General features: G+C 70.8%; 64 protein-coding genes (2 of these 64 only partly in view). 54 read left to right on the forward strand and 10 right to left on the reverse strand.

All coding sequences use genetic code 11. The features are described 5' to 3' along the window. The 22 genes from rplD to map form a co-directional block, all read left to right on the forward strand. Positions 1 to 508: the 3' portion of a 50S ribosomal protein L4, sunset domain variant gene (gene rplD / locus AB3M81_RS02155; RefSeq protein ID WP_412902262.1), read on the forward strand. The gene continues 401 nt to the left of window position 1, outside the view; 508 of the gene's 909 nt are visible here — the last part of the coding sequence; its start codon lies off the left edge, out of view; its stop codon occupies positions 506 to 508. Beyond that, on the forward strand, positions 508 to 810 hold the full coding sequence (rplW, locus tag AB3M81_RS02160) for a 50S ribosomal protein L23 (protein WP_412902263.1): 303 nt from the start codon (positions 508 to 510) through the stop codon (positions 808 to 810). Before rplD ends, rplW begins: the two co-directional genes overlap by 1 nt. Before the next feature lie 15 nt (positions 811 to 825). After that, the gene (gene rplB / locus AB3M81_RS02165) at positions 826 to 1,653 is read left to right on the forward strand and encodes a 50S ribosomal protein L2 (protein WP_412902264.1); all 828 of its coding nucleotides are present in this window, start codon (positions 826 to 828) and stop codon (positions 1,651 to 1,653) included. A 20-nt stretch (positions 1,654 to 1,673) separates the two neighbouring features. After that, positions 1,674 to 1,955, forward strand: a complete 282-nt coding sequence (rpsS, locus tag AB3M81_RS02170; protein ID WP_412902265.1) for a 30S ribosomal protein S19 — start codon at positions 1,674 to 1,676, stop codon at positions 1,953 to 1,955. Next, positions 1,952 to 2,365 carry a 50S ribosomal protein L22 gene (gene rplV, locus AB3M81_RS02175; RefSeq protein WP_412902266.1) on the forward strand — a complete coding sequence of 138 codons (414 nt, stop codon included), beginning with the start codon at positions 1,952 to 1,954 and terminating at the stop codon, positions 2,363 to 2,365. Before rpsS ends, rplV begins: the two co-directional genes overlap by 4 nt. A 1-nt stretch (position 2,366) precedes the next feature. Continuing rightward, positions 2,367 to 3,164 (forward strand): 30S ribosomal protein S3, encoded by a 798-nt coding sequence (gene rpsC, locus AB3M81_RS02180; RefSeq protein WP_412902267.1) that lies wholly within the window; start codon positions 2,367 to 2,369, stop codon positions 3,162 to 3,164. Continuing rightward, positions 3,164 to 3,583 carry a 50S ribosomal protein L16 gene (gene rplP / locus AB3M81_RS02185; protein WP_412902268.1) on the forward strand — a complete coding sequence of 140 codons (420 nt, stop codon included), beginning with the start codon at positions 3,164 to 3,166 and terminating at the stop codon, positions 3,581 to 3,583. Before rpsC ends, rplP begins: the two co-directional genes overlap by 1 nt. Next, complete coding sequence (gene rpmC, locus AB3M81_RS02190; protein WP_412902269.1) at positions 3,583 to 3,801, forward strand: 50S ribosomal protein L29; 219 nt, start codon at positions 3,583 to 3,585, stop codon at positions 3,799 to 3,801. Before rplP ends, rpmC begins: the two co-directional genes overlap by 1 nt. After that, positions 3,798 to 4,079, forward strand: a complete 282-nt coding sequence (gene rpsQ, locus AB3M81_RS02195; RefSeq protein ID WP_412902270.1) for a 30S ribosomal protein S17 — start codon at positions 3,798 to 3,800, stop codon at positions 4,077 to 4,079. Before rpmC ends, rpsQ begins: the two co-directional genes overlap by 4 nt. A gap of 7 nt (positions 4,080 to 4,086) precedes the next feature. Continuing rightward, positions 4,087 to 4,455: a 50S ribosomal protein L14 gene (gene rplN, locus AB3M81_RS02200; protein ID WP_179422745.1), complete on the forward strand. Its 369-nt coding sequence runs from the start codon at positions 4,087 to 4,089 to the stop codon at positions 4,453 to 4,455. Between the two features lies 1 nt (position 4,456). Beyond that, complete coding sequence (gene rplX, locus AB3M81_RS02205; RefSeq protein WP_412902271.1) at positions 4,457 to 4,768, forward strand: 50S ribosomal protein L24; 312 nt, start codon at positions 4,457 to 4,459, stop codon at positions 4,766 to 4,768. Positions 4,769 to 4,770: 2 nt separating this feature from the next. Beyond that, the gene (gene rplE, locus AB3M81_RS02210; RefSeq protein ID WP_412902272.1) at positions 4,771 to 5,331 is read left to right on the forward strand and encodes a 50S ribosomal protein L5; all 561 of its coding nucleotides are present in this window, start codon (positions 4,771 to 4,773) and stop codon (positions 5,329 to 5,331) included. A gap of 1 nt (position 5,332) precedes the next feature. Next, complete coding sequence (locus AB3M81_RS02215) at positions 5,333 to 5,518, forward strand: type Z 30S ribosomal protein S14 (protein WP_313405580.1); 186 nt, start codon at positions 5,333 to 5,335, stop codon at positions 5,516 to 5,518. A gap of 96 nt (positions 5,519 to 5,614) precedes the next feature. After that, positions 5,615 to 6,022 carry a 30S ribosomal protein S8 gene (gene rpsH / locus AB3M81_RS02220; RefSeq protein ID WP_412902273.1) on the forward strand — a complete coding sequence of 136 codons (408 nt, stop codon included), beginning with the start codon at positions 5,615 to 5,617 and terminating at the stop codon, positions 6,020 to 6,022. 16 nt (positions 6,023 to 6,038) lie between these two features. Next, positions 6,039 to 6,581, forward strand: coding sequence for a 50S ribosomal protein L6 (rplF, locus tag AB3M81_RS02225; RefSeq protein ID WP_412902274.1), 543 nt, complete (start codon positions 6,039 to 6,041; stop codon positions 6,579 to 6,581). Positions 6,582 to 6,584: 3 nt separating this feature from the next. After that, positions 6,585 to 6,968: a 50S ribosomal protein L18 gene (rplR, locus tag AB3M81_RS02230; RefSeq protein WP_179422755.1), complete on the forward strand. Its 384-nt coding sequence runs from the start codon at positions 6,585 to 6,587 to the stop codon at positions 6,966 to 6,968. Positions 6,969 to 6,999: 31 nt separating this feature from the next. Further along, positions 7,000 to 7,596 (forward strand): 30S ribosomal protein S5, encoded by a 597-nt coding sequence (gene rpsE / locus AB3M81_RS02235; RefSeq protein ID WP_412902275.1) that lies wholly within the window; start codon positions 7,000 to 7,002, stop codon positions 7,594 to 7,596. Further along, entirely contained in the window at positions 7,596 to 7,778 is a 183-nt protein-coding gene (rpmD, locus tag AB3M81_RS02240; RefSeq protein ID WP_412902276.1) for a 50S ribosomal protein L30, read from the forward strand. Before rpsE ends, rpmD begins: the two co-directional genes overlap by 1 nt. Positions 7,779 to 7,780: 2 nt before the next feature. Then, positions 7,781 to 8,221 (forward strand): 50S ribosomal protein L15, encoded by a 441-nt coding sequence (gene rplO / locus AB3M81_RS02245; protein WP_412902277.1) that lies wholly within the window; start codon positions 7,781 to 7,783, stop codon positions 8,219 to 8,221. 122 nt (positions 8,222 to 8,343) lie between these two features. Beyond that, on the forward strand, positions 8,344 to 9,648 hold the full coding sequence (gene secY / locus AB3M81_RS02250; protein ID WP_412902278.1) for a preprotein translocase subunit SecY: 1,305 nt from the start codon (positions 8,344 to 8,346) through the stop codon (positions 9,646 to 9,648). After that, positions 9,645 to 10,211, forward strand: a complete 567-nt coding sequence (locus AB3M81_RS02255; RefSeq protein ID WP_412902279.1) for an adenylate kinase — start codon at positions 9,645 to 9,647, stop codon at positions 10,209 to 10,211. The genes secY and AB3M81_RS02255 overlap by 4 nt, the downstream gene beginning before the upstream one ends. A gap of 3 nt (positions 10,212 to 10,214) precedes the next feature. Next, complete coding sequence (gene map / locus AB3M81_RS02260) at positions 10,215 to 11,030, forward strand: type I methionyl aminopeptidase (protein WP_412902280.1); 816 nt, start codon at positions 10,215 to 10,217, stop codon at positions 11,028 to 11,030. Between the two features lie 4 nt (positions 11,031 to 11,034). Here map and AB3M81_RS02265 read toward each other — a convergent pair whose 3' ends face one another. Continuing rightward, positions 11,035 to 11,847 (reverse strand): helix-turn-helix domain-containing protein, encoded by an 813-nt coding sequence (locus AB3M81_RS02265; RefSeq protein WP_412902281.1) that lies wholly within the window; start codon positions 11,845 to 11,847, stop codon positions 11,035 to 11,037. A gap of 50 nt (positions 11,848 to 11,897) precedes the next feature. Between AB3M81_RS02265 and AB3M81_RS02270 the strand changes: the two genes are divergently transcribed. Next, entirely contained in the window at positions 11,898 to 12,431 is a 534-nt protein-coding gene (locus AB3M81_RS02270) for a TIGR03086 family metal-binding protein (RefSeq protein ID WP_412902282.1), read from the forward strand. Positions 12,432 to 12,433: 2 nt separating this feature from the next. Here the strand turns inward: AB3M81_RS02270 and ddaH are convergent, their stop codons facing one another. Next, the gene (gene ddaH / locus AB3M81_RS02275) at positions 12,434 to 13,291 is read right to left on the reverse strand and encodes a dimethylargininase (protein WP_412902283.1); all 858 of its coding nucleotides are present in this window, start codon (positions 13,289 to 13,291) and stop codon (positions 12,434 to 12,436) included. Between the two features lie 125 nt (positions 13,292 to 13,416). On the opposite strand from ddaH, the gene AB3M81_RS02280 reads away from it, so the two are divergent. From AB3M81_RS02280 to AB3M81_RS02340, 13 genes are all read left to right on the forward strand, one after another. Continuing rightward, complete coding sequence (locus AB3M81_RS02280; RefSeq protein ID WP_412902284.1) at positions 13,417 to 13,875, forward strand: Lrp/AsnC family transcriptional regulator; 459 nt, start codon at positions 13,417 to 13,419, stop codon at positions 13,873 to 13,875. A gap of 122 nt (positions 13,876 to 13,997) precedes the next feature. Continuing rightward, positions 13,998 to 15,434: an MFS transporter gene (locus tag AB3M81_RS02285; protein WP_412902285.1), complete on the forward strand. Its 1,437-nt coding sequence runs from the start codon at positions 13,998 to 14,000 to the stop codon at positions 15,432 to 15,434. Further along, the gene (locus AB3M81_RS02290) at positions 15,431 to 16,738 is read left to right on the forward strand and encodes a M20/M25/M40 family metallo-hydrolase (RefSeq protein WP_412902286.1); all 1,308 of its coding nucleotides are present in this window, start codon (positions 15,431 to 15,433) and stop codon (positions 16,736 to 16,738) included. The genes AB3M81_RS02285 and AB3M81_RS02290 overlap by 4 nt, the downstream gene beginning before the upstream one ends. 20 nt (positions 16,739 to 16,758) lie before the next feature. Beyond that, positions 16,759 to 17,127 carry a DUF1330 domain-containing protein gene (locus AB3M81_RS02295; protein ID WP_412902287.1) on the forward strand — a complete coding sequence of 123 codons (369 nt, stop codon included), beginning with the start codon at positions 16,759 to 16,761 and terminating at the stop codon, positions 17,125 to 17,127. Between the two features lie 146 nt (positions 17,128 to 17,273). Beyond that, a complete protein-coding gene (infA, locus tag AB3M81_RS02300; protein ID WP_007078610.1) occupies positions 17,274 to 17,495 on the forward strand; it encodes a translation initiation factor IF-1 in 222 nt (73 codons plus the stop codon). Between the two features lie 52 nt (positions 17,496 to 17,547). Next, positions 17,548 to 17,661, forward strand: a complete 114-nt coding sequence (rpmJ, locus tag AB3M81_RS02305; RefSeq protein ID WP_008361054.1) for a 50S ribosomal protein L36 — start codon at positions 17,548 to 17,550, stop codon at positions 17,659 to 17,661. A gap of 167 nt (positions 17,662 to 17,828) precedes the next feature. Continuing rightward, positions 17,829 to 18,197, forward strand: a complete 369-nt coding sequence (gene rpsM / locus AB3M81_RS02310) for a 30S ribosomal protein S13 (protein ID WP_179422782.1) — start codon at positions 17,829 to 17,831, stop codon at positions 18,195 to 18,197. An 8-nt stretch (positions 18,198 to 18,205) separates the two neighbouring features. Next, complete coding sequence (rpsK, locus tag AB3M81_RS02315; RefSeq protein WP_078699099.1) at positions 18,206 to 18,604, forward strand: 30S ribosomal protein S11; 399 nt, start codon at positions 18,206 to 18,208, stop codon at positions 18,602 to 18,604. Positions 18,605 to 18,635: 31 nt separating this feature from the next. Next, the gene (rpsD, locus tag AB3M81_RS02320; protein ID WP_412902288.1) at positions 18,636 to 19,244 is read left to right on the forward strand and encodes a 30S ribosomal protein S4; all 609 of its coding nucleotides are present in this window, start codon (positions 18,636 to 18,638) and stop codon (positions 19,242 to 19,244) included. Between the two features lie 64 nt (positions 19,245 to 19,308). After that, the gene (locus tag AB3M81_RS02325; protein WP_412902289.1) at positions 19,309 to 20,319 is read left to right on the forward strand and encodes a DNA-directed RNA polymerase subunit alpha; all 1,011 of its coding nucleotides are present in this window, start codon (positions 19,309 to 19,311) and stop codon (positions 20,317 to 20,319) included. A gap of 34 nt (positions 20,320 to 20,353) precedes the next feature. Then, positions 20,354 to 20,908, forward strand: a complete 555-nt coding sequence (gene rplQ, locus AB3M81_RS02330) for a 50S ribosomal protein L17 (RefSeq protein ID WP_412902290.1) — start codon at positions 20,354 to 20,356, stop codon at positions 20,906 to 20,908. Positions 20,909 to 21,035: 127 nt separating this feature from the next. After that, entirely contained in the window at positions 21,036 to 23,054 is a 2,019-nt protein-coding gene (locus AB3M81_RS02335; RefSeq protein WP_412902291.1) for a S8 family serine peptidase, read from the forward strand. A 74-nt stretch (positions 23,055 to 23,128) separates the two neighbouring features. Next, positions 23,129 to 25,291 (forward strand): S8 family serine peptidase, encoded by a 2,163-nt coding sequence (locus tag AB3M81_RS02340; RefSeq protein WP_412902292.1) that lies wholly within the window; start codon positions 23,129 to 23,131, stop codon positions 25,289 to 25,291. A 1-nt stretch (position 25,292) separates the two neighbouring features. Here AB3M81_RS02340 and AB3M81_RS02345 read toward each other — a convergent pair whose 3' ends face one another. Beyond that, a complete protein-coding gene (locus tag AB3M81_RS02345) occupies positions 25,293 to 25,787 on the reverse strand; it encodes a DUF3253 domain-containing protein (RefSeq protein WP_412902293.1) in 495 nt (164 codons plus the stop codon). 56 nt (positions 25,788 to 25,843) lie between these two features. Further along, positions 25,844 to 26,344, reverse strand: a complete 501-nt coding sequence (locus AB3M81_RS02350; protein WP_412902294.1) for a thioesterase family protein — start codon at positions 26,342 to 26,344, stop codon at positions 25,844 to 25,846. Between the two features lie 145 nt (positions 26,345 to 26,489). On the opposite strand from AB3M81_RS02350, the gene AB3M81_RS02355 reads away from it, so the two are divergent. The 3 genes from AB3M81_RS02355 to AB3M81_RS02365 all read left to right on the forward strand — a co-directional run bounded on the left by AB3M81_RS02355 (position 26,490) and on the right by AB3M81_RS02365 (position 29,263). Continuing rightward, positions 26,490 to 27,725 carry an acyl-CoA dehydrogenase family protein gene (locus AB3M81_RS02355; protein ID WP_412902295.1) on the forward strand — a complete coding sequence of 412 codons (1,236 nt, stop codon included), beginning with the start codon at positions 26,490 to 26,492 and terminating at the stop codon, positions 27,723 to 27,725. A gap of 28 nt (positions 27,726 to 27,753) precedes the next feature. Next, positions 27,754 to 28,524 carry a crotonase/enoyl-CoA hydratase family protein gene (locus AB3M81_RS02360; protein ID WP_412902296.1) on the forward strand — a complete coding sequence of 257 codons (771 nt, stop codon included), beginning with the start codon at positions 27,754 to 27,756 and terminating at the stop codon, positions 28,522 to 28,524. Positions 28,525 to 28,585: 61 nt separating this feature from the next. Next, entirely contained in the window at positions 28,586 to 29,263 is a 678-nt protein-coding gene (locus AB3M81_RS02365; RefSeq protein WP_412902297.1) for a TetR/AcrR family transcriptional regulator, read from the forward strand. On the opposite strand, the gene AB3M81_RS02370 is transcribed toward AB3M81_RS02365, so the two are convergent. After that, complete coding sequence (locus tag AB3M81_RS02370) at positions 29,238 to 30,677, reverse strand: MFS transporter (protein WP_412902298.1); 1,440 nt, start codon at positions 30,675 to 30,677, stop codon at positions 29,238 to 29,240. The two genes, AB3M81_RS02365 and AB3M81_RS02370, sit on opposite strands and share 26 nt — an antisense overlap. Before the next feature lie 144 nt (positions 30,678 to 30,821). On the opposite strand from AB3M81_RS02370, the gene AB3M81_RS02375 reads away from it, so the two are divergent. The 7 genes from AB3M81_RS02375 to AB3M81_RS02405 all read left to right on the forward strand — a co-directional run bounded on the left by AB3M81_RS02375 (position 30,822) and on the right by AB3M81_RS02405 (position 37,531). After that, a complete protein-coding gene (locus AB3M81_RS02375) occupies positions 30,822 to 32,021 on the forward strand; it encodes an acetyl-CoA C-acyltransferase (protein WP_412902299.1) in 1,200 nt (399 codons plus the stop codon). An 8-nt stretch (positions 32,022 to 32,029) separates the two neighbouring features. Continuing rightward, positions 32,030 to 32,884, forward strand: a complete 855-nt coding sequence (locus AB3M81_RS02380) for an enoyl-CoA hydratase-related protein (protein ID WP_412902300.1) — start codon at positions 32,030 to 32,032, stop codon at positions 32,882 to 32,884. Further along, positions 32,881 to 33,180, forward strand: a complete 300-nt coding sequence (locus AB3M81_RS02385; RefSeq protein WP_412902301.1) for a putative quinol monooxygenase — start codon at positions 32,881 to 32,883, stop codon at positions 33,178 to 33,180. Before AB3M81_RS02380 ends, AB3M81_RS02385 begins: the two co-directional genes overlap by 4 nt. Before the next feature lie 39 nt (positions 33,181 to 33,219). Then, positions 33,220 to 34,437 (forward strand): acyl-CoA dehydrogenase family protein, encoded by a 1,218-nt coding sequence (locus tag AB3M81_RS02390; RefSeq protein WP_412902302.1) that lies wholly within the window; start codon positions 33,220 to 33,222, stop codon positions 34,435 to 34,437. Then, entirely contained in the window at positions 34,430 to 35,599 is a 1,170-nt protein-coding gene (locus tag AB3M81_RS02395; protein ID WP_412902303.1) for an acyl-CoA dehydrogenase family protein, read from the forward strand. Before AB3M81_RS02390 ends, AB3M81_RS02395 begins: the two co-directional genes overlap by 8 nt. Before the next feature lie 79 nt (positions 35,600 to 35,678). Beyond that, positions 35,679 to 36,737 carry an acyl-CoA dehydrogenase family protein gene (locus tag AB3M81_RS02400; protein ID WP_412902304.1) on the forward strand — a complete coding sequence of 353 codons (1,059 nt, stop codon included), beginning with the start codon at positions 35,679 to 35,681 and terminating at the stop codon, positions 36,735 to 36,737. Positions 36,738 to 36,760: 23 nt separating this feature from the next. After that, positions 36,761 to 37,531 carry an SDR family oxidoreductase gene (locus AB3M81_RS02405; protein WP_412902305.1) on the forward strand — a complete coding sequence of 257 codons (771 nt, stop codon included), beginning with the start codon at positions 36,761 to 36,763 and terminating at the stop codon, positions 37,529 to 37,531. Between the two features lie 78 nt (positions 37,532 to 37,609). On the opposite strand, the gene AB3M81_RS02410 is transcribed toward AB3M81_RS02405, so the two are convergent. Next, the gene (locus tag AB3M81_RS02410) at positions 37,610 to 39,127 is read right to left on the reverse strand and encodes an ATP-dependent DNA ligase (protein WP_412902306.1); all 1,518 of its coding nucleotides are present in this window, start codon (positions 39,125 to 39,127) and stop codon (positions 37,610 to 37,612) included. 59 nt (positions 39,128 to 39,186) lie between these two features. Here AB3M81_RS02410 and AB3M81_RS02415 point away from each other — a divergent pair, with 59 nt between their 5' ends. After that, positions 39,187 to 39,813: a hypothetical protein gene (locus AB3M81_RS02415; protein ID WP_412902307.1), complete on the forward strand. Its 627-nt coding sequence runs from the start codon at positions 39,187 to 39,189 to the stop codon at positions 39,811 to 39,813. A 203-nt stretch (positions 39,814 to 40,016) separates the two neighbouring features. Here AB3M81_RS02415 and AB3M81_RS02420 read toward each other — a convergent pair whose 3' ends face one another. Next, entirely contained in the window at positions 40,017 to 43,208 is a 3,192-nt protein-coding gene (locus tag AB3M81_RS02420) for an acetyl-CoA carboxylase family protein (RefSeq protein WP_412902308.1), read from the reverse strand. Positions 43,209 to 43,294: 86 nt separating this feature from the next. Here AB3M81_RS02420 and AB3M81_RS02425 point away from each other — a divergent pair, with 86 nt between their 5' ends. Then, entirely contained in the window at positions 43,295 to 43,900 is a 606-nt protein-coding gene (locus tag AB3M81_RS02425; protein ID WP_412902309.1) for a TetR/AcrR family transcriptional regulator, read from the forward strand. Positions 43,901 to 43,907: 7 nt separating this feature from the next. On the opposite strand, the gene AB3M81_RS02430 is transcribed toward AB3M81_RS02425, so the two are convergent. The 3 genes from AB3M81_RS02430 to AB3M81_RS02440 all read right to left on the reverse strand — a co-directional run bounded on the left by AB3M81_RS02430 (position 43,908) and on the right by AB3M81_RS02440 (position 46,851). After that, positions 43,908 to 44,408 carry a thioesterase family protein gene (locus AB3M81_RS02430; protein WP_412902310.1) on the reverse strand — a complete coding sequence of 167 codons (501 nt, stop codon included), beginning with the start codon at positions 44,406 to 44,408 and terminating at the stop codon, positions 43,908 to 43,910. Continuing rightward, on the reverse strand, positions 44,405 to 46,063 hold the full coding sequence (locus AB3M81_RS02435; protein ID WP_412902311.1) for an AMP-binding protein: 1,659 nt from the start codon (positions 46,061 to 46,063) through the stop codon (positions 44,405 to 44,407). Before AB3M81_RS02435 ends, AB3M81_RS02430 begins: the two co-directional genes overlap by 4 nt. 128 nt (positions 46,064 to 46,191) lie before the next feature. Next, a complete protein-coding gene (locus tag AB3M81_RS02440) occupies positions 46,192 to 46,851 on the reverse strand; it encodes a TetR/AcrR family transcriptional regulator (RefSeq protein ID WP_412902312.1) in 660 nt (219 codons plus the stop codon). Between the two features lie 113 nt (positions 46,852 to 46,964). Here AB3M81_RS02440 and AB3M81_RS02445 point away from each other — a divergent pair, with 113 nt between their 5' ends. From AB3M81_RS02445 to AB3M81_RS02470, 6 genes are all read left to right on the forward strand, one after another. Next, on the forward strand, positions 46,965 to 47,180 hold the full coding sequence (locus tag AB3M81_RS02445; protein ID WP_412902313.1) for a biotin/lipoyl-binding carrier protein: 216 nt from the start codon (positions 46,965 to 46,967) through the stop codon (positions 47,178 to 47,180). Between the two features lie 199 nt (positions 47,181 to 47,379). After that, positions 47,380 to 48,933 (forward strand): acyl-CoA carboxylase subunit beta, encoded by a 1,554-nt coding sequence (locus AB3M81_RS02450; RefSeq protein ID WP_412902314.1) that lies wholly within the window; start codon positions 47,380 to 47,382, stop codon positions 48,931 to 48,933. A gap of 1 nt (position 48,934) precedes the next feature. After that, positions 48,935 to 50,611, forward strand: coding sequence for a class I adenylate-forming enzyme family protein (locus AB3M81_RS02455; RefSeq protein WP_412902315.1), 1,677 nt, complete (start codon positions 48,935 to 48,937; stop codon positions 50,609 to 50,611). Continuing rightward, positions 50,608 to 52,125, forward strand: a complete 1,518-nt coding sequence (locus AB3M81_RS02460; protein WP_412902316.1) for an ABC transporter substrate-binding protein — start codon at positions 50,608 to 50,610, stop codon at positions 52,123 to 52,125. The genes AB3M81_RS02455 and AB3M81_RS02460 overlap by 4 nt, the downstream gene beginning before the upstream one ends. Before the next feature lie 26 nt (positions 52,126 to 52,151). Continuing rightward, complete coding sequence (locus AB3M81_RS02465) at positions 52,152 to 53,135, forward strand: ABC transporter ATP-binding protein (protein WP_412902317.1); 984 nt, start codon at positions 52,152 to 52,154, stop codon at positions 53,133 to 53,135. Continuing rightward, positions 53,132 to 53,359, forward strand: the 5' end (the start) of a protein-coding gene (locus AB3M81_RS02470) for an ABC transporter ATP-binding protein (protein WP_412902318.1). It continues 759 nt past the right edge of the window; 228 of the gene's 987 nt are visible here — the first part of the coding sequence; its start codon is at positions 53,132 to 53,134; the stop codon falls past the right edge of the window. Before AB3M81_RS02465 ends, AB3M81_RS02470 begins: the two co-directional genes overlap by 4 nt.

Genomic DNA, 53,359 nt, shown 5'->3' on the forward strand with positions numbered 1-53,359 from the left:
GCGCGAGCTCTCGAACCGCGCCCGTGTCCTCGTGGTCGTCGACCGCGACGACGCGCTGACGGTCAAGAGCCTGCGCAACGCCGAGTTCATCGCGCTGCTGACGTTCGACCAGCTCAACACGTACGACGTGCTGCTGGCCGACGACGTCATCTTCACCAAGGCCGCGTTCGACGCCTTCGTGGCGGCGCGCTCGACCGAGGGCGCCGAGACGGTCAAGCTCAGCCAGGCCGCGGTCGAGGCCGACGCGCCCGCCGCCCAGCCCGCGAAGCCCGCCAAGGCGGACGACGCGAAGGCCGGCGCCACGAAGACCCAGCCGTACGGCCCGGGTTCGAAGGCTCCGCTGGCCAGCGGCAACGCGCCCAAGGGCCACGAGGTCAAGGGCGACGACAACGCCAAGACCTTCGTCGTGCCCGGTGCCGCCGCGTACGACGAGACGGAGGCCACGGTCTGGTTCGACAGCGCCGAGAGCGCCGAGGCCGCCGGGTTCACCGCCCAGGAGGAGAACTGATGACGAACCACGGAACCTTCGCGCGTGACGTGCTGATCGCGCCGGTCGTCAGCGAGAAGAGCTACGGCCTGCTCGACGACAACAAGTACACGTTCGTGGTCCACCCGGACGCCAACAAGACCCAGATCAAGATCGCCGTCGAGGAGATCTTCGGGGTCAAGGTCACCGCGGTGAACACGATCAACCGCAAGGGCAAGACCCGTCGCACCCGCAACGGCCTCGGCAAGCGCAAGGACACCAAGCGCGCCGTCGTCAGCGTGGCCGCGGGTCAGAGCATCGACATCTTCTCGAGCCCGAGCTGAAGGACTGACTGACACATGGCTATTCGCAAGTACAAGCCCACCACGCCGGGCCGTCGCGGCTCGAGCGTGGCGGACTTCGCCGAGATCACGCGCACGACGCCCGAGAAGTCGCTGGTCCAGCCGCTGCCCAAGAAGGGCGGCCGCAACAACCAGGGTCGCATCACCACCCGTCACCAGGGTGGTGGCCACAAGCGCGCCTACCGCATCATCGACTTCAAGCGCTACGACAAGGACGGCGTGCCGGCCAAGGTCGCTCACATCGAGTACGACCCCAACCGCACCGCCCGCATCGCGCTGCTGCATTACGCCGACGGCGAGAAGCGCTACATCATCGCGCCCGAGGGCCTGAAGCAGGGCATGACCGTCGAGGCCGGCACCGGCGCCGACATCAAGCCCGGCAACAACCTGCCGCTGCGCAACATCCCCGTCGGCACCACGATCCACGCGATCGAGCTGCGTCCCGGCGGCGGCGCCAAGATGGGCCGCTCGGCCGGCGCCAAGGTGCAGCTCGTCGCCCGTGAGGGCAGCAAGGCGCAGTTGCGCCTGCCCTCCGGCGAGATGCGCTACGTCGACGTCCGCTGCCGCGCCACGATCGGCGAGGTCGGCAACGCCGAGCAGTCGAACATCAACTGGGGCAAGGCCGGCCGCAACCGCTGGAAGGGCAAGCGCCCGACCGTCCGCGGTGTCGCCATGAACCCGATCGACCACCCGCACGGTGGTGGCGAGGGCAAGACCTCCGGTGGCCGTCACCCGGTCAGCCCGTGGGGCAAGCCCGAGGGCCGTACGCGCAAGCGCAAGGCCAGCGACCAGATGATCGTCCGCCGACGCAAGAGCGGCCGCTGAGAGAGGACCTGGAGTAAAAGATGCCTCGTAGTTTGAAGAAGGGTCCCTTCGTCGACGGCCACCTCGAGAAGAAGGTGGACGCGCAGAACGAAGCCGGAACCCACAACGTGATCAAGACCTGGTCGCGTCGCTCGATGATCCTGCCGTCCTTCATCGGACACACGATCGCCGTGCACGACGGCCGCAAGCACGTGCCCGTCTTCGTGACCGACTCCATGGTCGGCCACAAGCTGGGTGAGTTCGCTCCCACCCGCACGTTCAAGGGCCACGAGAAGGACGATCGGAAGGCGAAGCGTCGATGAGTGCCACCACCCGCGACAACACGAGCCACCGCCGCGAGCGGCTGCTCGGCGACGCCCCCGGCGCCTTCGCCGTCGCGCGCTTCGTGCGTGTGACGCCGCAGAAGGCCCGTCGTGTCGCCGACCTGATCCGCGGCGCCCGCGTCGAGGACGCGCTGACCATGCTGAAGTTCCAGCCGCAGGCCGTGGCCGAGAACTTCCTCAAGCTGGTCGGCTCGGCCGCGGCGAACGCCGAGACCACCGAGGGCCTCCAGCGTGCCGACCTGGTCATCACCCAGGTCATGGTCGACGAGGGCCCGACGATGAAGCGCTGGCGTCCCCGCGCCAAGGGTGCGGCCAACCGCATCCTGAAGCGCACCAGCCACCTCACGGTGGTCGTCGAACCTGCAACTGACAAGAAGGGTGGCAACTGACATGGGTCAGAAGATCAACCCGCACGGTTTCCGCCTGGGCATCTCCACGGATCACAAGAGCCGTTGGTACGCCGACAAGCTGTACAGCAGCTACGTCGGTGAGGACGTCAAGATCCGCCGCCTGCTGACCAAGGGCATGGACCGCGCCGGCATCAGCCGCGTCGAGATCGAGCGCACCCGCGACCGCGTCCGCGTGGACATCCACACGGCGCGTCCGGGCATCGTCATCGGTCGCCGTGGCGCCGAGGCCGACCGCATCCGCGGCGACCTGGAGAAGCTGACCGGCAAGCAGGTCCAGCTGAACATCCTCGAGGTCAAGCAGCCCGAGATGGACGCCCAGCTCGTCGCGCAGGGCGTGGCCGAGCAGCTGTCGGGTCGTGTGCAGTTCCGCCGCGCCATGCGCAAGGCGATGCAGACGACGATGCGCAGCGGCGCCAAGGGCATCCGCATCCAGTGCTCCGGCCGTCTCGGCGGCGCCGAGATGAGCCGCTCGGAGTTCTACCGCGAGGGTCGCGTCCCGCTGCACACGCTGCGCGCGGACGTCGACTACGGCTTCTACGAGGCCAAGACGACCTTCGGCCGCATCGGCGTGAAGGTCTGGATCTACAAGGGTGAGGTCGCCGGCACCCGCGCCGAGCGCGAGGCCGAGCAGGCCCGTCGCGCCGCCGCCCCCGGCAGCCGTCGTCCCGGTCGTGGAGAGCGTGGCGGTCGCCGCCCCGCTCGTGACGCCGCCCCCGCCACCGCTGCCGCGCCCGCGGCCGCCACGGCTCCCGCGGCCACGGAAGGAGCTGAGTCCTGATGTTGATGCCTCGTCGCGTCAAGTACCGCAAGCAGCACCACCCCAAGCGGCGTGGCGTTGCCAAGGGCGGCACCGAGCTCGCGTTCGGTGACTTCGGCATCCAGGCGGTCGAGGGTCACTACGTGACCAACCGACAGATCGAGTCGGCTCGTATCGCCATGACCCGCCACATCAAGCGTGGCGGCAAGGTCTGGATCAACATCTACCCGGACCGCCCGCTGACCAAGAAGCCCGCTGAGACCCGCATGGGCTCGGGCAAGGGCTCGCCCGAGTGGTGGGTCGCCAACGTCAAGCCCGGCCGCGTCATGTTCGAGCTCTCCGGTGTGTCCGAAGAGGTCGCCCGTGAGGCGATGCGCCGTGCGATCCACAAGCTGCCGATGAAGGCACGCTTCATCACCCGCGAGACAGGAGACCTGTGATGGCAAGCAACGCCGCAGAACTCCGCGACCTCACCGCCGGCGACCTGGCCGAGAAGCTGAAGGAGGCGAAGGAGGAGCTGTTCAACCTGCGCTTCCAGAACGCCACCGGGCAGCTCGACAACACCGCGCGCCTGCGCACGGTGCGCAAGGACATCGCGCGCATCTACACGGTGATCCGTGAGCGCGAGCTCGGCATCATCGAGGAGGTCGAGGCATGAGCACGAAGGACACTGAAGTGAGCAACGAGCGCTCCGCACGCAAGATCCGCGAGGGTCTGGTCGTCAGCGACAAGATGGACAAGACCGTCGTCGTCAGCATCGAGGAGCGCTTCAAGCACCCGCTGTACGGCAAGGTCCTGCGCCGCAACATCAAGCTGAAGGCTCACGACGAGGCCAACGAGGCCGGCATCGGCGACCGCGTGCTCCTGTCGGAGACGCGCCCGCTGTCCGCCACGAAGCGTTGGCGCGTCGTCGAGATCCTCGAGAAGGCGAAGTGAGAGACAGATGATTCAGCAGGAGTCGCGACTCAAGGTCGCCGACAACACGGGTGCCAAGGAGATCCTCTGCATCCGCGTTCTCGGTGGCTCCGGTCGTCGCTACGCCGGTATCGGCGACACCATCGTCGCCACCGTCAAGGACGCGATCCCCGGCGGCAACGTCAAGAAGGGCGATGTCGTCAAGGCGGTCGTCGTGCGCACCACCAAGGAGCGCCGCCGTCCGGACGGTTCGTACATCAAGTTCGACGAGAACGCCGCGGTCATCCTCAAGACCGACGGTGACCCGCGCGGCACGCGCATCTTCGGCCCCGTGGGCCGCGAGCTGCGCGACAAGAAGTTCATGCGCATCATCTCGCTCGCTCCGGAGGTGCTCTGACATGGCACGTATTCGCAAGGGTGACCAGGTCAAGGTCATCGCCGGCAAGGACAAGGGCGTCGAGGGCAAGGTCATCGCCGTCCTGGAGTCCGGCCGCGTGATCGTCGAGGGCGTCAACCGCGTCCAGAAGCACACGAAGGCGGGCCAGTCGGGCGCCGAGGGCGGCATCATCACCGCCGAGGCCCCGATCCACGCCTCGAACGTCATGCTCGTCGTCGAGTCCGACAACGGCAAGACCACGACCAAGGTGGGCTCGGCCGTCGTCGACGGCCGCAAGGCCCGCATCAGCCGCAAGACCGGAAAGGAGATCTGAGCATGGCCGACACTGTCACCGGACCTCGCCTGAAGGCGAAGTACCGCGAGGAGATCCTGCCCGCGCTGCGCGAGCAGTTCGAGTACGAGAACGTCATGCAGGTCCCCGGCCTGACCAAGATCGTCGTCAACATGGGCGTCGGCGAGGCGGCCCGCGACGGCAAGCTCATCGAGGGTGCCATCCGCGACCTGACGGCCATCACCGGCCAGAAGCCGCAGGTGACCAAGGCCCGCAAGTCCATCGCGCAGTTCAAGCTGCGTGAGGGCATGCCGATCGGCACGCACGTCACGCTGCGTGGCGACCGCATGTGGGAGTTCCTCGACCGCCTGCTGACGCTCGCGCTGCCGCGCATCCGCGACTTCCGCGGCCTGTCGCCGAAGCAGTTCGACGGCCGTGGCAACTACACGTTCGGCCTGACCGAGCAGGTCATGTTCCACGAGATCGACCAGGACAAGATCGATCGCAGCCGGGGCATGGACATCACGGTCGTCACGACGGCCACCAACGACGAAGAGGGCCGCGCGCTGCTGAAGCTGCTCGGCTTCCCGTACAAGGAGAACTGACATGGCGAAGACCGGTCTGAAGGTCAAGCAGTCCCGCACGCCGAAGTTCGCCGTGCGTGGCTACACGCGCTGCCAGCGCTGCGGCCGTCCCCGCTCCGTCTACCGCAAGTTCGGCCTGTGCCGCATCTGCCTGCGGGAGATGGCGCACCGCGGCGAGCTGCCCGGCGTGACCAAGAGCTCCTGGTAATCACCACCACTCAAGCGCAGTAGGTCCCCTCCCACCCGTCGGCGTCGCCGGCGAGCACGAGACGGAAACCGCGGCGAGAAACGGAAACACCCAACCATGACGATGACTGATCCGATCGCGGACATGCTGACGCGTGTCCGCAACGGCAACCAGGCGTACCACGACGCGGTGACGATGCCGCACTCCAAGCTGAAGGAGGGCGTCGCCGCCATCCTGAAGCAGGAGGGCTACATCACCGACTACTCCGTGGCCGAGCCGGCCGAGGGCGAGGTCGGCAAGTCGCTGACCATCACGCTGAAGTACGGCCCGCACCGCGAGCGCTCGATCGCCGGCATCCGACGCATCAGCAAGCCGGGTCTTCGCGTGTACGCGAAGTCCACCAACCTTCCCAAGGTCCTCGGTGGCCTGGGCGTGGCGATCATCTCCACGAGCCAGGGCCTCCTGACGGACCGTCAGGCCAACACGAACGGAGTGGGCGGGGAAGTCCTCGCCTACGTCTGGTGACGAGAGGAGACTGAACATGTCGCGCATCGGCAAGCTCCCCGTCGCCGTTCCTTCGGGCGTCGAGGTTTCGATCGAGGGCCAGACCGTCACGGTCAAGGGCCCCAAGGGTCAGCTGTCGCACACCGTCGCCGAGCCCATCACCGTCCGCAAGGACGAGGACGGCTCGCTCGCGGTGGAGCGTCCCAACGACGAGCGTCGCAGCAAGGCCCTCCACGGCCTCTCCCGCACGCTGGTCAACAACATGGTCATCGGTGTGACCGAGGGCTACGAGAAGAAGCTCGAGATCGTGGGCGTCGGCTACCGCGTGCTCTCCAAGGGCCCGTCGGAGATCGAGCTCAACCTCGGCTTCAGCCACCCGGTGCCGTTCACGGCGCCCGAGGGCATCACGTTCACCGTCGAGGGCCCGACCAAGCTCACGGTCGCCGGCATCGACAAGCAGGCCGTGGGTGAGGTCGCCGCCAACATCCGCAAGATCCGCAAGCCGGAGCCCTACAAGGGCAAGGGCGTGCGCTACGCGGGCGAGCGCATCCTGCGCAAGGCCGGAAAGGCTGGTAAGTAAGCCATGGCAATCTCGATCAAGCACGCCAAGCACACCGCTGGTCGCGTCGCGTCGCGTCAGCGTCGCCAGATCCGCGGCCGCAAGAAGATCCAGGGCTCGGCGGAGCGTCCCCGCCTCGTCGTGACCCGCTCCAGCAAGCACATCGTCGCGCAGGTCGTCAACGACCTCGAGGGACACACGCTGGCGTCGGCCTCCACGATGGAGGCGGACCTGCGCTCGTTCGACGGCGACAAGACGGCCAAGGCCAAGAAGGTCGGCGAGCTGCTGGCCGACCGCGCCAAGGCCGCCGGCATCGGCGCCGTGGTCTTCGACCGCGCCGGCAACAAGTACGCCGGTCGCGTCGCGGCCCTGGCCGACGGTGCCCGCGAGGGCGGACTGGAGTTCTGATGACCATCACGACCAACAAGGGGAGTGCCGCATGAGCACGCGCCGACAGGGCGGCGACCGTCGCGGAGGCCGCGGCGACCGCAACGCCGACAAGTCCAACTACATCGAGAAGGTCGTCACGATCAACCGTGTGGCCAAGGTCGTCAAGGGCGGCCGGCGCTTCAGCTTCACGGCGCTGGTGATCGTCGGTGACGGCGACGGCCAGGTCGGAATCGGCTACGGCAAGGCCAAGGAAGTTCCCACGGCCATCGCCAAGGGCGTCGAGGAGGCGAAGAAGAGCTTCTTCCGCGTCCCGCGCATCCAGGGCACCATCCCGCACCCCGTGCAGGGTGAGAAGGCGGCCGGCGTCGTCTTCCTTCGCCCGGCGTCCCCCGGTACCGGCGTCATCGCCGGTGGCCCGGTCCGCGCCGTGCTCGAGGCCGCCGGCATCCACGACGTCCTGAGCAAGTCGCTCGGCTCCTCGAACGCGATCAACATCGTCCACGCGACGGTCGAGGCGCTGCGTTCGCTCGAGTCCCCGCAGGCCGTCGCCGACCGTCGTGGCTTGGCCGTCGAGGACGTGGCCCCGGCCGCGCTGCTCAAGGCCGGCCAGGCCAAGGCCGACGCTCCGGCGGAGGTGACGGTCTGATGGCGAAGCTCGAAGTCACCCAGGTCCGTTCGGCGATCGGTCGCGAGCAGAACCAGCGCAACACGCTGCGCTCGCTCGGCCTCAAGCGCATCGGCGACGTCAAGGTCGTCGAGGACCGTCCCGAAATCCGCGGCATGGTCAACACCATCCCGCACCTCGTCACCGTGAAGGAGGTCGACTGATCATGGCGATCAAGTTGCACCACCTGCGTCCGGCCCCCGGCGCCAAGACCGCCAAGACCCGCGTGGGTCGCGGTGAGGGCTCCAAGGGCAAGACCGCCGGTCGCGGCACCAAGGGCACCAAGGCCCGCTACCAGGTGTCGGCCGGCTTCGAGGGCGGCCAGATCCCGCTCCACATGCGCCTGCCGAAGCTCAAGGGCTTCACGAACCCGTTCCGGGTCGAGTACCAGGTCGTCAACGTGGGCCGGATCGGCGAGCTCTTCGCCGAGGGCGGCACGGTCGACGTCGCCGCTCTCGTCGAGAAGGGCGCGGTCCGCAAGGGCCAGCCGGTCAAGGTTCTCGGCGGCGGCGACATCGACGTGGCGGTCCAGGTGACCGTCGACAAGGTGTCCGCGTCGGCCAAGTCCAAGATCGAGGCCGCCGGCGGTTCGGTCTCCGCGTCCTGACGCGGTAGGCCGATCGCACAGCGAACCACCTGACGGGCGGGTTCTCCCAGTACGGGGGACCCGCCCGTTTTCGCTCACTGTTAAAGTCAGACGGCACCATGCCGTGAAGCTGGAGGAAGTCCGTGCTCAAAGTCTTCGTGAACGCGTTCAGGACACCTGAACTGCGTCGCAAGATCCTCTTCGTCCTGGGGATCGTCGTGCTCTTCCGGCTCGGCTCGATGGTGCCCGCTCCGGGCGTCAACGTCGCGAACGTGCGCGAGTGCGTCACGGCGGCCGCGGGCGGCGACAACGCCGGCCTGTTCGCGCTCATCAACGTCTTCTCCGGCGGCGCGCTGCTGCAGCTGACGGTCTTCGCGCTCGGCATCATGCCGTACATCACGGCGAGCATCATCCTGCAGCTGCTCGTCGTCGTGATCCCGCGGCTGGAGGCCCTCAAGAAGGAGGGCCAGGCCGGTCAGGCCAAGATCACGCAGTACACGCGCTACCTCACCGTGGGCCTGGCCATCCTGCAGGCCGCCGGCATCGTCGCGCTGGCCCGCAGCGGCGACCTCTTCCAGGGCGCCTGCAACCTGCCGCTGCTGTACAAGCCGGACAGCCTGGCCTCCTACCTGCTCATCGTGCTGACGATGGTCGCGGGCACCACGGTCATCATGTGGCTCGGCGAGCTCATCACGGACCGCGGCGTCGGTAACGGCATGTCCATCCTGATCTTCACGCAGGTCGTCGCCACGTTCCCCGGCGCGATGTGGAACATCCGCCAGGAGCAGGGCTGGACGGTCTTCTCGATCGTCGTCGTCGTCGGCCTCGCGGTCGTGGCGCTGGTCATCTTCATCGAGCAGGCGCAGCGCCGCATCCCGGTGCAGTACGCCAAGCGCATGGTCGGGCGCCGCATGTTCGGCGGCTCGTCGACCTACATCCCGCTCAAGGTCAACCAAGCCGGCATCATCCCGGTCATCTTCGCCTCGAGCCTGATGTACCTGCCGGTGCTGTGGGTCAACTTCAACCCCGGCTCGGGCGCCGCCAGCTGGATCCAGGACCACTTCGTCCAGGGCGACCACCCGTACTACATGATCACCTTCTTCGCGCTGATCGTGTTCTTCACCTACTTCTACGTGTCGATCACCTTCAACCCCGAGGAGGTCGCCGACAACATGAAGAAGTACGGCGGCTTCATCCCGGGCATCCGCGCGGGCAAGCCGACCCAGGACTACCTGTCGTACGTCCTGTCGCGCATCACCGCGCCGGGCGCGCTGTACCTGGGCCTGATCTCGCTGATCCCGATGCTCGCCATCGCCCTGGTCGGCGCCAACCAGAACTTCCCGTTCGGCGGCACCACCATCTTGATCATCGTCGGTGTCGGCCTCGACACCGTGAAGCAGATCGAAAGCCAGTTGCAGCAGCGCAACTACGAAGGGTTCCTCAAGTGAGACTGCTCATCATGGGCCCGCCCGGTGCGGGCAAGGGCACGCAGGCCGTCGCGCTCGCCGAGCGCATCAAGGGCGCGCACATCTCGACCGGTGACATTTTCCGCGCGAACGTCGCGCAGGAGACCGAGCTGGGCAAGACGGCGAAGCGCTACATGGACGCCGGCGAGTACGTGCCCGACGAGGTCACCAACGCGATGGTCGCCGACCGGCTGTCCCAGGACGACGCCCGCGACGCGTTCCTGCTCGACGGCTACCCGCGCACCCTCGACCAGGTCGCCAAGCTCGACGAGATCCTCGAGAAGCTCGGCACGCCGCTCGACGGCGTCGTCGCGCTGACGGTCGTGGAGGAGGAGCTGGTCAAGCGCCTGCTCGAGCGCGCCAAGGTCAGCGGCCGCTCGGACGACACGGAGGACGTCATCCGGCACCGCCAGGAGGTCTACCGCGCCGAGACCGAGCCCCTGCTCGCGGTCTACCGCGACCGGGGCCTGCTGGTCGAGGTCGACGGCATGGGCACGCCGGACGAGGTCGGCCAGCGCATCGCCGCCGCCCTGCCGTCCGCCTGAGCCATGTTCGGTGAGTCCATCGAGCTGAAGACCCCCGAGCAGCTCGCGACGATGCGTCGCGCGGGCCTCGTGGTGGGCCGCACCCTCGAGGTGCTGCGCGCCGCGGTGGCGCCCGGAGTGTCGACGGCCGACCTCGACGCGCTGGCCCGCGAGCGGCTCGCCGCCGAGGGCGCGACGTCGAACTTCTTGGGCTACCACGGCTTCACCGGCGTCATCTGCGCCTCGGTCAACGAGGAGATCGTGCACGGCATCCCGGGCGGCCGCGTGCTGGCCGAGGGCGACCTGATCTCGATCGACTTCGGCGCCGTCGTCGACGGCTGGCACGGCGACGCGGCGATCAGCGTCCCGGTGGGCGAGGTCGCGCCCGAGGTCGCCGAGCTCAACCGGGTCACCGAGGAGTCGATGTGGCGCGGCATCGCCGCGGCGCGCCTCGGCGGCCGGATCGGCGACATCTCGCACGCGATCGAGGCGTACGTCCGCAGCCAGGGCCGCTACGGGATCACGGACGGCTTCACCGGTCACGGCATCGGCTCCGAGATGCACATGGCGCCGGACGTCCCCAACCGCGGCAAGCGCGGCAAGGGCCCCAAGATCGTCGAGGGCATGGCCGTCGCCATCGAGCCGATGATCACGCTGGGCACGTCGCGTGCCGCGATCCTCGAGGACGAGTGGACCGCCGTCACCACCGACGGCACGTGGGCCGCGCACCACGAGCACACGATCACCGTCACCACCGAGGGCGTGTGGGTGCTCACCGCGCTCGACGGCGGTGCCGCGCGGCTCGCCGAGCTGGGCGTGCCCTGCGCCGAGCCCGCCTGACGCGTCAGCCGCGCGGCTCGGCCGCGAACTGCCCGGGCGTCAGCCCCGTGACGGCGCGGAAGTCGCGCCCGAAGTGCGCCTGGTCGGCGTAGCCCAGCTCCACCGCCACCCGGGCGAGGTCCGGCCGTGGGGCGTCGCGCAGCCGCTCGGCGGCCTCGTGCAGCCGGCGCCGCTGGATGAGCCACTTCGGCGGCAGCCCGATCCGGCGCGACGTCAGCCGCTGCAGCGTCCGCTCGGTCAGCGCGAAGCGGTCGCACACCTGGCCGACGCGCTGCACGTCCGGACGGGTCTCGACGTACTCGACGATCTCGTTGACCAGCAGGCCCTCGTCGTCGACCGGGAGCAGGCCGGCGAGGAAGTCCTCCATGGCGCTCACAGCGGCGCCGCGACGGGCGGGGTCGTCCGGCGCGTCGCCGATCGCCTCGCGGACGGCCTCCACCACGGCGGCCTCGGCGAACGGCTCCGCGCGGTCGGTGAGCCGGTCGACCGGTCCGCCCGCGAGGACGACTCCCGCCGCGGGCTGGAGCATCGTGCCGACCGCCCACCCCGAGCCGCTCAGCTCGGTCGTGGACAGGCCGGTGCTGGGGCCGACGAGCTGCGCGTAGTCCCGGGCGACGACGATCAGGCACACGGGGTACTGCAGGACCCGCTGCACCGAGGTGCGACCGGCCGGCAGCGACCAGACGGGCATCCAGAAGCGTCGCACGACCGGCGCGAGCGCGGGGGAGGGCGCGTAACGGTGGATGCGCGGGGTGTAGCCGCTCGGGTCGAGCAGGTGCGCGCGCTCGGTCGGGTCGATGGGTCGCGCGCCGCTCATGTGTCGGATTCTTTCAAGAGCGCGCGGCAGCGCGTGGCGAGACTGGCGCCATGAGCCTGTACCTCGATGCCGCCGCCCGCTTCAGTGACACCGTCGCCGCCACCACGGACTGGTCCGCGCCCTCGCCGTGCGAGGACTGGACCGCGGCCGACGTGGTCGACCACGTCATCGACACGCAGCGCGACTTCCTCGCGCGCCACGGGATCGACCTCGGGCCCCGGCCGGACGGGCCGCCGGCACGGGCGTGGGCCGCGCACCTCGAGGCCGTCCGTCCCGTCGCGTCGGACCCGGCCGTGACCTCGCGCGCCTTCGACGGCTTCTTCGGTCCGACCACGATCGGTGACACGCTCGACGCCTTCTACGGCTTCGACCTGGTCGTGCACGGGTGGGACCTCGGCGTCTCCAACGGCCGCCCGACCACCTTCAGCGAGGCCGACATCGAGGCGATGGAGCGCGCCTTCGAGGGCTACGGGGACCACGCGTACGACGAGGGCGTCTTCCGGCGGCCCGTCGAGGTGCCCGAGGACGCGGACCGGCAGACGCGGCTGCTGGCGCGCATGGGCCGCCGCGCGCCCGCCGCCTGAGCTCAGGCGTGCAGCTCGGCGGTGCAGCACTTGACGCTGCCGCCGCCCTTGACGAACTCGTCGAGGTCCACGGGGACGGGCCGGTAGCCGCGGGCCGTCAGGCCCTCGGCGAGCCCGGTCGCCCGGTGGGGGAGCACGACGTTCAGCCCGTCGCTGACCAGGTTCAGCCCGAACGCCAGGGCGTCGGAGGCCGAGCACTCCCACGACCCGGGGAACAGGGCGCGCAGCACCGCACGGCTGGACTCGCTGAACGCGCCGGGGAACCAGACGATGTCGGCGGGGGCGTCCCCGTGGCCGTCGTCCAGCACGCCGATCGCGACGTCGAGGTGGTAGAACCGCGGATCGACCAGCTCGAGGGTCACGACGGGCCGGCCGAGCACGGCGGCCGCCTCGTCGTGCGCGTCGGTGGAGGTGCGAAAGCCCGTCCCGGCGAGGATGCGGTCGGCCAGGACGAGGAAGTCGCCCTCGCCCTCGTTGGTGTGGCGCGGACGCGTGACGTCGCGGCCCAGCGAGCGCAGGAAGTCGACGTGCGCGTGGGCCTCCGGCTGGCGCTGCGGGTGCGCGAACGCCGCGCCGTACGTGCGGTCACCGGCCGACACGGCGCCGTTCGCGGCGAAGACCATGTCCGGCAGGCCCGGGACGGGGGCCATCACGTCGACGCGGTGCCCGAGCGAGCGGTACGTGTCCACGAGCGTCCACCACTGCGCCTGTGCACGGTCGCGGTCGACCGCCGCCGACGGGTCCATCCACGGGTTGATCGCGTAGACCACGTCGAACTCGCTCGCGGGACACATCGCGTAGTGGCGCGGACGCGCGCGGCGGGTGACGGACCGGGCCGGCGCGGGCAGGGTGTCGGACATGGGCCTCCTCGGGGGACGTGGTTTGAGCCTAGGGAGGAGTGGACCGTCGGAACCAGACGAGAACGCTGCGTCTTGCCTGCGGAATCTTGCGCATGTCGCGAGCGATGGGTTGGTATGTTGCGCGCATGAACCTCGACGACATCGACCGCGCCCTGCTCGACGCCCTCACCGAGGACGCCCGCGCCAGCTTCTCCGCCCTGGGCGAGCGCGTGGGCCTGTCCGCGCCGGCAGTCAAGCGCCGGGTCGACCGACTCGTCGAGCGCGGCGTCATCAGCGGCTTCACGGTCGTGGTCGACCCGCAGCACCGCGGCTGGACCACGGAGGCCTATGTCGAGGTGCACTGCCAGGGCACGATCTCGCCCGAGGTGCTGCGCGAGGCCTTCCTCAAGGTGCCGCAGGTCCACGCCGCGGCCACCGTCTCGGGTGCGGCCGACGCCATGCTGCACCTCGTCGCCGAGGACGTCCGCGACCTCGAGCAGGCCCTCGAGCAGATCCGCGTCGGCGCCGCGAGCGTGTCGCAGACCGAGACCTCGATCGTCCTGTCGCGCCTCATCGAGGGCCGTCGCGCCGTCGTGACCCGCTGAGGCCGTCCGCGGGGGCGACTTTCGGAACGGGATCCACGCTTCCTGCGGGTCGAACGGTGGAACAGGTTCCAAAAGTGTGAAGGGGGACGGGCGCCCCCAGCCGCGGGTCTAGCCTGTGACGCATGGGACGAACCCGAGCGGCCTCGGTCGGTGCAGGACTCGTCGGCGCGCTCGTGTTCGTCGAGTTCGTCAGCGGCTTCCTGCAGGGCTACTACACGCCGCTGGCCACCGACATCGCACGCCACCTGGACATCCACGACGCCGACGTGAACTGGTTCGAGGCGGCGCAGCTGCTGCTCTCGGCGCTGTGCGTCCCGCCGCTGTCGAAGCTCGGCGACCTGGTCGGCCACCAGCGCGTGCTGCTGTGGTCCGCCGTGCTGACCGCCGTGGCCACGTGGGGCATCGCGCTGTCGACGAGCTTCACGTCGTACCTCGTGTTCTGGGCGCTGCAGGGCATCTTCACGGTCTGGCTGCCGCTCGAGGTCGCCCTGATCTACCGCCGCAGCGCGGGCCTGCCGCTGCGTGCCGCCGCGACGCGCAAGGCGACCGGCGTCATCGTCGCCGCCCTGCAGGCCGGCGCGATCGCGGGCGCGCTCTCCGCGGGCGTCGCCTCGGCGGCGTTCGGGTCGATCTGGATGGTCCTCGCGGTCCCGGCCGTGCTGACGGTCGGCGTCGTCGTGGTGATCAAGGGCTTCGTCCCGGACGTCCACGAGCCGCAGCGGGGCAGCCTCGACGGGCTGGGGCTGCTGTGGATCAGCTCGAGCCTGCTGCTCGTGACCGGCGGCCTCTCGCTCGTGCGCGTGCTGGGCGTCGGGTCGGCGTGGCCCTGGCTCGCGATCGTCCTCGGCGCCGCCGTGCTGGTGCCGTTCTGCCGCCACGAGCTGCGCACCGCCGATCCGATCATCGACCTGCGGGTCATGCGCCAGCCCGCGATGTGGCCCGTCCAGTTCACCGCCCTGCTCTTCGGCGTGAGCGTGCTCGGCGCGCAGATCCCGCTGTCGACGTTCGCCCAGACCGACCCCGCCGAGCACGGCTACGGCCTCGGCCTGGACGCCTCGTCCGTCGCGCCGATCATCGGCGGCTACGTGCTGTCGATGCTCGTCGGCGCCCTGCTGTTCGCCCGGGTGAGCCAGCGGCTCAGCCCGCGCAACTGCCTCATCGGCGCGGCCGGCATGGTCGCGCTCGGCTACGGCTCGCTCGTCGCACTGCACGACTCGGTCGCCCAGATGATCGGGTGCATGGTCGTCGCCGGCCTCGGCTCGGGTGCCCTCGTCGCCGCCCTGCCCGCCGCGGCCGCCGCGGCGGCGCCCGAGGGCCGCACGGCCGTCGCGACCGGCCTGACCAACACCACCAAGACGATCGGCGGCTCGTTCGCCTCGTGCGTCTTCGGCGTCGCGCTGGCCGCGGGCGCCGCCCACTCGACGGCGGCCTCGCTGTCGGGCTACTACACCGTGTGGATCGTGTGCTCCGCCACCGCGCTCGTCGCCGCCGTCGGGCTGACGTTCGTGCCGCGCCTGGCCTTCGCCGATCCCGCCGGACTCGAGGAGATGTCCCGATGACCGCCGCCGCCCGCCTCGCCGAGCTGATCTCGTGCCGCACCGTCTCGGCCGCCGACGAGCGTGACGAGGCCGAGTTCGTGGCGTTCCGCGCGACGTTCGCCCGGCTCTACCCGCGCCTGCACGCCGAGCTCGAGCTGACCGAGTTCGAGGGCGGCAGCCTGCTGTTCCGCTGGTCCGGACGGGTCGCCGAGCGACCGCTCGTGCTCATGGCGCACTACGACGTCGTCCCGGCGCCGGCCGAGCAGTGGGACCGCGACCCCTTCGACGGCGCGATCGAGGACGGCTTCGTGCACGGCCGCGGCGCGCTCGACGACAAGGGCCCCCTGGTGTGCATCGCCGAGGCCGTCGAGACGCTGCTGGCCGAGGGCTTCACGCCGGCCCGCGACGTCTACCTGTCGTTCGGCGCCGACGAGGAGGTCTTCGGCCACGGCGCCGCCGAGGTCGTCGACCACCTCCAGGCGCGCGGCGTGCGCCCGTGGCTGGTCTCGGACGAGGGTGGCGCGATCGTGGACGACGGACTGCCCGGCGTCTCGGCCCTCACCGCGATGGTCGCGATCGTCGAGAAGGGCACGGTGGACGTCGGCCTGGTCGCGCGCGGCGGGGGAGGGCACGCCTCGACGCCGGCGAGGAACGGCGCGACGGCACGGCTCGCCCGCGCGATCGTGCGCATCGAGCAGAACCCGGCGACCCCGCACCTGTCGGACCCCGTGCTGCAGATGCTCGACGCGCTCGGCGATCTCGTGCCCCGCCCCGTCGGCGCCGTCCTGCAGCGCGCGCGCCGCGCCAACCGCCCCGTCGCCGAGCTGCTCGCGCGGCTGGGCAAGGAGACGGGTGCGATGGTGCGCACCACGATGGCGGTCACGCAGCTGAGCGGCAGTCCGGCCCGCAACGTCCTCGCGACCGAGGCGCGCGCCAACGTGAACGTCCGGCTCGCCGTGGGAGACACGAAGGACCGGCTGGTCGCCCGGCTCGAGCGGCTGCTGCGCGGCCTCGACGTCGAGATCGAGCGCGCCGACGGCGAGAACCCGCCGCCGGTCTCGCGCACCGACAACGACGCGTGGCAGGCGCTCAAGGACGCCGTGGCCGTGCTGGACCCGGACATCCACGTCGTGCCGTACGTCCAGACGGGCGGCACGGACTCGCGGCACTTCACCCGGATCTGCGACTCGGTCTACCGCTTCGCCCCGCTGCACATGACGCGCGCCCAGCGCGACTCGATCCACGCCCCGAACGAGAAGGTCGCGGTCGACACGCTGGAGCGGGGGAGCGCCTTCCACCGCGCGCTCATCACCGGACTGGGCTGAGACGCCGTAGGGTCGGCTCCATGCCAGTCGATCCCACCGGCGCCGATCTCAAGCGCTACCTGTCCGAGGACCCCGGCGGTCCCGTCGTCATGCTCAACCTGCTGCAGTACAGCGAGGGCGGCGAGGCGTCGTACCGCGAGTACGCCGAGCGCATCGTCCCGTTCCTGGAGAAGGTCGGGGGAGAGGTGCTGCACGTCGGCGACCTCGCGACGCCGCTCGTGGCGCCCGACGGCTGGACGTGGGACGCGCTGCTCGTCGTTCGCTACCCGTCGCGCCGCGCGTTCAGCGAGATGGTTGCCGACCCGGAGTACCAGCAGATCACGGGGCTGCGGACCGCGGGACTCGACGAGGCGGTGCTCCAGCCCAGCATCCCCTGGGGCGCCCACTAGCACCGATTTGAGTCCGGGGCCCGTATCGGCGTAGACTTGTGTGTCGGCCTTGTCGGGCCGTTTCCCCATGCCCTCCGGCAGCCCCGTTCCGGGGTGGGGACACGCACGTGCGAGGTCGGCCAGACGATACGAAGAAGTTGAGGTGTATGGCGAAAAAAGAAGGCGTCATCGAGATGGAGGGTGCGGTCGTCGAGGCCCTGCCCAACGCGATGTTCCGGGTCGAGTTGGCCAACGGCCACAAGGTCCTGGCGCACATCAGCGGCAAGATGCGCCAGCACTACATCCGGATCCTCCCCGAGGACCGGGTCGTGGTGGAGCTGTCGCCGTACGACCTCAGCCGCGGTCGCATCGTCTACCGATACAAGTAAGTCCACAACTGAAGATCACACGTTCAGTTCGTACCGAAGAGAGAGAATCTCGATGAAGGTCAACCCGAGCGTGAAGAAGATCTGTGACAAGTGCAAGGTGATCCGTCGCCACGGCCGCGTCATGGTGATCTGCGAGAACCCGCGCCACAAGCAGCGCCAGGGCTGAACCAGAACTCTTCTTCTACGCAGCACCCCTGAACATCTGACGGCTCATCCGCCGCGTCCACGACGCGACCGGGTGTCACCTCCGGCGCAGAGGCCGGAGCTCGATCGAGGCGATCGGGATGCCCCAGGTGACGACACCTCTGCTGAACCGAAAGGAACTGCCAGCACATGGCACGCCTCGTCGGAGTGGATCTGCCGCGCGAAAAGCGCGTGGTGATCGGACTCACGTACATCTTCGGGATCGGCCGCACGCGTGCGGTCGAGGCCCTCGCCGCCACCGGCATCGACCCCAACACCCGCGTCCACGAGCTGAACGACGACCAGCTCGTCGCGCTGCGTGACCACATCGAGGCGAACTACCAGGTCGAGGGTGACCTGCGCCGCGAGGTCACCGCGGACATCCGCCGCAAGATGGAGATCGGCTCGTACCAGGGCCGCCGTCACCGTGCGCACCTGCCCGTCCGCGGCCAGCGCACCAAGACCAACGCGCGCACCCGCAAGGGTCCCAAGCGCACTGTCGCCGGAAAGAAGAAGTGAGGTAGCCGATGCCCCCCAAGAACTCCGGCGCCAAGAAGGTGCGCCGCAAGGAGAAGAAGAACGTCGTTCAGGGCGAGGCCCACATCAAGAGCACGTTCAACAACACGCACGTGACGATCACCGACCCCAGCGGTGCGGTGATCGCGTGGGCCTCCGGCGGAACCGTCGGCTTCAAGGGCTCGCGCAAGTCGACGCCGTACGCCGCCGGCATGGCCGCCGAGGCTGCGGGTCGTCAGGCGATGGACCACGGCATGAAGAAGGTCGACGTCTTCGTGAAGGGCCCGGGCTCGGGCCGCGAGACGGCGATCCGGTCGCTCAGTGGCGTCGGCCTCGAGGTCGGCACCATCTCCGACGTGACCCCCAGCCCGCACAACGGCTGCCGTCCGCCCAAGCACCGTCGTCTCTGACGCGTCGACTTTCTTCAAGGAGTAATCACCCATGGCCCGTTACACCGGACCTCTCACCAAGAAGTCGCGCCGCTACGGCGTCGACCTCGTCGGTGGGGACAAGGCCTTCGAGCGCCGTCCGTACGCGCCCGGCCAGCACGGCCGCACCCGCGTCAAGGAGTCGGAGTACCGCACCCAGCTGCAGGAGAAGCAGAAGGCGCGGTTCACCTACGGCGTGCTCGAGAAGCAGTTCCGCAAGTACTACGAGATCGCGTCGCGCCGCCCCGGCAAGACCGGTGACAACCTGCTGAGCCTGCTCGAGAGCCGCCTCGACAACGTCGTCTACCGCGCCGGCCTGGCCCGCACGCGCCGTCACGCCCGCCAGCTGGTGACCCACGGTCACTTCCTGGTCAACGGCGTGAAGACGAACATCCCGTCCTTCCAGGTCAGCAAGCACGACATCATCGACGTGCGCCCCAAGAGCCTGGAGATGACGCCGTTCATCGTTGCGCGCGAGACCCACGACTCCGACACCGTGCCCGGCTGGCTCGACGTGTCGCCCGAGCGTGGCCGCATCCTGGTTCACCAGAACCCGGTCCGCGAGCAGATCACCGTTCCGATCCAGGAGCAGCTGATCGTCGAGTTCTACTCGAAGATCTGATCCACCCCCACTTCATCCACCGACCCGGTCCCTCAAATAGTGGTGGGCCCGGAAAGGAAGAACCATGCTGATCGCCCAGCGCCCCGTCCTGACCGAAGAGGTCGTCGACGACTACCGTTCGCGGTTCGTCATCGAGCCCCTCGAGCCGGGATTCGGCTACACCCTCGGCAACTCGCTGCGTCGCACGCTGCTGTCGTCGATCCCGGGTGCGGCCGTCACCTCGATCAAGATCGACGGTGTCCTGCACGAGTTCTCGACGATCCCCGGCGTGACCGAGGACGTCACCGAGATCATCCTCAACCTGAAGAACCTGGTCGTCTCCTCGACGATCGACGAGCCCGTCGTCATGTACCTGCGTGCCGACGAGGCCGGTGACGTGACCGCTGCCGCGATCACCCCGCCGGCCGGCGTCGAGGTCCACAACCCGGACCTCCACATCGCGACGCTGAACGACTCGGCCCGTCTGGAGATCGAGCTCGTCGTCGAGCGTGGCCGCGGCTACGTCTCGGCCGTGCAGAACAAGACCGGCGACGAGGAGATCGGCCGCATGCCGGTCGACTCGATCTACAGCCCGGTCCTGAAGGTCACCTACAAGGTCGAGGCCACCCGCGTCGAGCAGCGCACCGACTTCGACAAGCTCATCATCGACGTCGAGACCAAGAAGTCGATGCTGCCGCGTGACGCGATCGCGTCGGCCGGCTCGACCCTCGTCGAGCTGTTCGGCCTGGCGCGCGAGCTCAACGTCGAGGCCGAGGGCATCGACATCGGCCCGTCGCCCGTCGACGAGCAGCTGGCTGCCGACCTCGCCCTGGCGATCGAGGACCTGGACTTCACCGTCCGTTCCTACAACTGCCTCAAGCGCGAGGGCATCCACACCGTGGGTGAGCTCATCACGCGCAGCGAGCAGGACCTGCTGGACATCCGCAACTTCGGCTCGAAGTCGATCGACGAGGTCAAGGCCAAGCTCGCCGAGCTCGGTCTGGCGCTCAAGGACAGCCCGTCGGGATTCGACCCGGCCGCTGCCATCGACAACTTCGACGAGGACGCCAGCTTCGCCGAGGACGAGCAGTACTGAGCTGCTCTGACACCACTGATTCAGGAGTAACGACATGCCCACCCCCACCAAGGGTCCTCGCCTCGGCGGCAGCCCCTCGCACCAGCGGCTGATCCTGGCGAACCTGGCCCAGAGCCTGTTCGAGCACGGTCGCATCACGACGACCGAGGCCAAGGCCAAGCGTCTGCGCCCGTACGCCGAGCACCTCATCACGAAGGCCAAGACCGACACGGTGGCCAACCGCCGCCAGGTCGTCAAGGTCATCCGTGACAAGGGTGTCCTGCACACGCTGTTCACCGAGATCGGCCCGGCCATGGCCACCCGCCCGGGCGGCTACACGCGCATCACGAAGATCGGTCCGCGCAAGGGCGACAACGCCCCCATGGCCGTCATCGAGATCGTCGAGGCCAAGACGTTCGACGCGTCGGCCCCGGCCGCCGCGCCGGCCGAGCCCGCCCCGGCCACGGACGAGGTCGAGCAGACCCCGGCCGACGAGGCCACCGAGGCGTCCGCGGACGAGGCCACCGAGGCCCCGGCCGACGCCGAGGTCACGGACGAGGCTCCCGCCGAGGAGGCCGCTCCCGCGGCCGACGAGGACGAGGCCAAGTAACACCTCACGCACGAGGCGCCCATCCCGCACGGGGTGGGCGCCTCGTCGTTTCACCGGTCGTGGCCCGCGGTCGCCTTGGCGTCCGTCGATAGGCTCGGCCTCGCATCGATCCCGGGGAAAGAACCACATGCCGCACGTCTCCCGCCGCCTCGCGGCTGCCCTCCTGCCCGTCGCCGTCTCGCTGGCCGTCGCCGCCGGCGGGGTCCAGGCGGTCGCCCAGGACGAGCCGGCCACCACCTTGCTGGGCACCGAGGCGCCGCAGCCCGCGCGCGGGCTGATCGTCAAGCTCGACCCTGCTGCCGAGCGCGACGTCGCCGACCTGGCCGACGAGGTGCGGTCCGAGCTGCCGGACGACGTCGCGGTCGCCGGCACCGACGCCGCCTCGGGCGAGCTGGGCCTGCTGGAGCTGTCGGAGCAGGTCGACGCCGCGGACCTCGACGACGCGATCGAGCAGCTCGAGGACCAGCCCGACGTGGAGTGGGCCGTGCCGAACGGCGTGCGGATGCCGTCCGCCACGGCGAACGACCCCGGCTTCGGCCAGCAGTGGAACCTGCGTGGGACGTGGGGCGTGCGCGCCGACTCCGCGTGGGACGTCACCACGGGCAGCCCCTCCGTGCGCGTCGCGGTCATCGACACCGGCGTCCGATCGGACCACCCCGACCTGCGCGGGCGGCTCGTCGCCGGACGCGACTTCGTCGACGACGAGTACCGGTGCGTCGACAACGCGTGCACGAAGATCCGCTACCGCCGCACGTTCCAGAGCGCGAACGACGGCAACGCCTGGGACGCGAGCCCCGCCGACCCGGGGGACTGGCGCGGCGCCAGCACCTGCGGCTACATGGGCGCGAGCCGGAGCACGTGGCACGGCACGCACGTCGCCGGCATCGTCGCCGCGACGCGCAACAACGGCGTCGGCATCGCGGGCGTCGCGCCGGCCGTGAAGGTGCAGCCGGTCCGCGCGCTGGGCCGCTGCGGCGGCACCGACTGGGACATCGCGATGAGCGTCCTGTGGGCCGCCGGCATCAACGTCACGGCCTACGACCGGCGCCACGGCCGGATCCCGGTCAACCGCACGCCCGCCAAGGTCATCAACCTCTCGCTCGGCGCGGTGACGAACACGCTGCGTGAGGCGCGCCAGGCCTGCCGGCTCTACGGCATGGTGGCGCGCAAGGCTCGCGCGCGGGGCGCCCTCGTGGTCGCGGCGGCCGGCAACAACGGCTACGACCACCGGTACAACGTGCCGTCCTCGTGCTCGGGTTACCTCTCGGTGGCGGCCACGACGCCCACGGGCGAGCAGGCGTTCTACTCCAACGAGGGCGCGGGCGTCGACGTGGCGGCGCCGGGCGGCTCGGGGCCGGCCTCGCCGTCGCGCGAGAACATCCTCTCGACCTGGAACAACGGCGCGACCCGTCCGGGCGCGAACGTCTACGGCACGATGGCGGGCACGTCGATGGCGGCTCCCGCCGTCGCGGGGGTCGCCGCGCTCGGGCAGTCGGTGGGGATCACCAACCCGGTCGTGCTCGAGCGCGTCCTGCGCGCCACCGCGCGCCGCGGGAGCTGCAGTGTCCGGGCCTGCGGCTCGGGCATCGTCGACGCGGCCGGCGTCGTGAACGCGAAGGCGCCGTTGAGCGCCCCGCGCATCAGCGGCCTCGCCCGCCCGGGCGGCACGCTTTCGGCGACGCCGGGCCGCTGGCGCAACACCTCGTCGGTGCAGCTGACCTGGTACCGCGGCAGCACGGCGGTCGCGTCGGGTCGGACGTACCGGCCGACGCAGGCCGACCTCGGCCGCGAGATCACCGTGCGCACGCGCGCCGCGGGTGGGGACCGGGCGATCTTCCACCAGGCGAGCGTCGTGGTGAGGACGCCCTCGCGGACCGCCTTCTCGATGCCGCGCACCGTCAAGGAGTCGCAGCGCGCCACGGTGCGGGTGAGGGTGACGGCGCCGTACGTCCGCGCCACCGGCACGGTCCGCGTCTACGGCGGCAAGCGCCGCATCGCCGTGAAGAGGCTGTACGCCAAGGACCGGGGCACCGTCTCGATCCGCCTGCCCAAGCTCAAGAAGGGGCGTCACGCCATCCGGGTCGTCTACTCCGGCAGCGCCAAGGTCTCGGCGTCCTCGCGCGGAGCGGTCGTGCGTTCTCGCTGAGCTGCGGCACTTATGTGACTGCTGTGATTGCCAGTAGTGTGTGGTGACTTGTGTGCCGTCGTCGAGGAGCTCCCGTGGTCCGTCGTCTCATCCCCGCCCTGGTGGCTCTCGCCACGGCGACGTCCCTCGTGGGCCTGCAGCCCGCCTCGGCGCAGGAAAGTGCTGGCGACACCAACTCGGCGACGGCGCGTGGCGAGACATCCGCGCCCGCGGTCGCCCGCGGGATTATGGTGAAGGCGTCGAGCTCCGCGTCGACCCGCCGCTCATCCCTCGCCAGGAGCGCGGATGCCGCCCTGGACGACTCGGTCGACGTGGCCGGGACCGACGCCGCGCCGGGTGGGGTCACCCTGCTGAAGCTAGACGACGTCGTCGTGGTCGGGGAGCTCGACGATGCGTTGGCGCAGTTGCGTTCGCGGCCCGATGTCGAGTGGGCCGTCCCCGACACGTTGAGGTCGGCCCACGCCGCGCCGCCGATCGTTGTCAACGATCCCTACGCCACACAGCAGGGTAACTTGTGGGACACGCGCAGCTCGATCGACGGCGTCGCGGTCAACGGGGGATACGCCACCAAGGCGCCGGCGCTGTGGCAGGCGACGTCGGGCAGCGCCTCGGCCGTGGTGGCGGTTGTCGACACCGGCATCACCCAGCATCCCGACCTCGTCGGGCAGACAGTCGCGGGTTACGACTTCGTGGACGACGAGTGCACTTGGTCGGCCCAGGGTTGTCTTTACGACCGCACCTACATCAATGCCGGCGACGGGACCGGCTGGGACTCCAACCCCGCGGACCCGGGCGATTGGCGGGACGAGGCACTGGTCCTCAAGTGCTTCGGCGAGCAGATTGGTGACGACGACCCAGCTGACTACACGCAGGACAGTTCGTGGCACGGCACACATGTCGCGGGGACCGTCGCTGCCAAGGCGAACAACCGCGAAGGCGTCGCCGGCGTCGCTCCCAACGTCCGCGTGCAACCCGTCCGCGCCCTCGGCCACTGCGGCGGCTGGGACTCAGACATTCGGGCCGCCATTCTTTGGGCGGCCGGTGTCGACCTGCGTCAGTACGGCGTACCGCTGAACCGCACCCCGGCCAAGGTCATCAACCTGTCGCTCGGCAGCGAGACCCAAACGGCCGAGAAGGCGCGGGAGGACTGCGTATCGTATGAGCAAGTCGCGAGCACGGTGCGCTCGAGGGGCGCAACGCTCGTCGCGGCGGCCGGCAACGCATCGGCCCAGTCGATCTTTCCTGTGAGCCAGAGCGTCCCGGCGTCGTGCGCGGGATATTTCACGGTCACCGCGACCAGCGACACCGGTCACCGCGCCTGGTACTCCACGGCGGGGACCGGTGCCGATATCGCCGCGGCGGGCGGCGACCAGCAGGTCGCTCCCGCCGGAGCCGAGCGCGGGATCCTCTCGACCCTCAATGCCGGCGTGACCGGTCCAGGTGCACCCAGCTACGGGTGGTACCAAGGCACAAGCATGGCGACGCCGGCAGTGGCGGGCGGTGCGGCACTGCTGTACTCGCTCGGCATCTCGAGCCCGGCCTCTGTCGAGGCGATGCTCGCTGCAGCCACCCAGCCGTTCTCGCCGGTCAAGAAAGGGCCGCAGACCATCGGCGGCGGCCGACTGACGACCGACACGATCGACTGCACGACCACCGGTCGCACCTCCTGTGGCCGCGGCATTCTCGACTTGTCGAAAATCACCGCCCCGCGCCGGCCCCCGGCGGTCACGGGCCGGGCGACGTCGGGCTCGGTGCTGCGGGCCTCGGCCTACGGCCTCGTCGGCCCGAGCGCCTCGGGCACGCTGACGTGGTGGCGCGGCTCCACGCGGGTGTCGACCACGGGCGCGTACCGCGTGCGCGCCGCCGACGCCGGCAAGCGACTGACGGTCCGTCACACGATCACCTCGGGCCCGTTCGCCGGCATCCACCGCGACACCTCGGTCACGGTGGCGAAGCTCGGCTCGCGCACCGCCTTCTCGATGCCGAGCAAGGTCAAGAAGTCCAAGCGCGTGACGATGAAGGTCAAGGTCTCGGCGTCGCTGCGACCGACGGGGACGATCCGTGTCTACGACGGCAAGCGGCGGATCGCGGTCAAGCGGATCTACAGCAAGAACGGCGGCCGCGTCTCGATCCGGCTGCCCAAGCTCAAGAAGGGCAAGCACACGATCCGCGTCGTCTACTCCGGCAACAGCCAGCTGAAGGCGTCGTCGCGCTCGAAGGTCGTCCGCTCGCGCTGACTCAGGCGAACCGCTCGCCGCGGCCAATCCGCACCGGACCCCTGGCCGTGGCGGCGGTGACCGGCTCGCCGCGCTGCGTCACGACGACGGTGCCGGCCTCGGCGAGCTCGTCGGCGAGGTCGCGCATCGCCGGCATGAGGTCGCGCCAGTCGTCGCCGCCGATCACGCGGGCGACGTCGCTCGGGCAGATCGTGGTGCCGCGGCGCTTGCGGAGCAGGGCGTGGATCGTGGCGCGGGCGCGCTCGGCGACGGCCTCGTCGGTGGGCTCCTCCCACCACGGGTGACCGCGCTCGCCCAGCGCGACCTTCGCGTCGCCGACCCGCGTGCGCGCGTCCGGCTCGCCGGCGCGCACCGCGCGACGGGCGCTCATGAGCTCGTCCACGAGCTCCTGGCGCAGGTTGTCCGGGATCTCCGGATCCGTGGCACGCCACCGGCGGCCGTCGATGACGACGTGGTGGCCGTCGGGCGTGCGCTCGGGCTCGCTCCGGTCGGGCATGCGGGACTCCTCGGACGGGTCTTCGACGCTACCCGAGGTGGTGCGCTCGCGCGTGTCTAGCGGACGCCCATGGTGTCCGACAACGGCAGCATCCACGGCAGGGCACGGTGCCGCTCGAGCTCGGCGTGGAGGGGCGGCATGAGGTGCTCGGGCATCGCCGTGGTGCGCCGCGTCGAGAGGTCGACGTGCAGCTCGAGGAACTCGAGCGTGTTCGCCACGGTGCCCCGCGTGCGGTTCACGATGATCGTCTGGCCGTGCAGGGCCTTCGGGCCGACGCCGAGCAGGCGCAGGTGGACCGAGAGCTCCTCGCCGACGAGCGACTCGTCGAGGAAGCGGATGTGGTGCTCGATGCTGAACACGCTGTGGCCCGTGCGCTCGCGGTAGTCGTCGTCGAAGCCCAGCTCGCGGAAGTACGCGTCCGCGCCGGTCATGTGGAGGCGGTAGTAGTGCCCCACGTTGACGTGGCCGTTCCCGTCCTCGAACTCCGGGGGAGCGACGAGGGACAGGACCGTGCCGAGCTCGGTGACGTCCTCGACGGTGGGCGTGGCGTGCGGCATGGCGCCATCCAAGCAGACATGAAATTGATTTCAGGTAGTGGGGCCGAGCAGATTGAAACTGAGACCAAATTCATGTTAAATTGCGACCACTTCACGCCACCCAGCGTCCCGGTCCCCTCTCCCGCCGATCAGCAAGGAGCTGAGCATGCATTTCGAACTGTCCGACCGCGCGAAGGAGTACCAGGAGCGACTTCTGGCCTTCATGGACGAGCACGTCTACCCGGCCGAGTCCGTGTACATGCAGCAGATGGTCGAGTCGGGCAACCCGAACTTCCACCCGCCGGTGCTGGAGGACCTGAAGAAGACCGCTCGCTCCCTCGGTCTGTGGAACCTGTTCCACCCGCACAAGAACGAGGAGTGGGGCTCGCCCGGCCTGAGCAACCTCGACTACGCGCCGCTGGCCGAGATCACCGGCCGCAGCCCGTACCTGGCGCCCGAGGCGATCAACTGCAACGCCCCGGACACCGGCAACATGGAGGTCCTGGAGCTCTTCGGCACCGCCGAGCACAAGGAGAGGTACCTCAAGCCGCTGCTGGCCGGCGAGATGGCCTCGGCCTTCTGCATGACCGAGCCCGCGGTCGCCAGCTCGGACGCCACGAACGTCGAGCTGAGCATGACCCCCGACGGTGACGAGTACGTCCTCAACGGCCGCAAGTGGTTCGCCTCGAACGCCCTGCACGCCAACTGCAAGGTCCTCATCGTCATGGGCAAGACCGACTTCAACGCGGCCACCCACCGCCAGCAGTCGATGATGGTCGTCCCGATCGACACCCCCGGCGTCACGGTCCTGCGTGGCCTGCCGGTCTTCGGCTACCTCGATCGCGAGGGCCACGCCGAGATCCTGTTCGAGGACGTCCGCGTCCCGAAGACCGCCCTGCTCGCCGGCGAGGGCGACGGCTTCATGATCAGCCAGGCCCGACTGGGCCCCGGCCGCATCCACCACTGCATGCGCTCGATCGGCATGGCCGAGCGCGCGCTGGACCTCATGATCGAGCGCGCCCAGTCGCGCTCGACGTTCGGCCAGCCCGTCGCCGAGCGGGCCAACATCCAGGACTGGATCGCCGAGGCGCGCATCGAGATCGAGGCCACCCGCCTGCTCGTGCTGAAGACGGCGTGGCTGATGGACACGGTCGGCAACCAGAAGGCCCGCACGGAGATCGCCGCGATCAAGGTCAAGGCACCCGAGATGGCCCTGAAGATCATCGACCGCGCGATCCAGGTGCACGGTGGCGGTGGCGTGACGGACGACTTCCCGCTCGCCAGCTTCTACGCCCACCAGCGCACGCTCCGCATCGCCGACGGCCCGGACGAGGTCCACAAGCGGACGATCGCGCGCATGGAGCTGCGCCGCATGGAGCGCGCGGCCGAAGCCCGGGCCTGATCGCCCAGGTCACGACGAGAGGCTCGACATGTCATCGGTCATCACCACCACCACCGAGCTCGACGGCCGCGCGCTGGTCATCTCGCTGAACAGGCCCGAGGCCCGCAACGCGGTCAACAGCCAGGTCGCGCGCGAGCTGGCGGCCGCGTTCGACCGCCTGGACGCCGACCCGGACCTGCGCGTCGGCATCCTGCGCGGTGAGGGGCGCGGCTTCAGCGCCGGGATGGACCTCAAGGCGTTCCTGGAGGGCGACTTCCCGGCGTTCGAGGACCGCGGGTTCGGCGGGTTCGCCCAGAAGCCGCCGCGCACCCCGGTGATCGCGGCGATCGAGGGCTTCGCGGTGGCGGGTGGCCTGGAGATGGCGCTGGCGTGCGACCTCATCGTGGCGGCGTCGGACGCGAAGCTCGGGCTGCCCGAGGTCAAGCGGTCGCTCATCGCGGCCGGTGGCGGGCTGCTGCGCCTCGCGCAGCGGATCCCGTACCACGTCGCGGCCGAGATCGCGCTGACCGGCGACCCGGTCCCCGTCGAGCGGCTGTACCAGGTCGGCCTGGTCAATCGTGTGGCCGAGCCGGGGCGAGCGCTCGAGGTGGCGCTCGCCCTGGCCGCCCAGCTCGTCGACAACGCTCCGCTGGGCCTCGAGGGGTCCAAGCACGTCCTGGAGCGCGCGGCCGACTGGGGCCTCGAGCGCGGCTGGCAGGAGCAGGAGCCCATCATGATGCGGGTCAACCAGTCGGAGGACGCCCGCGAGGGCGCCACCGCGTTCGCCGAGCGCCGCCCGCCCGTGTGGCGGGGTCGCTGAGACCACCCGGCGCGCGTCGGGTGGGCCGAACCTGACGTCGGATTCCCCTAGGATCATGGGCATGAGCAGCACTGAGACGGGCGCCACGCGCCAACGGCGTTCGGCCGGGTTCGCGGAGGCGATGACGCCCCGCGAGCTGCCGACGACTCCGCGCGGGCTGCGCACCCGCGGCCGGCTCGTGGAGGCGGCTCGGACCGTGTTCGAGCGTGACGGCTTCCTCGACGCGCGCCTGGTCGACATCACCTCCGAGGCGGGCATCTCGGCCGGCTCCTTCTACACGTACTTCGACAGCAAGGAGGAGGTCTTCCTCGCGGTGCTGGCCGAGGTCGAGCAGGAGATGCTCCACCCCGACGTCCGCGAGGTGCCGGACGGCGACGACCCCGTCGCGATGATCCGCGCCTCCAACCGCGCGTACCTCGAGTCCTACCAGCGCTTCGCGCGGTTCATGGCCCTGCTCGAGCAGGTCGCCAGCATCGACGAGGACTTCCGCGAGCGCCGGCGCCAGCGCGGCCAGGCGTTCATCCAGCGCAACGCCAAGAGCATCGCGCGGCTGCAGGAGCAAGGGATCGCCAAGTCGAAGACCGATCCGCTGCTGGCCTCGAGCTTCCTGTCCGGCATGGTGGCGCGTGCCGGCTACGCCCGCTTCGTGCTGGGCGAGGACTGGTCGATCGACGAGATGGTCGACACGCTGACCCAGCTGTGGGCCGACGCGCTCAGGATCGAGTCGCCGGGCCGCTGAGCGGCCGGTGGCGGGGGATCCCGACCCAGGTCACGATCGCCGCGACCACCATCGACGCGGCCCCGATCGCGAAGACGGCCTCGAAGACCGACTCGTCGGGGTGCCCGTCGGCCATCATGTGGTGGGCGACCAGCGCGACGACGAGCGCGCTGCCGAGCGCGCTGCCGGTCGAGCGGGAGATCGACGCCATCGCGTTCGCGAGCGCGGTCTCCTCGGGCCGCACGACCGAGACCACGACGGCCGGGACCGCGGCGAAGCCGACGCTGAACGCCGCGTTGACGACGATCGAGCCGACGATCACCTGCCACGGCCGGTCGTGCCAGAGGAGCAGCTGCAGGTAGCCGGCGAGGCACAGCAGCGAGGCCGCGAACAGCGTCGCCCGGCCGCCGAACCGGGTCACGCAGATGCCGCCGACGGGGGAGGCGACGATGCCGATGCTCGCCGACGGCAGCAGGTAGACCAGGCTCGTCTCGAGGACGCTCGCCGAGAACCCGTGGCCGTGCGTCGCCGGCACCTGCACGAGCGCCGTGATGGCGAGGAAGACCAGGAACGTCCCCAGGCCGATCATGAAGCCGACGAGGTTCGCCGCCGCGAGCGTGCCATGGCGCAGCATCTCGACCGGGACGAGGGGCTCGGTCACGTGCTGCTCGAGCCACTGCCACAGCGTGAGGACGAGCACGCCCCCGATGCCGCAGGCGAGGGTCGTCGCGCTCGTCCATCCCCAGTCGTTGCCCTGCGTCATCGCGAGCAGCACGAGCACGAGCCCGGAGCCGAGCAGGACCCCGCCGAGCCAGTCGACGCGACCTGTCGAGTGCGGGACGTCCTTCGGGACGACGACCGAGGCCAGGGCGAACAGCGCCAGGGAGAGCGCCAGCGTGAACCAGAAGATGTTGCGGTAGTCCCGGTCGCCGTGCGTCAGCACGCCCGTCAGGACGAGCCCGACGCCGGCGCCCACGCTGATCGCGCCGGTCAGGAACGACATCCCGAGCGGGAGGCGCCGCAGGGGCAGGCTCGCCCGCAGGATGCCGACCGACAGGGGGAACAGGCAGAACGAGGCGCCCTGCATGACCCGGGCCGCCAGCAGCACCCAGTAGTTCGAGGTCACGGCCGCGATGAGCGAGCCGACGGCGATGAGGCCCACGACGAACAGCAGGACGCGGCGGCGCCCGTGCAGGTCGCCGGACTTGCTCAGGACCGGTGTCAGCACGGCGGCGGCGAGCAGGTTGATCGTGACGACCCAGCCGATCGCCGCGGTCGAGACGCCCAGGTCGTCGCTCATCTTGGCCAGCACCGGCACCGCCATCGTCTGGAGCAGCGCGGTCACGGTGCACAGCAGCGCCAGCACCACGATGAGGGCGGCCCCGGACGACGGGGGCCGCCGCGTCGGGCGGCGAGGATCGGCGAACCGCGTCATGGGTGGACGGCACCTCCTGCGCGGACCGCGCGGTTGACAAGCGGACGGCCGAACCGTCAAAGTTGAAACTGAAGCAGGATTCATATTACGTCGTTCGTGCCGCCTTGGCGAGCACCTCTTCGACCTCGAGACCAGGAGCGTTCCATGAGAGAGGCAGTGGTCGTCTCGACCGCCCGCACGCCCATCGGCAAGGCCTACCGCGGCGCCTTCAACGACACGCAGGCGCAGGAGCTGGCCGGCCACGCGATCCGCGAGGCCGTCGCCCGCGCGGGCATCGAGCCCGGCCAGGTCGAGGACGTCGTCCTCGGCGCCGCGATGCAGCAGGGCAGCAGCGGCTTCAACGTCGCCCGCCAGGCCGCGCTGCGCGCCGGGCTGCCGACCTCGGTCTCGGGCATGTCCGTGGACCGCCAGTGCGCGTCCGGCCTCATGGCGATCGCCACGGCCGCGAAGCAGATCGTCCACGACGGCATGGACATCACCGTCGGCGGCGGCGTCGAGTCCATCTCGCTCGTCCAGAACGAGCACATGAACAACCACCGCGCGCAGGACCCGTGGCTCGTGGAGCACCGCCCCGACCTGTACATGCCCATGCTGCAGACGGCCGAGATCGTGGCCGAGCGCTACGGCGTCAGCCGCGAGGCGCAGGACGAGTTCGCCCTGCTGTCGCAGCAGCGCACCGCCGCCGCGCAGGAGGCCGGCCGCTTCGACGCCGAGATCGTGCCGTTCGAGTCGGTCAAGCTCGTGCAGGACAAGGAGACCGGCGAGGTCTCGCAGCAGCGTGTGACGCTGACGAAGGACGAGGGCAACCGCCCCTCGACGTCGCGCGAGTCGCTCGCCGGCCTCAAGCCCGTCCTGCCGGACGGCGCCGTCACGACGACCTCGACCGTCACCGCCGGCAACGCCTCGCAGCTGTCCGACGGCGCCTCGGCCTCGGTGCTCATGGAGCGCAAGGTCGCCGAGCAGCGCGGTGCGGACGTCCTCGGCGTCTACCGCGGCATGGCCGTCGCGGGCTGCGACCCGGACGAGATGGGCATCGGCCCGGTCTTCGCGATCCCGAAGCTGCTCGAGCAGCACGGCCTCAGCGTCGACGACATCGGCCTGTGGGAGCTCAACGAGGCCTTCGCGTCGCAGGCGCTCTACTGCCGCGACCGGCTCAAGATCGACCCCGAGCGCTACAACGTCAACGGCGGCGGCATCTCGGTCGGCCACCCGTACGGCATGACCGGCGCGCGCCTCGTGGGCCACACGCTCATCGAGGGCCGTCGCCGCGGCGTCCAGTACGTCGTCGTCTCCATGTGCATCGGCGGCGGCATGGGCGCGGCCGGCCTGTTCGAGATCGCCTGAGGCCCGCCATGCTGATCAACGGCACGAGCCTCGAGGACGACGTCTACGGCGACGTGGAGGACGGCATCGGCACGATCACCCTCAACCGCCCGGACCGCCGCAACGCGCTGTCCGATGCGATGATCGAGGGCCTGGCCACGCTGCTGCAGGAGATGCAGGAGTCCGACGAGGTCGGCGCGATCGTCATCACGGGCGCCGGCAAGGCGTTCTGCTCCGGCGGCGACGTCCAGGACTTCGACGCCAAGGGCGGCGAGGGCGGCGGCGCCGGCGAGGTCGACCAGGATGCGGTCGAGGCGCAGCGTCGCGCGCAGCGCCTCACCGTCGGCGCGATCCACGCGAGCCGCACGCCCGTCATCGCCGCCATTCCCGGCGCCGCGGCGGGCGCCGGCCTGGGCCTCGCCCTCGCCGCGCACTTCCGCATCGGCAGCGAGCGCGCCGTGTTCGCCACGGCGTTCGGCGCGGTCGGCCTGGCCGGCGACTTCGGGGTGGCCTGGCTGCTCAACGACATCGTCGGACCGGTCAAGGCACGTGAGCTCATGCTGCTCAACCCGCGCGTCCGCGCCGAGGAGGCCCGCGCCCTGGGCCTGCTCAACGAGGTCGTCCCCGAGGACGGCTTCGACCAGCGGGTCCGCGAGCTCGCGCAGCAGCTGGCCGACGGCCCCGCGCAGGCGTTCGGCTCCATGCTCGACAACCTGCGCCGCGCGTCCTCCGAGACACTCGAGCAGAGCATGGACGCGGAGGTCCCGCTGCACAAGGCCACGGGCCTGACCGACGACCACATCGCCGCGGTGCGCGCCTTCGTCGAGAAGCGCCAGCCCGTCTTCGGGCGCCGTCGCATCGCCGCCGAACAGGAGACCCGATGATCAACGTCACCGCCGCCGTCTCGGTCCGCGAGGACCGCACCGAGCAGTTCGAGCAGGCCGTCGCGGCCGCGCGCCCGGGCATGTTGGCCGACGAGGGCTGCCTGCGCTGGGACCTGCAGCGCGTCAGCGGCAGCCAGACCGACTACGTGCTGCTCGAGGCCTACGCCGACGGCGACGCCCTGCGCCGACACGGCTCCTCGGCCGAGTTCGCCGCGTTCGGCGAGACGCTCAAGGACCTCGTGACCGGAGCCCCGACGATCGTCGTCCTCAAGCCCGTCGGCGAGCAGAACGCCTGACCCCCGGCCGCGCCGCGGCCCCACGCATCGGAGAGACCCATGGAATTCGCGTACGACAGCACCACCACCGACCTCATCGAGCGCATGACCGCCTTCATGGAGGAGTGCGTCTACCCGGCCGAGGCGACCTACTGGTCGCAGGTCGAGTCCGCGCCCGACGTGTGGGCGCCGCCGCCGGTCATCGAGGACCTCAAGAAGCAGGCCCGCGACCGTGGCCTGTGGAACCTGTTCCACCCCGGCGCGGAGGGCGCCGGCCTGACGAACCTCCAGTACGCGCCGCTGTGCGAGATCATGGGCCGCAGCCTGCACATCGCGCCCGTCGCCACGAACTGCGCCGCGCCCGACACGGGCAACATGGAGGTGCTGAGCATGTTCGGCACCGACGAGCAGAAGAAGCAGTGGCTCGAGCCGCTGCTGGCCGGTGAGATCCGCTCGGCCTTCGCCATGACCGAGCCGGCCGTCGCCAGTTCGGACGCGACGAACATCGAGACCCAGATCGTCCGTGACGGCGACGAGTACGTCATCAATGGCCGCAAGTGGTTCATCTCGGGCGCCATGAACCCGAACGCGAAGATCTTCATCGTCATGGGCAAGACGGACCCGACCGCGTCGCGCCACCGCCAGCAGTCGCAGATCCTCGTGCCGCGGGACACCCCCGGCATCGAGGTCAAGCGCGGCATGCACGTCTTCGGCTACGACGACCGCGACCACGGCGGCCACGCGGAGGTCGTGTTCACGGACGTGCGCGTCCCGGTGACGAACCTGATCGCCGGCGAGGGCGAGGGCTTCGCGATCGCCCAGGCGCGCCTGGGGCCGGGCCGCATCCACCACTGCATGCGCCTCATCGGCATCGCCGAGCGCAGCCTCGAGCTGATGGTCAAGCGTGCCAACGAGCGCGTCGCCTTCGGCAAGCCGCTCAGCGAGCAGGGCGTCGTGCGCGACTGGATCGCCGAGTCGCGCGTGCGCATCGAGCAGATCCGCCTGCTGACCCTCAAGGCTGCGTGGCTCATGGACACGGTCGGCAACAAGGGCGCGCACACCGAGATCCAGGCCATCAAGATCGCCGCGCCCAGCACGGTGGAGTGGATCGTCGACAAGGCGATCCAGGTCCACGGCGGCGGCGGCCTGAGCCAGGACTTCCCGATCGCCGAGTGGTTCGCCCAGGTGCGCACGCTGCGCTTCGCCGACGGGCCGGACGAGGTCCACAAGAACGCCCTGGCGCGCCACGAGCTGCGCAGGCAGACCGACCGTGGTTGACGTGCGCGCCGAGGTCGAGGCGCTCGTCGAGCGCTTCGACCTCGCCACCGTCGATCCCGTCGAGTTCCTCGGCGCTCGCTTCGACGCCGGCCTGGCGTGGGTGCACTTCCCGAAGGGCCGCGGCGGCCTCGACCGCCCGCGCGAGGAGCAGCAGCTCGTCGAGCAGCTGCTCGCCGAGGCCGGTGCGCCCGCGCCCGACCTCGGCCGCAACAGCATCGGCCTGGGCATGGCGGCGCCGACGCTGCTGGCGTTCGGGTCGGACGAGCAGCTCGACCGCTACCTGCGGCCGCTGTTCACGTGCGAGGAGATCTGGTGCCAGCTGTTCAGCGAGCCCGGCGCCGGCTCAGACCTCGCGGGCGTGGCGACGAAGGCCGTGCTCGACGGCGACACGTGGATCGTCAACGGCCAGAAGGTGTGGACGTCGGGCGCGCAGAACGCCCAGCGCGCGATCCTCGTCGCCCGCACCGACCCGACGGTGCCCAAGCACGCGGGCCTGTCGTACTTCGTGGTCGACATGCGCGACCCGGGCGTCGACGTGCGTCCCCTGCGCCAGATCACGGGCGAGGCCGAGTTCAACGAGGTCTTCCTCAGTGACGTCCGCGTCCCGGACGCCGACCGGGTGGGAGCGGTCGGTGCCGGCTGGCGCGTCGCGACGACGACGCTCAACAACGAGCGCGTCGCGATCGGCAGCGGCGCCGAGCGCGAGGCCGGCCAGATCGGCATCGTGACCGAGCGCTGGCGCACGGACCCGTCCGTGCGGTCGGCCGCGGAGCACGACCGGCTGATGTCGTGGTGGGTCGAGACCGAGGTCACCCGGCTCGCGGGGGAGCGGCTGCGCCAGCAGCTCGCCGTCGGCCAGCCCGGCCCCGAGAGCTCGGCCATGAAGCTCGCCTTCGCCCAGCAGGCGCAGCGGATCTCGGGCTTCGCGCTCGAGCTCGATCCCGACGCGGGCCTGCAGTACGACGACTGGACGATGGTCCGCCCCGTCTCGGCCAGCTTCCTGGGTCGTGGCCCGGGCTTCCGCTACCTGCGGGCCAAGGGCAACTCGATCGAGGGCGGCACGTCCGAGATCATGCGCAACGTCGTGTCCGAGCGCGTCCTCGGACTGCCGGCCGACCACCGCCCCGACAAGGGCGTCCCCTTCAACGAGGTGCCGCGATGAGCGAGCGCCAGCGAGTGAACAGTGCAGCGCTTGGCATCGGGCCGGCGTCCTATCGTTTCTTCCCCAAGGCGGTGGCCCGATGACGGATCTTCTGTACAGCGACGTCGAGGAGTCGCTGCGCGACAGCGTGCGCGGCGCGCTGCAGCGGGCGGTCGACCACGGGACGGTCGCAGCGCTCTACGACGCGCCCGACACCGACGTCTCGTCCGTGTGGTCGGTCCTGGCCGGCGACCTGGGGCTGGCGGGCCTGCTCGTCCCCGAGGAGCTCGGCGGCGTGGGCGCCGGTCCGCGCGAGGCCGCCGTGGTCCTCGAGGAGCTGGGGCGCAACGTCGCGCCCGCGCCGTTCCTGGAGTCCGCCGTCATCGCCACCACCGCGCTCGTGTCGGCCGGTGACCGGGAGATGCTGCCGCGGCTCGCGGAGGGCGCCCGGGCCGTGCTCGTCCTGCCGTGGTCGGCCCGGGCCGGCGCGTGGTCCGCCGGGAGCGGCACGGTCGCTCCCGTGGCCGGCGCGATCGGCGCGGACCTGTTCGTGGTGCCGACGCTCGTCGACGGCACGGTGCGGCTCGTGCTGCACGAGTCGGCCTCGGTCGAGCCGCTCACGTCGCTCGACATGAGCCGCCGGCTCGCCGCCGTCACGGTCGACGGTGGGGGCCGCGTGCTCGCCGAGGGCGACGCCGCCGTGGCGGCCGTCGACGCCGCGCTCGCGGCCGGGGCGGCACTCCTGGCGTCCGAGCAGGTCGGCCTCGCGCAGTGGTGCCTGACGACCACGGTGGAGTACGCGAAGACGCGCGTGCAGTTCGCGCGTCCCATCGGCTCGTTCCAGGCGATCAAGCACCGGCTCGCCGACCTCTACCTCGAGGTCGCGCAGGCCCAGGCGGCCGCGCGCTACGCCGCGGACACGTTGGCCACGGCCGACGCGGACGCCCCCGTCGCGCAGGCGGTCGCGCAGTCGTACTGCTCCGACGTCGCGGTCCACGCGGCCGAGGAGGCGCTGCAGCTGCACGGCGGCATCGGCATGACGTGGGAGCATCCGGTGCACCTGTACCTCAAGCGGGCCAAGTCCGACCAGCTCGCGCTGGGCACGCCGGCGACGCACCGCACCGACCTGGCCGGTCTCGTCGACCTGCCCGCGCACTGACCACCACACGGAAGATGGGAACCATGGACACCACGAAACTGTTCAGCCTCGAGGGCCGCTCGGCGCTCGTCACCGGCGGCTCGCGCGGCATCGGCAAGATGATCGCCGAGGGCTTCCTCAAGCAGGGCGCGCGCGTCTACATCTCGGCCCGCAAGGCCGAGGCGTGCGACGCGACCGCCGAGGAGCTCTCGCAGTTCGGCCAGTGCGTCTCGCTGCCCGCGGACGTCTCGACGATGGAGGGCATCAACGACCTCGTCGCCCGCTACCGCGAGCACGAGTCGAGCCTCGACATCCTCGTCAACAACGCCGGCGCCGCCTGGGGCGCGCCGTTCGACGAGTTCCCCGAGTCGGGCTGGGACAAGGTCATGGACCTGAACGTGAAGTCCCTGTTCTTCCTGACGCAGGCACTCAAGTCCGACCTCGTCGCGGCGACCGGCGACCACCTGGCGAAGGTCATCAACATCGCCTCGATCGACGGCATCTCGCTGAACCCGCAGGAGACGTACTCGTACCACGCGAGCAAGGCCGGCGTGATCCAGCTGACCCGCCGCATGGCGATCCGGCTGATCCAGGACGACATCGTCGTCAGCGGCATCGCGCCCGGCGCGTTCGCCTCCAACATGAACAAGGACGCGCGCGACCACGCCGACGAGATCAGCGGCTCGATCCCGTCGGGCCGCATCGGCGACCCCGAGGACATGGCGGCCGCCGCCATCTACCTCGCGGCGCGCTCGGGCGACTACGTCGTCGGCTCCACCATCACGGTGGACGGCGGCGTCACGCACGCCCGCTGAGCTGACGCAGGGACGAACGATGATGCATCCCGCCCCGCTGGGGTGCCCGGATGCATCATCGTTCGTCGCCGCACCGGCTCAGCCGGTGGCGAGCGACCTCACCGTCTCGATCGTGTCGGCCTCGTCGGGGCCCTTGTCGTCGCGGTAGCGGACGACGCGCGCGAACCGCAGCGCGAGTCCGCCGGCGTAGCGCGTCGAGCGCTGCAGCCCGTCGAAGGCGATCTCGACCACCTGCTCGGGACGGACGTGGACGACGTGGCCCTCACGGTGGGTCTCGAGTGCGAGGAAGCGCTCGGTCTGCCACGCCAGCATCTCGTCCGTCATCCCCTTGAACGTCTTGCCGAGCATCACGAACCCGGTCGGCGACGAGTCGTCGCGGGCGCCGAGGTGGATGTTGGACAGCCAGCCGTGCCGCCGTCCCGAGCCCCACTCGACGGCGAGGACGACGAGGTCGAGCGTGTGGACGGGCTTGACCTTCACCCACGCCGCGCCGCGCCGGCCGGCGGCGTACGGGGCCGAGAGGTCCTTGAGGACGACGCCCTCGTGTCCCGCCGCGACGGTCTCGGACGCGAACGCGTCGGCCGCCGCAGCGTCGGAGGTGACGAGGCGGCGGACCCGGTGACGCTCGGGCACCAGCGCGTCGAGCGCGGCGAGCCGCTCGTGCCCCGGGGCGTCGAGCAGGTCGCGGCCATCGACGTGCAGCAGGTCGAAGAAGTGCGGCGTGATTGCGACGCCCTCGGCCTGGGCCGTGCGGCTGGCGGTGTCCTGGAACGCCATCGGCCGGCCGTCCTCGGCCAGCGCCAGGGCCTCACCGTCGAGCACGAACCGCTCGGCGGGCAGGGAGCGGGCGACCGCGACCACCTCGGGCAGCCGGGCGGTGATGTCGTCGAGGCTGCGCGTCACCACGAGGACCTCGTCGCCGGACCGGTGCACCTGGATGCGGATCCCGTCGAGCTTGGCGTCGACGGCGACCTCGGTCCCGTCGCCGGGGGAGAGGGTCGCCATCGCCGCGGCCACGTCGGGCGCGCTCGACGCCAGCATCGGGATGACCGGCCGGCCGACCTCGAGGCCGATCGCGGCGAGTGCCTCCTCGCCCTCGAACGCGGCACCGGCCGCGGCGACGGTGCTGCCGGCGAGCATCGCCGCCCGGCGGACGGCGGTGAGCGGCACCTGCGCCACCTGCGCGACGGCCTCCTGCGTGACCGCGTCGAGGGCGCCCTGGCGCAGGTTGCCCGTGACGATCGCGCGCAGCCACGCCTGCTCGGCGCCGGTGGCGCGCCCGAACAGGTCGGCGACGGCCTGCTTCCGGGCCGCCTGCGACCCGGGACCCGCGAGCCGCGACATCGCCTCGAACGCCGCGTCGACCTCGAGCACCGTGAGCGTCGGCTCGGTGGCCGCCGGCGCCGCGTCGCTCACGCCACGCCAGCCCAGGCCCGTGCGCCGCTGGCGCAGCGCACCGCCCAGGTAGGACACCGCGACCTCGAGCTCGTCGGGCTCGACCCGGCCGAGCAGCTCGGCGAGCAGCGCGACCTTCGCCTTCCGTGAGCGCGTGGCGGCGACGTCGGCGGACGTCGCGACGAGCTCGGCGAGCAGCATGAGCCCATCCTGCCGCTCGCCGGCGGGTGCCGCCGCCCGTGACCGGGCAGGATGGAGCCGTGAGGGCCGGCCGGATCAGGGAGCGCTTCACCGGCCGCATCGCCGGAGTCGGCAGCACGAGCGGGATCCGCGTCGTCGTCGGTCGGTGGGACGCCTCGCCGTGGGGCTCGTTCGCGGACGTGATGATCGAGGACGCGAGCGGCCATCGTGTGCTGCTGGCGCCGGACGAGCGCGTGCGGGGGTTCGTCGCGGCGACCTACACGTTCGACGAGCACGTCATCGAGCCCGTGTCCGTCACCGACACCGCCGACGGGTGGCAGGTGACGACACCGTCGCTGTCGCTGCGGATGGTGGTGGGCGGCCGGACGCCGCTCGGCGTGCTGCTGGGGCTGGTGCCCTCACGGGTCGCCACCGCGCCCGCGTGGTGCGGCGCGATCGACCCCGTCGCGCGCGTCGTCATGCGAGGAGTGCGGACGAAGGGCACGGCCGGCAACGACCGCCGCGAGTGGTACGGCGCGACGTCGGTCGTTTCCGTGGAGGCGATCTCCGGGACGTGGCGGGGGACCGAGCTCGGGGAGCTGGCTCCCGTCGACCCGCCGTGCCGGTTCGGCTTCTCCAGCACGCCCGCGCGACCGTCCGTGACGAGCGTCGTCACGACGATCGAGCGGTCGCTGCCGGAGGCGTGATCTCGATACGCCGTCTCGCTGCGCTCGCCGGCAATCGATCACCGGTGGTCGAGTAGCTCGCGAGGGAGGGTCGGATCGGAGCCAGGTCAGGTGTGATCTCGATACGCCGTCTCGCTGCGCTCGCCGGCACTCGATCACCGGAACCCGGTGGTCGAGTAGCTCGCGACGAAGGAGCGGCGTATCGAGACCACCGCTCAGTCACCTCACCAGGTGTCGACGTAGCGGTGCGAGCCCTCGCCGGACCAGCCGCCGAGGGTGGCGACGATCCAGCGCCGCGTGTCGGCGGGGTCGATGACCTCGTCGAGCTCGAGCTTCATCGCCGCGTTGAGCGCCTTGCCGGCCTCGTAGTGCTGGGCGACGAGCTCCTCGTAGCGCTCGGCGCGCGCCTGCTCGTCCTCGATCGCGGCGAGCTCCTTGGCGAAGCCGAGCCGCACGGCGCCCTCGAGCCCCATGCCGCCGATCTCGCCCGTGGGCCAGGCGAGCGTCGCCGTGGTCTGGGCGAAGCCGCCCGCCGCCATGGCCTGCGCGCCCAGGCCGTACGCCTTGCGCAGCACGATCGTCGTCATCGGCACCTTCAGGTGCGCCGCGATGACGAACAGCCGGCTGAAGTGGCGGACCGTGGCGGTCTGCTCGGACTCGGGCCCGACCATGAAGCCGGGGGTGTCGCACAGCGAGACGACCGGCAGCCCGTGCGCGTCGCACAGCTGCAGGAACCGGGCCATCTTGTCGGCCGCGTCGGCGTCGATCGCGCCACCCAGGTGCACGGGGTTGTTCGCGACGAGGCCGTAGGGACGGCCCTCGATCCGCACGAGCGCGGTGATCGCGCCGACGCCGAACTCGCGGCGCAGCTCGAGCACGCTGTCGGTGTCGACGAGCGAGTCGATGACCTCGCGGATGTCGTAGACCTGCTTGCGGTTCTCGCCGATGACGTGGCGCAGGCGGCGCTGGTCGTCGGCGGTCCACTCGGCCCGGCCACCCTGGAAGTAGGACAGGTAGCGCTGGGCGGTCGCGATCGCCTCGGCGTCGTCCGCGACGACGATGTCGACCACGCCGTTCGGGCCCTGGACCGACATGGGGCCGATCTGCTCGGGCGTGAAGACGCCCAGGCCGCCGCCCTCGATCATCGCGGGCCCGGCCATGCCGAGGTTCGCGTCCTCGGTGCCGATGATGACGTCGCAGCACCCGAGCAGGGCGGCGTTGCCGGCGAAGCAGCGTCCCGTCACGATGCCGACGGTCGGGACGACGCCGCTGAGCGCGCCCATCGCCGAGAACGTCGTGACGGTCAGGCCGGCCGCGAGCAGGTGCTCGGTGTCGGTGTCGCCGGGACGACCGCCGCCGCCCTCGGCGAACAGCACCACGGGCAGGGTGTGCTCGCGGGCGACCTGCAGGACCCGGTCGGTCTTCTTGTGGTTGAAGTAGCCCTGCGTGCCGGCGAGCACGGTGTAGTCGTAGGCCAGCACGGCACAGCGGTTCGTCGTGGGCGAGCCGTCGCCGTTGATCGTGCCGACGCCGGTGACGATGCCGTCGGCGGGGGTGTTGGCGATGAGGTCGTCGAGCGAGCGGCGGCCGCGCTGGGCCGCGACGGTCAGCGCGCCGTACTCGACGAACGTGCCCTCGTCGACGAGCTCGTCGATCCACTCGCGCGCCGTCAGGTGGCCGCGGGCGTGACGCTTGGCGACGGCCTCGGGACGGGCGGCGTCGCGCGTCATCGCGAGCCGCTCGTGGACCTCGGCGAGGTCGGGACGGATGTGGTCGAGGTCCGTGGCGGCGTCCTCGCCGAGCTCGTGCTCGACGCTGTCGTCCGGGCGCACGACGGCCACGATCTGACCGGCGGCGACCTGGTCGCCGACGGACACCAGCAGCTCGGTCACGGTGCCGGGGAAGCCCGTGGTGACGGGGTGCTCCATCTTCATCGACTCGAGCGTCAGCAGCCCGGTGCGCGGGCCGACGGGGTCGCCCGGCTTGGCCGAGACGGCGATGACCGTGCCGTTCATGACCGAGCGGACCTCGCCGGAGTCGTCGGCGGGACCCTCCTGCTCGGCCCAGCGGGCGAGGCGCTCGTCGAGCCAGGCCGTCGTGACGTCGCCGCGGCGGACGACCTCGGCGGACAGGATGTCGCGCAGCAGCGCGGCGTTGGTGGCGACGCCGTCGATGCGCAGCTCCTCGATCGCGGCGACGGCGGCGTCGCACGCGGCGGCGTGGTCGCCCTCGGTGACGGTGATGACCTTCGCGAGCAGGGAGTCGAACGTGCCGTCGACGACGGTGCCGGGCTCGATGCCGCTGTCGACCCGCACGCCGGCCGGCCACGTCACGCCGGTGACCGTGCCGGTGGTCGACACGACCGTGCCGCCGACGACCTCCTCGGCGTTGACGCGCGACTGGATCGCGAACGTCCCGGGGCGGGGGAGCACGTCGTCGGCGAGCCCCACGTCCTGCAGCCGGCGGCCCGCCGCGACGAGCAGCTGGGCCTGGACGAGGTCCGCTCCGGTGACCTCCTCGGTCACGGTGTGCTCGACCTGCAGGCGCGGGTTGACCTCGATGAACACGGCGTCGAGCGGCCCACCGCGGCGCAGCTGCTCGGCGTTGACCAGGAACTCGACCGTCGCGAGGCCGCGGTACTCCAGCGGCGCGGTGAGCGCCTTCGCCCACGCGTAGAGGCGCTCACGGTGCGCGTCCTCCAGCGACGGGCTGGGGGCGGTCTCGACGACCTTCTGGTGGCGGCGCTGGACCGAGCACTCGCGCTCGCCGAGGGTGACGACGTGACCGGTCCCGTCGCCCAGCACCTGGACCTCGATGTGCTTCGCGGCGCCCATGAGCCGCTCGGCGTAGACGGCGCCGTGGCCGAACGCGCGCTCCGCCTCGGAGCGGCAGCGGTCGTAGGCCTCGGCGACGTCGGCCAGGTCGGTGACGGGGCGCATGCCGCGGCCGCCACCGCCCGAGACGGCCTTGATCATGATGCCGCCGGGGTGGCGCTCCAGCAGTGCCACGACCTCGTCGAGCGAGGCGTCGCGGCCGGTCGCGTCGAGCACGGGGACGCCCTGCTGCAGGGCATGGTCGCGGGCGCTGCCCTTGTCGCTGAAGAGGCTGAGGGTGTCGGGGGAGGGACCGACGAAGGTGAGGCCGGCCTCGGCGGCCGCGCGGGCCAGCTCGGCGCTCTCGCTCAGGAAGCCGTAGCCGGGGTGGACGAGGTCGGCGCCGCTGTCGACGGCCGCGGCGACGATCGCCGCCACGTCGAGGTAGCCCGCGACACCGGTTGTGGGCAGGGCGATGCTGCCCGGCGCGGCGGTGGCCGCCTCCTCGACGGTGTGGACGTGCTGGGCCGTCCATCCGAGCGCCTGGACGGCGCGGTCGATGCGGGCGGCGATCTCGCCGCGGTTCGCGATCAGGACCTTCATGGGCTCTCCTGGGATTGACATGAGTGTCAACGACCATCCTCGCAACTGTTGACAGGGGTGTCAACGGTCTCGCTAGGCTGGCCCGCATGACACAGGGCTGGTCGGTCCGCGAGGACCACGATCGGGCGGACGCCGAGCGGCGCCGCGAGCTGGTGACCGCGGCGCGCGCGGCCTTCGAGGAGCTCGGCTACGGCGCGACGACGATCGCGGAGATCACCCGGCGGGCCGGCGTCAGCCGCGCCACCTTCTACGTGTACTTCGCCTCGAAGGAGCAGGTGTTCGCCGTCCTGGCCGAGCAGGTCCGCGACCGGTTCGTCCGGGCCCAGGCCCTGACGGGCGTCGACCGCGACGACGTCGAGGACGTCCTGCGCCGCACGATCGCCACGACGCTCGAGGCCACGGTCGAGAACCTCGCCCTCATGACCGTCCTCAACCACCAGGCCGTCGGTGACGAGGAGATCCGCGACCTGTGGCTCGAGATCCAGCGCGAGGCCGTCCACCGGACCGCCGCCTACGTCAGCCAGCAGGCGCGTGCCGGGCACGTGGAGCCGGTCGCGGACCCCGAGGCGCTGGGCATGATGGGCGCCGGGATGAACGACCGGTACGCGCCGCTCGTGGTCTCCGGCGCGATCACGACCGAGGCCGCCATCGAGGAGATGCACCGCATCTGGATGGCGTGCCTCGGCCGCTAGTCGCACGTCAGCGACGGACGCCGAGTCGCTCGCTCGCGGGCAGCGTCCACGTCAGCGCCTGATGGCGCGCGACGTGCTGGTCGATCCGCTCGGCCAGCTCGGGCGCGATCGAGGTCGCGCGGCGCGCCGTCAGGTCGACGTACGCCTCGATGAACTCCAGCGTGCTGGCCACCCGTCCGGTCGTCCGGTTCGTCAGGACGGTCACGGCGTGGATCGTCTTGTCGCCCCGGTCGAGGAAGCGCAGGTGCAGCGACATCTCGTCGCCCACGTGGATCTCGCTGTGGAACAGCACGTGGTGCGCGACGCTGAACGAGCTCTGGCCCGTGCGCTCGAGGTACGTCTCGTCGACGCCGAGGACCTGCCCGAACGCCTGCTCGGCCGCGTCCATGTGCAGGTTGTAGTGGCCGCGCACGCTCACGTGGCCGTTCAGGTCCTGGTACTGGGCCGAGACCGTCGTCGTGGCGAGCGTGCCGAGCTGGTCGACCTGCTCGAGCGAGGGCAGGCTCATCGCGCCGACTCGGCCAGCGCGGCGGCGTCGTCCGCGAGCTCGTTCTTGCGGACCTTGCCCGTCGCGGTCAGCGGCAGCGAGCCGAGCACCTTGACCAGCGGCACCTTGTAGGGCGCCATGTTGGCGCGGGCCCACGTCACGAGCTCCTCGGAGGTGACGGAGGAGTCGGCGCGCGGGACGACGAAGGCGACCGGGCGCTGGCCCGTCGACGGATCGTCGGTGGGCACGACGGCGACGGAGTCGACGGCGGGGTGCTGGGCCAGCAGCATCTCGACGTCGGCCGGGAAGACGCTCATGCCGTTGACCTTGATCATCTCCTTGCGGCGGCCCAGGTAGTGCAGGAAGCCCTGCTCGTCGATGCGGCCGTTGTCGCCCGTGTGGATCCAGCCGTCCACGAGCTGCTCGCGCGTGGCCTGCTCGTTGCGCCAGTAGCCGTCCGTGACGGAGGGGCTGCGCACGATGATCTCGCCGACCTCGCCCAGGGAGACGGGGTTCTGGGTGCCCAGCTCGACGATCGCGATGTCGGTGCCGGGAACGGGGACGCCGCAGAAGACCGGTTCGGACAGCAGATCGAAGTCGTTCTCGGCGAAGCCGTACGGCACGCAGTCGATCGTGTGGGTCTCGGTCATGCCGTAGGACGACTCGCGCAGCACCGAGCCGGGGACGAGCTCGGCCCAGCGGCGGCGCACCTCCGGCGTCATCTTGCGGATGAAGGACACGGCCTGCGGGTCCTGCAGCGAGCTCAGGTCGCGGCTCGCGAGGTCCTGCGTCTCCATGAGCTCGAGGTAGTTCTCGACGGTGCCGGTCATCAGCGTCACGCGCTCGCGCTCGATCGTGTCGACGACCTCGGCCGCGTTCCAGCGCGGCATCAGGAAGCTCGTGCCGCCCAGGACGAAGGGGATCAGGATGCCCAGGTCCTCGCCGGCGATCCAGAAGATCGGCAGGTAGCACAGCGACACGTAGCTGCCGTCGCTCGGCATGCGGGTGGCGGTCGCGGCGCTGGCGACGGTGTAGAGCATGTGGCCCTGCGTGTGCTGGCAGCCCTTCGGCATGCCGGTCGTGCCGCCGGTGTAGTTGAGGGCGGCGAGCGAGTCGAGGTCGCCGTCGTCGCCGGCGTACGGCTCGGCCGAGGTGGCGCCGTCCCAGCCGAACTCGCCGGTGCCGTCGACCAGCAGGACGGGCAGCTCGGGCACGCGGTCGGCGCAGGCCTCGAGGACGGGCGCCAGGGCGCTGTTCGTGACGACGAGCACCGGCTCGCTGTCGAGCAGCTCGTAGGCCAGCTCGGCCGGCTGGAACATCGGGTTGACCGGGACGTGGACGGCGCCCAGTCGCAGGATCGCCAGGAACGCGATGACGAACTCGGTCGAGTTGCCCAGGTAGATCGCGACGCGGTCGCCGCGGCCGACGCCGTGCTGCGACATCCAAGTCGCGACGCGGCGGTGGGCCTCGTCCAGCTCGGGGTAGGTGAAGCGGGTGTCGCCCATGGCAAGGGCGAGCTGGTCGGGTCGCTCAGCCGCCCAGTGCGAGACGTGCGCCGGAACCGTGATCCGGCCGGCCGGGTACTGCGGCTCGTCGGGGATCCCCGCGGGACGCAGCGCCGCCTGCAGGCGGCGGACGTCGGTCACGTACTCGTCGAGGGTCTTGTGGCTGGTCATGAAGCGCGCGCCTCCGGGGGGGTCGGGGAATCGCCCGTCAGGACGTGACGGGCGTCTCATTGACGTGAGTGTCAACCAGTGAAGCCGACCTTGACGTTGGTGTCAACAGCCCTCGGCGAAGCCGTCGCTCACTGCGCGCCGACCAGCGTCATGGCCAGGTCGGCGTACTGGAAGCCGATCGAGAGCGGCGTGCGCGAGGATCCGTGGCGGTACCAGCGGGCGACGTCGATGCACGTCGACAGCAGGGTGATCTTGGCCCAGTCGAGGTCCGCGATGCGGAAGCTGCCCTCGGCCACGCCGGCCCGCAGGATCTCCAGGACGTGCTCGTCGATCCCGCGCCGCAGGGCCCACACGTCGGCGAACTCGGGTCCCCGGTGCAGGCGGATCTCGTACTCGATCGAGCGCGACAGCAGGTTCCACTCGGCGTTGAACGAGGCGAACGACGCGATGCCCAGGCGCAGCTGGGTGACGGGGTCGGCGCCCTGACGGGCGGGCTCGCTGAAGGAGCCCGTCGACAGCCGGTGCCCCTCGATCGCGATGCGGTGGAACAGGTCCTGCTTGGAGTCGAAGTGGATGTAGACGGCCGCGGGGGACATGCCCGACCGGTTGGCGATCTCGCGCGTCGAGGCGCCGTGGTAGCCCAGGTCGGCGAAGGCCAGCGTCGCCCCGCACAGGATGCGCCGCGAGGCGCCCGTGGCGCGCTGGTCCCAGAACTCGGCGATCCGCCGCTCGGCGTACTCGCGATCGATGAGATACCGCGAGGACGGCGGGCTTTCGGTCTCGGTCACTGGGTGCTCCGTCATCCACCGAACCGCTCTCAGTGCGATTCGTCCCTGTGACGACAGCATAAGCATGTGCTTAGGTATGGGTCCATTCACCCAAGCAAGCGAGAGGTCGTGTCATGTCTGATGTGCGAGCCGAACTGACGGCGTCGGTGTTCAAGCTCGAGGTCGCGCCCGGCGACCGCGTCGAGGAGGGCCAGTCGCTGGTCGTCCTCGAGTCCATGAAGATGGAGATCCCGGTCGTCGCCCCGCGCGCCGGCGAGGTGACGGAAGTGCTGGTTTCGGAGGGTGAGATGGTCGAGGAGGGCGCGGTCGTCGCGCGCCTGGCCGATTGACCCGACGATTTCCCCCGTGCCGCCCGGGCCCCGATCAGGGGTACCGGGCGGTAATTTTTGTGAACGTGAAATTGGATTCAGAAAACCCTTGCGTCATGTGACCGCGATCACCTACGGTCATAGCGCTCGACCTAAGCGAGTGCTTAGGTCTCGCGCCCCACCGGCCCATCCGGGCCAGCCGAACGACGAAGGGACACCCGTGAGCCACGTCTGGTCCGCCGAGATCGAGGAGATCGAGCGCCGTCGCCGCCTCGCGGAGCTGCTGGGCGGCGAGGAGAAGATCCGCCGCCAGCACGAGGCCGGCCGCAGCACGGTCCGCGAGCGCATCACCGACCTGCTCGACGCGGACAGCTTCGAGGAGGTCGGCGCCCTCGCCGGCTTCGCCACCTACGACGCCGACGGCGCAGCCGTGAGCGTCATGCCCGCCAACTTCGTCTTCGGCCTGGGCTCGATCGACGGCCGCCGCGTCGCGCTCGGCGCGGACGACTTCACGATCCGCGGCGGTGCTGCGGACGCCTCGATCATGGCCAAGCAGGTCGACTCCGAGCGCATGGCCGGCGCCATGCGCGTCCCGCTCGTGCGCCTCGTCGAGGGCACCGGCGGTGGCGGCAGCGTCCGCATGGTCGAGGACGCCGGCTACACGTACGTGCCGGCGAACCCGGGCTGGGACGCCGTCGTCGACAACCTCTCGATCGTCCCCGTCGTCGCCGCCTGCATGGGCCCGGTCGCGGGCCTCGGCGCGGGCCGGGTCGCGATGAGCCACTTCAGCGTCCTCATCGAGCAGGTCGCGCAGATGTTCGTCGCCGGCCCGCCGGTCGTGAAGCACGCGACGGGTGAGCAGCTGACGAAGGAGGAGCTCGGCGGCGCCGACGTCCACCGCCGCAGCGGCGCGATCGACCGCATCGTGCCCGACGAGAAGTCCGCGCTGCAGGCCGTCCGCGACTTCCTGTCCTACCTGCCGTCCAGCGTCCACGAGCTGCCGCCGGTCGTGGCCGCCGCCGAGCCCGCCGCGTCGAGCGAGGGCCTGGCGGACGTCGTGCCGCGCAACCGCCGCCAGCCCTACCGGCTGCGCACGATCCTCGACGCGATCTTCGACGCCGGCTCGAACTTCGAGTACGCCGGCTACGGCGCCTCGGTCTACACGGGCCTGGCCCGCCTCGACGGCCACCCGGTCGGCGTCGTCGCGACAGACCCCTACAAGGGCGCCACGATGACGCCGAACGGCGCGGACGCGCTGACGCGCCTCATCGACCTGTGCGAGACGTTCCACCTGCCGATCGTCAGCCTCACCGACCAGGCCGGGATGATGATCGGCCTGCAGGCCGAGAAGACGGCGTCGATCCGGCGCGGCGCCCGGGCCGTCGTCGCGGCCTACCAGGCGCGCGTGCCCATGGCCGAGATCATCGTCCGCCGCGTCTTCGGCGTCGGCGGCGCCGGCCAGATCAACCGGCACCGCTACAACCGCCAGTGGGCGTGGCCCTCGGGCGACTGGGGCTCGCTGCCCGTCGAGGGTGGCGTCGAGGCGGCGTACCGCGCCGATCTCGAGGCCTCGGACGATCCCGAGGCGATGATGGCCGAGATCCACCAGCGCCTCGAGGCCGCGCGCTCGCCGTTCCGCACCGCCGAGCGCTACGGCGTGCAGGACCTCATCGACCCCCGCACCAGCCGCGAGGTGCTCACCCGCTGGGTGCGCGACGCGTACCGCGTGCTGCCCGAGCTGGTGGGCCCGCCCTCCTTCGGAACGAGGCCCTGACATGACGCACACCCTCTCGGCCGCCGAGCTCGAGCAGCTGCTGGAGTTCGACTTCCCGACGGCCGTCGACGCGCTCGACCACCACGTCGCGCAGAGCCCCGACCGCCAGGCGGTCGTGTACGGCGAGACGGGTCGGACGCTGACGTACGCCGAGCTCGGCGCCCTGACCGACCGGGTCGCCGGCAACCTCGCCGGCCTGGGCATCGGCCCGGGCCAGCGGGTCAGCCTGCTGACCACGAACCCGCTCGTCGCGACCGTCCTGATGTACGGGCTGTGGAAGGCCGGCGCGGTCTACGCGCCCATCAACTTCCAGTACAGCGGTGACCTGCTGGCGTACCAGATCAACGACACCCGCCCCGTCGCGCTGTTCGTCGATCGTGCGCTCCACGACCGGATCGAGCAGGTCGCGGACCGCCTGAGCGGCTCGCCGCGCGTCGTCGTCCTGGACGGCCTCGACGAGGGCGCCTTCGCCGAGCTGGCCGAGCCCGCCGAGCGTCCCGACGTCCACGTCGCCTTCGACGACCCGGCCAACGTCATCTACACGTCCGGCACGACCGGGCCGTCGAAGGGCGTCGTCCAGTCGCACCGCTGGATCAACGGCTACTGCTGGGTGGGCCGCAAGACGCTCACCCCCGACGACGTCGTCTACAACGACCTGCCGATGTACCACGTCGGCGGCGCGCACTTCAACGTCGTGCGGGCCCTGTGGACGGGTGCGTCGGTGAGCCTGTGGGACCGCTTCAGCCCGAACGACTTCTGGCGTCGCATCAAGGAGACCGGCTGCACCACGGCCGTGCTGCTCGACGTCATGACGCCGTGGCTGCTCAACGCCGAGCCGACCCCGGACGACCGGCGCAACCCGCTCAACAAGGTCCACATGCAGCCGCTGCCGGCGAACCACCACGACTTCGCGGTCCGGTTCGGCATCGACTTCGTGACGTCGGGCTTCGGTCAGTCCGAGTCCGGCAACCCGCTCGTTACGCTCACGGAGCAGACCGAGCCGGGGGAGGGCACGCCGGACGACCTCTACCGAGGCCTCACGCACGCGCAGCTGCGCGAGGTGTTCGAGCAGCACGGCCTGCTCGTGCGCCGCGGCGCCGATCCGCTGCCGAAGGGCATCATGGGCCGGCCCACGCCGTTCCTCGAGGTCGCCATCCTCGACGAGCGCGACCGGGTCTGCCCCGACGGCGTCGTGGGCCAGCTGGCCATGCGGCCGCGGGTGCCCTCGCTCATCCACGAGGAGTACCTCGCCAAGCCCGAGGCCACCGTGAAGGCCTGGCGCAACCTGTGGTTCCACACGGGTGACGCCGCCGTGCGCGACGCCGACGGCGTGTTCGCCTACATCGACCGCATGGGCGACCGCATCCGCGTCCGCGGCGAGAACATCTCGGGCTTCCACATCGAGGAGCTGCTCGTGCAGCACCCCTCGATCGCCCTGGCCGCCGTCATCGCGGTGCCCGGCGCCGAGGGCGACGAGGACGACATCGTCGCGTTCGTCGAGCTCGCGGACGGCCACGACTTCGATCGCCTCGCGATCGACCAGCACTGTCGCGACGCCATGCCCAAGTTCATGTGGCCTCGCGACGTGATCCCGGTGGAACAGATCCCCCGGACCCCCACCAACAAGATCGAGAAGTACAAGCTGCGCAAGCAGTGGACGGAAGGGCAGGCATCATGACCATTCGATCCCGTTGGGGAGCGGCTGCCGCGGCAGCGCTCCTCACCGTGCTGGCCGCCTGTGGCGGTGGTGGCGGATCCGGCGACTCGGACCGCGCGCTGCGCGTCGCGGCCGCCGCCGACGCCTCGTCGCTGGACCCGATCCGCGGCAACGCCGGCACGGACCACGTCCTGCTCTACCCGATCTACGACACGCTCGTGTCGTACACGAAGGGCCTCGAGCCCGAGCCCGGCCTGGCCGAGTCGTGGGAGCAGAAGACGCCCACCGAGCTGACCCTCAAGCTGCGTGAGGGCGTGAAGTTCCACGACGGCGAGCCGCTCAACGCCGAGGCCGTCGTGTTCAACGCCGAGCGCGCCATGGCCGAGGGCTCGAACATCCAGGCCGACCTCGCGTCCGTCGAGAAGGTCACGGCCGACGACGAGTACACCGTCACGTACCACCTCAAGGACGCCGACGCGTCGCTGCTGCTCGTGCTGGCCGACCGCGCCGGCATGATGGTCTCGCCCAAGGCCGCCGAGGCCGCCGGTGGCGACCTCAGCACCAAGCCCGTCGGCGCCGGCGGCTGGAAGTTCAAGGAGTGGAAGCGCGGCAGCGTCCTGAAGGTGACGAAGTTCGCCGACTACTGGGACGACAAGGCCGAGCGCGTCTCGGCGATCGACTTCAACATCATCCCGGAGCCGAAGACCCGCGTGACCTCGCTGCGCTCGGGGCAGCAGGACGTCGCGATGGAGATCTCCCCGTCCGACAGCGACTCGCTGGAGAAGGCGTCGAACGTCTCGCTCGACGCGTCGCCGCGCGTCAACCTCAACCAGGTCTACCTGAACAAGGCCGCGCCGGAGCTCAAGGACCCGAAGGTCCGCAAGGCCCTGTCGCTCGCGATCAACCGTGAGGCGCTGCTCAAGAGCGGCTACTTCGACCGCGGCGTCATCGCCGACGGCATCGTCCCCGGCGGCGACTACTGGGCGGCCCCGCCCGCGTCGGTCAAGTCCGAGTACGACCCGGACCAGGCCAAGCAGCTGCTCAAGGAGGCCGGCCAGCCGACCTTCTCGTTCGACATGATCGCCAACGCCGACTCCGCCACGATCCGCGTGGCCGAGATCCTCAAGGAGCAGTGGGCCGCCGTCGGCGTCACCGTCAACATCCGCCCGCTCGAGATCGTCCAGGCCACGAACGACTACTTCAACGACCGCAAGGCCCCCGCTCTGCTGTCGCAGTGGACCGGTCGTCCGGACCCGGCCATGAGCTACCGCCTGATGTTCTCGGGCGAGGGCTACTTCAACACCTCCGACCAGGGCACCCCCGGCCTGGACGAGGCGCTGAACAAGGCCGACGTCTCGACCGAGCCGCAGGAGCGCAAGCCCGGTCTCGACGAGGCCGCCGAGGCGGTCTTCGCGGACACGCCGTGGCTGCCGCTCGTGTTCGGCGACTCGCTCGTCGGCCTCGGCGACGACGTCAAGGGCTTCGAGGGCAACCTGCTCGGCAAGCCGAAGTTCATCGGGGTCACCCTCGGCTGAGCCGAGGACAACAGGAGGTGACGGTCATGCCACTGCTCACGGTCGAGGGCCTGCAGGTCCACTTCGGTCACGACGAGGACCAGGTCCAGGCGCTGTACGACGTGGACCTGACGATCGAACCGGGCGAGATCGTGGGTCTCGTCGGCGAGAGCGGGTCCGGCAAGACCGTCACCTCCTTGGCCCTGATGGGCCTGCTCGATCCGCGCAGCTCGCGGATCGAGGGCACGGCGGTGCTCGACGGGACGCCGCTGTGGAACGAGAAGGGCGAGCGCAAGGCCGCTCGCCGGGACGTCCCGATGGCGATGGTGTTCCAGGAGCCGATGACGGCGCTCGACCCGGTCTTCACCGTCGGGTACCAGCTCGTCGAGACGCTGCGCGTGCGCCGCGGGATGGACAAGTCGGCCGCGCGCGCGGAGTCGCTCGCGCTGCTGGACGCCGTCGGGATCTCCGACCCCAAGGCGCGCATGAAGGCCTACCCGCACGAGCTCTCCGGCGGCATGCGCCAGCGCGTCATGATCGCGATCGCGCTCGCGTGCGACCCGAAGCTGCTCATCGCGGACGAGCCGACGACCGCCGTCGACGTCACGATCCAGGCGCAGCTGCTCGACCTCATCAAGAAGCTCGCGAAGGAGCGCGGCATGGCCGTGCTGTTCGTGACCCACGACCTGGGCGTCGTGTCCGAGACGTGCGACCGGATGATCACGATGTACGCGGGCCGGATCGTCGAGCGCGGTCCCGTCGCGGAGGTCCTGGCCGCCCCCGGCCACCCCTACACCGCCGGCCTGCTGGCCGCGCTGCCGTCGCCGGAGTCGCGCGGCGGCCGGCTCGCCACGATCCCCGGCCGCGTCCCGCCTCCGGGCACCCGCGTCGAGGGCTGCGTGTTCCGTCCGCGCTGCCCGTTCGCCGCCGAGGAGTGCACGCTCCCGCAGGAGCTGCTGCCCCTGACCGACAGCCGCGAGGTGCGGTGCATCCGCTCCCGCGAGCTCACCTTCGAAGGAGTCGCCTCATGACCGCGCTGCTGTCCCTCGAGGACGTCTCGGTCCGCTTCCCGATCGGGCGCCGGCGTCACGTCACCGCCGTCGACGGCGTCAGCCTCGAGCTGCGCGAGGGCGAGACCCTCGGCCTCATCGGCGAGAGCGGCTCGGGCAAGTCGACCGTCGCGCGCGCCGCGATGGGCCTGGCGCCCATCAGCGGCGGCACCGTCCGCTGGCGCGGCGAGGACGTCTCGGGCTTC

It is taken from the genome of Aeromicrobium jepli, from assembly GCF_047246605.1.
GTDB lineage: Bacteria > Actinomycetota > Actinomycetes > Propionibacteriales > Nocardioidaceae > Aeromicrobium.

Coding starts and splice junctions, on each gene's coding strand:
- rplW (WP_412902263.1), top strand. CDS start 508: ATGACGAACCACGGAACCTTCGCGCGTGACGTGCTGATCGCGCCGGTC.
- AB3M81_RS02385 (WP_412902301.1), top strand. CDS start 32,881: ATGATCAACGTCACCGCCGCCGTCTCGGTCCGCGAGGACCGCACCGAG.
- AB3M81_RS02405 (WP_412902305.1), top strand. CDS start 36,761: ATGGACACCACGAAACTGTTCAGCCTCGAGGGCCGCTCGGCGCTCGTC.
- AB3M81_RS02335 (WP_412902291.1), top strand. CDS start 21,036: ATGCCGCACGTCTCCCGCCGCCTCGCGGCTGCCCTCCTGCCCGTCGCC.
- rpsS (WP_412902265.1), top strand. CDS start 1,674: ATGCCTCGTAGTTTGAAGAAGGGTCCCTTCGTCGACGGCCACCTCGAG.
- rplQ (WP_412902290.1), top strand. CDS start 20,354: ATGCCCACCCCCACCAAGGGTCCTCGCCTCGGCGGCAGCCCCTCGCAC.
- AB3M81_RS02455 (WP_412902315.1), top strand. CDS start 48,935: ATGACGCACACCCTCTCGGCCGCCGAGCTCGAGCAGCTGCTGGAGTTC.
- AB3M81_RS02270 (WP_412902282.1), top strand. CDS start 11,898: ATGAGCCTGTACCTCGATGCCGCCGCCCGCTTCAGTGACACCGTCGCC.
- AB3M81_RS02400 (WP_412902304.1), top strand. CDS start 35,679: ATGACGGATCTTCTGTACAGCGACGTCGAGGAGTCGCTGCGCGACAGC.
- rpmC (WP_412902269.1), top strand. CDS start 3,583: ATGGCAAGCAACGCCGCAGAACTCCGCGACCTCACCGCCGGCGACCTG.
- map (WP_412902280.1), top strand. CDS start 10,215: ATGTTCGGTGAGTCCATCGAGCTGAAGACCCCCGAGCAGCTCGCGACG.
- AB3M81_RS02290 (WP_412902286.1), top strand. CDS start 15,431: ATGACCGCCGCCGCCCGCCTCGCCGAGCTGATCTCGTGCCGCACCGTC.
- AB3M81_RS02430 (WP_412902310.1), bottom strand. CDS start 44,408: ATGAGCCTGCCCTCGCTCGAGCAGGTCGACCAGCTCGGCACGCTCGCC.
- AB3M81_RS02295 (WP_412902287.1), top strand. CDS start 16,759: ATGCCAGTCGATCCCACCGGCGCCGATCTCAAGCGCTACCTGTCCGAG.
- rpsE (WP_412902275.1), top strand. CDS start 7,000: ATGAGCACGCGCCGACAGGGCGGCGACCGTCGCGGAGGCCGCGGCGAC.
- AB3M81_RS02350 (WP_412902294.1), bottom strand. CDS start 26,344: ATGCCGCACGCCACGCCCACCGTCGAGGACGTCACCGAGCTCGGCACG.
- AB3M81_RS02360 (WP_412902296.1), top strand. CDS start 27,754: ATGTCATCGGTCATCACCACCACCACCGAGCTCGACGGCCGCGCGCTG.
- rplV (WP_412902266.1), top strand. CDS start 1,952: ATGAGTGCCACCACCCGCGACAACACGAGCCACCGCCGCGAGCGGCTG.
- rpmJ (WP_008361054.1), top strand. CDS start 17,548: ATGAAGGTCAACCCGAGCGTGAAGAAGATCTGTGACAAGTGCAAGGTG.
- AB3M81_RS02410 (WP_412902306.1), bottom strand. CDS start 39,127: ATGCTGCTCGCCGAGCTCGTCGCGACGTCCGCCGACGTCGCCGCCACG.
- ddaH (WP_412902283.1), bottom strand. CDS start 13,291: ATGTCCGACACCCTGCCCGCGCCGGCCCGGTCCGTCACCCGCCGCGCG.
- AB3M81_RS02420 (WP_412902308.1), bottom strand. CDS start 43,208: ATGAAGGTCCTGATCGCGAACCGCGGCGAGATCGCCGCCCGCATCGAC.
- rplF (WP_412902274.1), top strand. CDS start 6,039: ATGTCGCGCATCGGCAAGCTCCCCGTCGCCGTTCCTTCGGGCGTCGAG.
- rpsD (WP_412902288.1), top strand. CDS start 18,636: ATGGCCCGTTACACCGGACCTCTCACCAAGAAGTCGCGCCGCTACGGC.
- AB3M81_RS02280 (WP_412902284.1), top strand. CDS start 13,417: ATGAACCTCGACGACATCGACCGCGCCCTGCTCGACGCCCTCACCGAG.
- rpsM (WP_179422782.1), top strand. CDS start 17,829: ATGGCACGCCTCGTCGGAGTGGATCTGCCGCGCGAAAAGCGCGTGGTG.
- AB3M81_RS02375 (WP_412902299.1), top strand. CDS start 30,822: ATGAGAGAGGCAGTGGTCGTCTCGACCGCCCGCACGCCCATCGGCAAG.
- AB3M81_RS02460 (WP_412902316.1), top strand. CDS start 50,608: ATGACCATTCGATCCCGTTGGGGAGCGGCTGCCGCGGCAGCGCTCCTC.
- rpsH (WP_412902273.1), top strand. CDS start 5,615: ATGACGATGACTGATCCGATCGCGGACATGCTGACGCGTGTCCGCAAC.
- AB3M81_RS02370 (WP_412902298.1), bottom strand. CDS start 30,677: ATGACGCGGTTCGCCGATCCTCGCCGCCCGACGCGGCGGCCCCCGTCG.
- rpsQ (WP_412902270.1), top strand. CDS start 3,798: ATGAGCACGAAGGACACTGAAGTGAGCAACGAGCGCTCCGCACGCAAG.
- AB3M81_RS02380 (WP_412902300.1), top strand. CDS start 32,030: ATGCTGATCAACGGCACGAGCCTCGAGGACGACGTCTACGGCGACGTG.
- rplR (WP_179422755.1), top strand. CDS start 6,585: ATGGCAATCTCGATCAAGCACGCCAAGCACACCGCTGGTCGCGTCGCG.
- AB3M81_RS02365 (WP_412902297.1), top strand. CDS start 28,586: ATGAGCAGCACTGAGACGGGCGCCACGCGCCAACGGCGTTCGGCCGGG.
- rpsK (WP_078699099.1), top strand. CDS start 18,206: ATGCCCCCCAAGAACTCCGGCGCCAAGAAGGTGCGCCGCAAGGAGAAG.
- rplP (WP_412902268.1), top strand. CDS start 3,164: ATGTTGATGCCTCGTCGCGTCAAGTACCGCAAGCAGCACCACCCCAAG.
- AB3M81_RS02425 (WP_412902309.1), top strand. CDS start 43,295: ATGACACAGGGCTGGTCGGTCCGCGAGGACCACGATCGGGCGGACGCC.
- AB3M81_RS02285 (WP_412902285.1), top strand. CDS start 13,998: ATGGGACGAACCCGAGCGGCCTCGGTCGGTGCAGGACTCGTCGGCGCG.
- AB3M81_RS02390 (WP_412902302.1), top strand. CDS start 33,220: ATGGAATTCGCGTACGACAGCACCACCACCGACCTCATCGAGCGCATG.
- AB3M81_RS02355 (WP_412902295.1), top strand. CDS start 26,490: ATGCATTTCGAACTGTCCGACCGCGCGAAGGAGTACCAGGAGCGACTT.
- rplX (WP_412902271.1), top strand. CDS start 4,457: ATGGCACGTATTCGCAAGGGTGACCAGGTCAAGGTCATCGCCGGCAAG.
- AB3M81_RS02465 (WP_412902317.1), top strand. CDS start 52,152: ATGCCACTGCTCACGGTCGAGGGCCTGCAGGTCCACTTCGGTCACGAC.
- infA (WP_007078610.1), top strand. CDS start 17,274: ATGGCGAAAAAAGAAGGCGTCATCGAGATGGAGGGTGCGGTCGTCGAG.
- rpmD (WP_412902276.1), top strand. CDS start 7,596: ATGGCGAAGCTCGAAGTCACCCAGGTCCGTTCGGCGATCGGTCGCGAG.
- AB3M81_RS02345 (WP_412902293.1), bottom strand. CDS start 25,787: ATGCCCGACCGGAGCGAGCCCGAGCGCACGCCCGACGGCCACCACGTC.
- AB3M81_RS02215 (WP_313405580.1), top strand. CDS start 5,333: ATGGCGAAGACCGGTCTGAAGGTCAAGCAGTCCCGCACGCCGAAGTTC.
- rplE (WP_412902272.1), top strand. CDS start 4,771: ATGGCCGACACTGTCACCGGACCTCGCCTGAAGGCGAAGTACCGCGAG.
- rpsC (WP_412902267.1), top strand. CDS start 2,367: ATGGGTCAGAAGATCAACCCGCACGGTTTCCGCCTGGGCATCTCCACG.
- AB3M81_RS02445 (WP_412902313.1), top strand. CDS start 46,965: ATGTCTGATGTGCGAGCCGAACTGACGGCGTCGGTGTTCAAGCTCGAG.
- rplO (WP_412902277.1), top strand. CDS start 7,781: ATGGCGATCAAGTTGCACCACCTGCGTCCGGCCCCCGGCGCCAAGACC.
- AB3M81_RS02325 (WP_412902289.1), top strand. CDS start 19,309: ATGCTGATCGCCCAGCGCCCCGTCCTGACCGAAGAGGTCGTCGACGAC.
- rplN (WP_179422745.1), top strand. CDS start 4,087: ATGATTCAGCAGGAGTCGCGACTCAAGGTCGCCGACAACACGGGTGCC.
- AB3M81_RS02265 (WP_412902281.1), bottom strand. CDS start 11,847: ATGAGCGGCGCGCGACCCATCGACCCGACCGAGCGCGCGCACCTGCTC.
- rplB (WP_412902264.1), top strand. CDS start 826: ATGGCTATTCGCAAGTACAAGCCCACCACGCCGGGCCGTCGCGGCTCG.
- AB3M81_RS02435 (WP_412902311.1), bottom strand. CDS start 46,063: ATGACCAGCCACAAGACCCTCGACGAGTACGTGACCGACGTCCGCCGC.